We start from the raw sequence: 56,804 nt of genomic DNA, 5'->3' as shown, positions 1-56,804 counted from the left end.
TCGAGATCGCTGGCGAACTCCACCGGCGCGGTGCGGAGGTGACGCTGTTGCTGGGCAGCGCCGCGATGCCGACGCCGACCTGGCTGAACGTGCACCGCGTGAGTACCTTTGCGCAGTACCGCGACACCGTCCTGGAACACCTGGCCACGGTGGGCGCGGAAGTTGGCATCTTCGCCGCCGCGGTGGCCGACTACGCACCGAGCCACGCGTTCGAAGGCAAGCTCCGCAGCGGAGACCCGGCACTGCGCCTGGACCTGCGCCCCACGCAAAAGGTCGTCGACCTCGTTCAGCAGGCGCACCCTGCACTGCAACTTGTGAGCTTCAAGTTCGAGATCGGGTGCACGCTGGACGATCTGGTGCAGATCGGTCAGCGCCGGCTGGATGCCGGCCACGCCGCGGTGATCCTCAACCGCCAGGAGGACTACACCGACGCAGGCATGCATCGCGCCTACCTGCTTTCGGCCTCGGCGCCGCTGGTCGAGATGGAATCGAAGCGGGAGATCGCGGTGCGCCTAGCCGAACATCTGGAGCGCACGCGGCGGCCTGCCAGTCGAGCGTCGTGACCCGGCAGCGAGCGGCCTCAGCGGCGCTCGCGCATCAGCCTGCTCGTGCCGAGCAGGCTCGCGACGAGGCCCACCGCCAGTACCTCGCTCTTGCTGCGCACGTCCAGTGCCGAGTTGAGCTCTATGATGACCGCGAGGCACAGCCAGCCGCCGAGCACTTAATGTTTGAGTCGGCCGTAGCTCTGTCCGGCGTGCGGCGCTAGGTGTCCCCACTGGCCGCTTTTCGGTAACGAGGTCAAACAATCGAATGTCTCTGATGGGTCGAGACGAGCCCGTCATGCAGTGACGGACCAGCCGTTCAGGCGGTGAGGCCGAGCAGCAGTGGGATCAGCGTCGGCTGTCACTCGCACTGCGGACGCTGACGTCCGCGACGGCAGCCGAGTCGAAGGTCGGCTTGATAGCGCCTACCGGGAGTTCGCCCGCGGTCGGCGACAGGCTCCTTACGCTGCTATTCCGACTCTCCAAAATTCGACACATTACGTCTGTCGGCAAGGCTCCACCTATCACCTCGATGAATGCACCGTGATGGTGCGGATCGACGCTTTATTGCAGGAACAGGCTGTGGCGACCGTTCTAAAGTGTCGAAAAACGACCCCGTTTCGACACATAGATCCGAAAACCCACACCGCATGCCGCTGCAACGCCTCACCCTCGCTGTCACCCCTTTCCAGCAGAACTGCAGCCTAGTCTGGTGCGGCCGGACACATGCGGCGGCGCTGATCGACCCTGGGGGCGAACTGCCACGGCTGCGAGCCGCCGTGGCCGAGCGCGGGCTCGACCTGCAGGCCATCTGGCTCACCCATGCGCACATCGACCACGCCGGCGGTGCCGGGCAGCTGGCGCGCGAGACCGGCCGGCCCATCGTCGGGCCGCACCGTGGCGACCAGTTCTGGATCGACGCGCTGGCTCAGCAGGCGCAGATGTTCCGTTTCGCGCCTGCCGAGCCCTTCGTGCCCACGCGCTGGCTCGAGGACGGCGACACGGTGACGCTGGGCGATGAGTCGTTGACGGTGCGCCACTGCCCCGGCCACACGCCGGGGCACGTGGTGTTCCACCATGCCGGCAGCGGCGTGGCCTTCGTCGGCGACGTGCTGTTCGCCGGCAGCATCGGGCGTACCGACTTCCCGGGTGGCAACCATGCGCAGCTGCTCGACAGCATCCGCATGCGGCTATGGCCCATGGGTGACGACACGGTGTTCGTGCCGGGTCATGGGCCGGAGAGCACGTTCGGGGCTGAGCGGCGGACGAATCCGTTCGTGGGCGACGGCGCCTGACCCTGCGGCTCAAGCGTCCGCGGTGCCTTCAGCGAACCGCCCCCGGGTGCTGCCGGTAGATCGCCTCCGCCAGCGCCAGCAGCGTAGCCTTGGGCAGCGCACCGACCAGCGCATAGCCGGCGCCGGATTCGACCCAGTAGAACAGTCCCAGCTCGCCCTGCCGCTCCCAGCGGAAGGCCGTCTCGGTACCGTCGGGCGGTTTGCGCAGGTAGACGGTGACGCGCAGGCCCTGGGCATCCTGGTACATCAGCTGCGCGCTCTTGCCATCGCCGTCGGGCAGCAGGCGGCCGCCGATGAGCTCGAAGCCCTGGTCGCGCAGGTCGAACAGCTTCACCGGGACGTCGATGCGCCGCGTCAGCCAGCGCGCCAGGTGCTCCTCCTGCGCCCGCACCTCCACCGCGTGCCGTGGCTCGGCCACGTAGACGGCGTGGGCGTAGGCGGCACGCGAGACCCAGCCGGTGGGGCCGGCCAGCGCGGCGCCGGCCTGCACGGCGGCGGTGGGTCCCGCCTGATGCTGCTGCCATTGCCACAGCCCGCCGGCGCCCAGCGCCGCGCCGGCCACGAGCAGGCCAGCGGCCATGGCGGCCTGCCGCCAGGCCGGTGCCTGGGCCGGGCGCTGCACCACCTGCACCAGGCGTTCGGGCACCGGCCCGACCAGCCAGACGTCGCCCAGCGCACGCAGCGCGTCGCGGTCGGCGGCCCAGGCGCGCACGCGGGCCTCGGCTTCCGGGTTGGCGGCAAGCCAGGCTTCCACGCGCTGCTGTTCGTCGTCGGGCAGCGCGCTGTCCAGCCAGGCGCTGAGTTGTTCGTCGCTCGGTGCGTTCGTCATTTCACCCGCCGCAGTGCCGGCTGTACCGCCGGGCCACGGCCCTCGAGAAGCTGGCGCATCGCCGCACGGGCGCGGCAGACACGCGACATCACGGTGCCCAACGGCACCTGCATCACCTCGGCCACCTCGGCGTAGCTGAGCTGTTCCACGCACACCAGCAGCAGCGATTCGCGCTGCTCGGCCGACAGCTGGGCCAGCGCAGCCAGCAGGTCCATGCGCAGGCCCACGTCGGTGCCGGCGTCGCCGCCGCCACGGTCCTGCAGCGCCTGCAGGTCGGCCGGGTCCACGGTGGACAGGCGGCGGTCGCGGCGCAGCTGGTCCATGTGGGCGTTGTGGGCGATGGACAGCAGCCACACGCCGATGTCGCGCCGCTGGTCGTACTGGTGCCAGTGCATCAGTCCGCGCTCCAGCGTGGCCTGCACCAGATCGTCCGCCCGCTCCGGTTCGAAGGCCAGCGTGCGCGCGTACCGCCGCAGCCGCGGGATCTGCCCGATGAGCTGCTGGCGGAAGGCGGGGGGCGCAGTGGTCACGACAGGGATACGCTCGGTGGCCCGAGGCTATTCCCGATCAGGGGATGCTGCGAGCGCCGATCGCTGGGCTGGACTTGAACACCGGCAGGATGTCATCATCTATACCCCCATGCGTACACACCATCACATCGGCTGCGCCCGTTGCGGCGCGCTCAACCGCGTGCCCGCCGAGCGCCTGGGCGACGACCCCGTCTGCGGGCGCTGCGGCACCGAACTGCTGCCCGGCGCGCCGGTGGAACTGCGCGACGACAACTTCGACGCCGTGGCCGGCAAGACCGAGCTGCCGGTGCTGGTGGACTTCTGGGCCACCTGGTGCGGGCCCTGCCGGATGATGGCGCCGGCCTTTGCCCAGGCAGCGCAGCAGCTCCGGGGCAGGGCCCTGCTGGTGAAGGTGGACACCGACGCCAACCCGGAACTGGCGCAGCGCTTCGCGATCCGCAGCATCCCGACCCTGGTGCGGCTGGAGGGTGGGCGCGAGGTGAGGCGCCAAGCCGGGGCGTTGCCGGCCGGGCAGATCGTCGCGATGGCGTCCTGAGCCGGCGCCTCAGTGGACCGAGGTGCCGGTCCGCCCCTGGGCCTGCAGCAGGCGCGCGAGGATGCCGCTCTCCTCGTCGACGGCGAACGCAAACGGATACAAGGAGCGGGCGTTCCCCGCCAGTTCCGCGGTCCCGGCGTGGGCACGGATCTGGGCGCGGATGTACGCGAAGGGCGCCGATAGCAGCACCGCCGGTGCCTGCACGCCGGGGTGCACCCGTTCGTCACCGACCACCTGGCAGCCCAGCATGCGCTCGTAGAAGCGCACGTGGCGAGGGTTCACCTCCAGCAGCAGCGTGTCGCAGGCGCGCAGCCGGTGGGCCACGATGTAGCCGACGTGGAACAGCCCGGCCAGCACGCGCGTGCTGTGCACACCCGTGTCCACCGCCAGTCGGGTGAACTCGGCCAGCCGCAGGCCGCGTGCCCGCATGGCTTCGACCTCGGGGCCGAAGGCGGCCGCGGCCGACAGGCCCTCGGGCCCGCCGTCGAGTTCCAGCGTCAGCGTGCCGATGGGCGTGTCGCCGCGGCCATGCGCCGTGAGCGTGGTGCGCCAGCCGGTCTGGTCGCGCGGCAGCGTGACGGTGCGGTAGCCGCGCCACGCGTAGCGCTGCGCCAGCAGAGCGCCTGCGGCCGTGCGCTCGTCGTCGTGGGCCAGTCGGATGGTGAAGGCGCCGTGCAGGGCCTCGGCGCTGGCCGCGTCATGGCCCGGGACCGGCTGGTGCTTGGCGGGCAGGATGGACCTGGTGAGGTTGGTGTAGGACATGGGGACACTGAGCAGGCGCAGGCGCCTACGATACCTTTCGGCCGCAATGGACCACGGAACAGGGGTGTTGGGGTAACCAGGCGCAAGCGCCGTATCCACCCGGCCGGCACGCACGGGATGACCTCTCACACGCTCAATGCGGCTGCACGTCGATGAAGCGCCAGAGGTCGCGCATGAAGGGGTGGCGCAGGTAGCCCTCGGTCCAGGGCTGCACCAGGTCGGTGATGGTGCGGTGCATGTGCACCTTGAAGGGCATGTAGGCCACCAGGAGGTCCTTGGCCTGGCGCATCACGGCCTCGCGTTCGGGCCCGTCCGGCAGGCGCTGCTGGCGGCGGAACAGTTCGTCGAAGGCCGGCAGGTTGAAGCGCGGGTCGTTGGAATCGCCGGCGTTCGGGCCGTAGGCGATGCCCAGGAAGAAACCGCCGTCGGGTGACGTGGCCCCCCAGGAGTAGCCCCACATCTGCAGCGTGCCGGCGCGCGTCTTCTTCAGCAGCTCCGACCAGGTGGCGATCTCGAAGTCGATGCGCACGCCGATGGCCGCCAGCTGCCGACGCAGCAGGTCGTTGGCGCCGCGGGAACGCTGGTCGGCCATCGAGGCCATGCGCAGACGCAGGGGCTGGCCGCTGGGCAGCTCGCGCCAGCCGTCGCCGTCCAGGTCGGTGTAGCCGTAGAGGTCCAGCAGCGCCTTGGCGCGGGCCGGGTCGTAGGTGCTCATCTCGCTGACGTAGTCTGGGTCGTGGCCCGAGGTGAACGGCGGGATGGTGCTCTGCGCCGGTGTGCCGCTGCCGCCGAAGACGTGGCGGATGTAGGCCTGCTGGTCCTGCGCCAGGCCGATGGCGCGGCGCAGCGCCACCTTCTCCGGCGTGTAGCCGCCGACCACCGGGTCCTCCATGTAGAAGTAGCTCATCACCATGTCCGCCTGCTGGTGGCGCTGCATGCGGATGCCGCGCTTGGCCAGGTAGGGCGCGAGCTCGCCGTGCGGCACGGCCAGCGGGATGTAGGTGCCGGGCACGGCCAGGAAGTCGTAGGCGCCGTTGAGGAAGCTCAGCCAGCGCGGCTGGTCTTCCTCGACGATGTCCACGTGCACCTCGTCGGCCAGCGGCAGGGTCCTGCCCTTCAGGTGCGCGGCCACGCGCTGCAGGTCGGGGTCGTCGCCGGGTGTGCCGTCGTAGACGGTGCCGCGGTAGCTGGGGGAACGCTCCAGCTCGATGCGCGACGCGCGCCGCCAGGATTTCAGTCGGAAGGCGCCGGTGCCCACCGGGTGGGCGCCGATGTCCTTGCCGTAGAACTCGACCACCTCGCGCGCCACCGCGCCCATGATCTGCGCGTCGGCGAAGCGGTAGATGAAGCGCGGGTCGTCGTCGCCCAGCGTGATCCGGAAGGTGTAGCGGTCCAGCGCGCGCACGCCTTCCACGGGCGCGTCGTAGTCGAAGGGCGTGCGGTTCTTCAGCGCCTGCTGGCGCAGTTCGCTCAGCCCGGGCAGCTTCGCCTGCTCGTAGAGGTAGAGGTCGCCTGAGTTGTACTGCGGGTCGTAGAAGCGCTTGATGCTGTAGACGTAGTCCTCGGCCACCAGTTCGCGCCGCCGGCCTTTGAACGCCGGGTCGTCCTGGAAGAAGATGCCGGGCTTGATGCGCACCGTGAAGCTGCGCCCGTCGGCCGAGACCTCGGGCATCGCCGCCGCGGTGTTGGGCAGCAGGCGCACGGGGCGCGCCAGGTAGTCGTAACTCAGCGGCGCTTCCAGGATCTGCTGGATCAGCGTGCTCGAGTAGTAGTCGCTGTTGGTCTGCGGCGGGTCGAAGGTGGATTCCGGCGCCGGGAAGGCGATGCGCAGCACCTTCTTTCCAGCGTCGGGTGTGGCGGCGTGCAGCAGGCCTGGCGCCAGCGCGCCGGCGGCGGCGCCCTGCAGGAAGGCTCGGCGAGGGAAGCTCATGGGGTCCTGGTGTTGCTGTCGGGGCCGGTCTGGATGTCGACCATGTGCCACCAGTCCTGCCAGAACAGGGTGCGGCGATAGCCCAGCAGGGCAGGCTGGGCGAGGTCGGTGACGACGCGGTGGACCAGGGTCTTGTACGGCGCGTAGGCCATGCCCAGGCGTTGCGCCTGGCGCATCAGGTCCAGCCGCTCCGGTCCGTCGGGCAGCACCTCCATGCGCTCGTAGAGCGCGTCGAAGGCCGGCAGGCGGAAGCGTGCGATGTTCTGACCGCCCACCTGCGGGCCGTGGAATCGCGCCAGGGACGGCTGGCCGTCGGGCGCCGCGGCCGAGCCGCCCACGCGCCAGAGCTGGTACTGGCCGCCGCGCGCGGCCTTCAGGTTCTCCGGCCACTTCTGCGCGCGGTAGCGCAGCCGCAGGCCCACGGCGGCCAGATTCTTGGCGCGCAGCTCGTCGAGCGCGCGCGACTGGCTGTCGGGCTGGGTCAGCATCTCCAGCACCAGCGGCTGGCCGTCGGGGCGTTCGCGCCAGCCGTCGCCATCGCGATCGGTCCAGCCGTAGAGGTCCAGCAGGGCCTTGGCGCGGGCGGGGTCGTAGACGCCCATCTCGCTGCGCAGCGCTGGGTCGTGGCCCGTGGTGTGCGGCAGCAGCGTGGACTGCGCGGCGATGGCCTGGCCGCGCCAGACGGTGGCGATCTCGCGCGGCACGTCCAGGGCCAGACCGATGGCACGGCGCAGCGCCACCTGCGCCGGCGCGAGCCCGCCGACCACCGGGTCGTCCATGTTGAAGACGACGAAGAAGACGTCGGAGCGCACCGCCTGCCAGCCGCGCACGCCCTTGCGCGCCAGGTGCGGCGCCACCTCGCCGCCGGGCATGGCCAGGTCGATGAAGGCCGCGGGCATCTGCTCGATGAAGTCGTGCTGGCCCTGCAGGAAGGCCAGCCAGCGCGGCTGCTCCTCCTCGATGATGCTGATCTCCACCCGGTCCACCATCGGCAGCCGCCGGCCCTGAAAGCGCGCCAGCAGGGCCTGGCCTTCGGCGTCGTCGGCTGCGGGTTCGGCGTCGTAGAAGCGCTCGCGGTAGGCGGGGTTGCGTTCCAGCACGATCAGCGAGCTGCGCCGCCACTGCGCCAGCCGGAACGGCCCGGTGCCCACCGGGTGCGCCGGGATGTCGGCGCCGTAGCGTTCCACCACCTCGCGCGCCACGGCGCCGAAGAGGTCGCCGGTGGCCAGCGTCTCCAGGAAGCGCGGCCGCGGCGCGGCCAGCTGAAAACGCAGCGTGTGGCGGTCCAGCGCCTGCAGGCCGGCGATGGGGGTGTCGTAGTCGAAGGGCTGCTTGGTGGTCAGCGCACGCTCGCGCTGCTCGGCCAGGCCCACGATGCCCTGCTGCTGCAGGCTGCCCCAGGCCGGGCTCTTGGTGGCCGGGTCGGCAAAGCGCTTGAAGCTGTAGACGTAGTCGGCGGCGACCAGTTCGCGCGGCCGGCCGCCGAAGGCCGGGTCGTCCTGGAAGAAGATGCCTGGCCGCAGGCGCACGGTCCAGGTGCGGAAGTCGTCGCTGACCTCGGGCATCGCGGCCGCGGTCAGCGGTTCGATCTTCGCCGGCCGTGCCAGGTGGTCGTAGCCGTACAGGCCCTCGAAGATGTGCGGCGTGACGGTGCGCGAGTAGACGTCGATGACCTGCGCCGGGTCGAAGCCGGTCTCGGCGACACGGAAGGCGTAGCGCAGCACCTTTGGCGGGGACACTGCGGCCGTGACGCCATGACCCTGCACAGGGGTGGCCGCGCCGGCCGCGCCCATGGCGACCGCCATGGCCACCGTGGCCAGGAACTGGCGCATGGGCCTGCCCGCCTTCAGCGCTGCGCCGCCTCGCGCATCGCCACGTCCACGTCCACCAGGTGCCACCACTCGCTCCAGAACAGCGGGCGCCGGTAGCCGATCAGCCAGGGGTACCACATGTCGGTGCTGATGCGGTGCACGGTGGGCTTGTAGGGCATGTAGGCCACGGCGATCTTCTTGGCCTCGAGGAACAGCGCCTCGCGCTCGGGGCCGTCGGGCAGCACGCTCATGCGGTCGAACAGCGCGTCGAAGGCCGGCAGCTTGAAGCGCGCCAGGTTCTGCCCGCCGGCCTGCACGCCGTGCAGGCGGAACAGCGCGCTCTGGCCGTCGGTGCCGGCGGCCGACGAGCCCAGGGCCCAGATCTGCAGCTTGCCGGCGCGTGCCTTCTTCAGCTGCTCGGGCCACTGGCCGGTCTCGAAGGTCACGCGCAGGCCGATGTCTTCCATGTTCTTGCGGAACAGCTCGTCGAACTGGCGGTTGATCTGTTCCGGCTGCGTGGCGCGGTTGAGCACCAGCGGGCTGCCATCGGGCAGGTCGCGCCAGCCGTCGCCGTCCTTGTCGAGGTAGCCGTAGAGGTCCAGCAGCGCGTTGGCGCGGGCAGGGTTGTAGTCGCCGCCCTCGCTCTTGAAGTCCGGGTCGTAGCCAGTGGTGCCAGGCACGATGTTGGACTGTGCCGGGATGGCCTGCCCGCGGCGGATGATGCGGATCTCGCGGTCGATGTCCATTGCCAGCCCGATGGCGCGGCGCAGTGCCACCTTCTCCGGCGTATAGCCGCCGACCACCGGGTCCTCCATGTTGAAGTAGGTGATCGCGATGTCGGAGTTCACCGTCTGCTTGCCGACGATGCCCTTCTTGGCCAGGTTGGGCGCCACCTGCCCGCCGGGCATGCCCTGTACGACGAAGTTGCCGGGCACGGAGTTGCCGCGCGAGAGCAGGCCGTCGACCTCGCCGTTGAGGAAGCTCAGCCACATCGGCTGGTCCTCCTCGATGATGGCCACCAGCACCTCGTCGACGATGGGCAGGCGCTTGCCGCGCATCTTGGCCAGGATGGCCTGGCCCTCGGCATCGTCGGCTGCCGGCTCGGCGTCGTAGAGGCGCTCGCGATAGTCGGGGTTGCGCTCCAGCACGATCTGCGAGCCGCGCCGCCAGCTCTTGAGCCTGAACGGGCCCGTGCCCACGGGGTGCTCGCCGATCTTGTCGCCGTAGGCCTCCACCACCTCGCGCGCCACGGCGCCCAGCAGGTCGGACGCCGCCAGCACCTCCAGGAAGCGCGGGTTGGGCTCGTCCAGGCGGATCTGCAGCGTGTAGCGGTCCAGCGTGCGCAGGCCCTCGGGTTCGCTGTCGTAGTCGAACGGGGTCTTGTCGTCCAGGTGCTTCTGCCGCTTGGCGGCCAGCCCGCTGAGCTTGAGGCTGGCGATGTAGGTCCAGATCTGCGCGCGGTTGGCCGGGTCGGCACTGCGCAAGATCGAGTAGACGTAGTCGCGCGCGGTGAGCTCGCGCTTCTGCCCCTTGAAGACGGGGTCGTCGGCAAAGTGGATGCCGGGCTTCACGCGCACGGTCCAGGTGCGGTAGTCGGCGGAGACCTCGGGCAGACCGGCGGCCGTCAGCGGCTTGACCTTCACCGGCCGTGCCAGGTAGTCGTACTGGTACAGGGCCTCGAAGATGTGCGGCGTGATGGTGCGCGAGTACAGGTCGCTGATCTGCACCGGGTCGAAGCTCGTCGTGGCCGTGGTGAAGGCGAGCTTGAGCACCTTCTTCGGCGGGGTCTGCGCCACGCCGGGCAGGGCCACGGCCAGTGCCAGTGCCAGCGCAATCGTGCGGATCATGAGGATTCATCCCTCCGGATGTCCACCAGGTGCCACCACTCGTTCCAGAACAGCGGGCGGCGGAAACCGATCAGGTGCTTGTACGCCAGCGAGTTGGCCATGCGGTGCAGCAGCGACTTGTAGGGCATCAGCGCCACGCCGATGAGCTTGGCGCGCAGGAACAGCGCCTCGCGCTCGGGGCCGTCGGGCATGGCCGCCACCTGCCGGTAGATCTGGTCCATCTCGGCATTGCGGAAGCGCGCGAAGTTGCCGCCGCTGCCGATCTGCTCGCTGTAGTAGGACTGCAGCGTGTCCAGGCCATCGGGGCTGGCGGCCGAGCCGCCCAGCAGCCACATCTGCAGCTTGCCGGCGTAGGCCGCCTTGAGCTGCTCGGACCACTGGCCGTAGTAGTGCGTCAGCCGGATGCCCACCGCGGCGAAGTCCTTCTGCATGGCTTCGTCCATCTGGCGGCTGAACTGGTCGGGCTGCGTGGCCAGCTCCACCTTCAGCGGCGAGCCGTCGGGGCGCTCGCGGAAGCCGTCGCCGTCGCGGTCCAGGAAGCCGTAGAGGTCCAGCAGGGCCTTCGCGCGTGCCGGGTCGTGGTCGCCCATCTCGCTCTTGAAGGCCGGGTCGTAGCCGGTGCAGTGCGGGATGAACAGCGACTGCGCCGGGATGCCCTGGCCGCGATAGAGCCGGTTGATCAGCTTGGGCACGTCCAGCGACAGCGACAGCGCGCGTCGCAGCGCCACCTGCGCCGGTTCGGTGCTGCCGACCGTCTTGTCATCCATGTTGAAGTACAGGTAGACGCCGTCGGCATTGAGCGACCGGTAGTGGCGGATGCCCTGCTTCTCGAGGTTGGGGGCCAGCTTGCCGTTGGGGATCGCCTGCGGGATGGCCACCGACGGGATAGCGGAGATGTCCAGGTCGCCCTGCAGGAAGCTCAGCCAGCGCGGCTGCTCCTCGGCGATGATGGCCACCTCCACGCGGTCGACGATGGGGATGCGCTTGCCCTTCAGGTCGGCCAGGATGGCCTGGCCCTCGGCGTCGTCGGGAGCCGGCTCGGCCTCGTAGAAGCGCTCGCGGTAGCCGGGGTTGCGTTCGAGCACGATCTGCGAGCCGCGCCGCCAGCTCTTGAGCACGAAGGGGCCGGTGCCCACCGGGTGGGTGATGATCTCATCGCCGTAGAACTCGATGACCTCGCGCGCCACCGCGCCGAACACGTCGCCGCCGGCCAGCGTCTGCAGCAGGCGCGGGCGCGGCTGCTCCAGCGTGATCTTCAGCGTGTAGCGGTCCGGCGCGCGCAGGCCGGGGATCTCGCGGTCGTAGTCGAACGGCGCCTTCTTCGCCACGGCCTCGTCGCGCAGCGCGTTCAGCCCGACGATGCCGATGTCCTGCAGCACGGACCCGAGCGGGCTCTTGTTGGCCGGGTCCATGATGCGCTTGAGGCTGTAGACGTAGTCGGCCGCCACCAGCTCACGCTTCTGACCCTTGAACGCCGGATCGTCGGCGAAGAAGATCCCCGGCTTGACGCGGATCGTCCATTCGCGGAAGTCGGCCGACGTCTCGGGCAGGCCGTCGGCCGTCAGCGGCTTGATCTTGAACGGCCGCGCCAGGTGGTCGTACTCGTACAGGCCCTCGAAGATGTGCGGCGTGACCGTGCGCGAGTAGAGGTCGGAGATCTTCGCCGGGTCCAGCGCCGTGACCGGCGTGTTGAACGCGATGCGCAGCACCTTCGGGGCCGCCGCTGCCGCAGTGCCGACGGAGACGGCGCACAGCAGCGCTGCGAGCAGGGGGCGGATCGAAGGCATCATGGCTGCAGCGCGGGATCGACGTCCACGTAGCGGAAGAAGTCGCGCAGGAACGGGTGGCGGCGATAGCCGACCACCGGCGCGTGCATCAGGTCGGTGGCCACGCGGTGGCCGGTGACCTTGTAGGGCGCGTAGGCCACCGACAACCGCTTCATGCGCTGGATGATGGCCTCGCGCTCGGGGCCGTCGGGCATCACGTTCTGCTGCCGGTAGAGGTCGTTGAACTCGGGCAGGTCGAAGCGCGCATGGTTGGCCTGGCCCTTGTTCGGGCCGTAGAGCAGGTCCAGGAAGTAGCTGCCGTCGGGGCTGACGCCGCCCCAGGCCACGCCCCACATCATCAGCTTGCCGGCGCGGCTGGCCTTGAGCTGCTCCGGCCACTTGGCGATCTTGAACGTGATGCGCACCCGGACCGCCTCGCCCGCCTTGCGCCAGAGCTCCTGCAGCTTGCGCGACTGCTGGTCGGGCTGGCTGGAGTACTCCACCAGCAGCGGGCTGCCGTCGGGCTGGTCGCGCCAGCCGTCGCCGTCCTTGTCGTGCCAGCCGTAGAGGTCCAGCAGCGCGTTGGCCTTGGCCACGCTGTGCTCGCTCATCTCGCTCTTGAAGGCCGGGTCGTAGCCCGACAGCAGCGGCGGGATCACCGACTGCGCCGGTACCGCCTGGCCCAGGCGCACCAGGGCGATCTCGGCCTGCCCGTCGTAGGCGAGCGACATCGCACGCCGGAAGGCCACCTTGTCCGGCGTGTAGCCGCCGATGACGGGGTTCTCCATCGCGAAGTAGGAGAGCGTGGCGTCCACCAGCGGCGTGCGCACCATCTGCATGCCCTGCTTGGCGAGGTTGGGCGCCAGCCGGTTGTGCGGGATGGCGTTGGGCGCGAACTCGTTGGGCAGGCGGTCGAGGAAGTCGTGCTCGCCGTTCAGGAACGCCAGCCAGCGCGGCTGCTGCTCCTCGATGATGCTGATCTCCACGCGGTCCAGCAGCGGCAGCTTGCGGCCGTCCAGGCGCTGCGCCATGGCCACGGCCTCGGCGTCGTCGGCCGGGGGCTGCTCGGCATAGCGCACCTCGCGGTAGCCCGGGTTGCGCTCGAGCACGATCTTCGACGACCGCCGCCAGCTCTTGAGCACGAACGGCCCGGTGCCCACCGGGTGCGCCATGATGGCATCGCCGTAGTGCTCGACCACCTCGCGTGCCACGGCGCCCATCACGGCGCCGTCGGTGAACAGGTAGTAGAAGCGCGGCGCCGGCGCCTTGATGCGCACCTGGAAGCTGTAGCGGTCCAGCAGCTTCAGGCCCTCGACCTCGGTGTCGTAGTCGAAGGGCTTTTTCTCGTCGATCAGCCGCTTGCGCAGCTCCGACAGGCCCAGGATGCCTGCGTTCTCCAGCTGGAACAGGTTCGGGCTCTTGTACTTCGGGTCGTAGTGCCGCTTGATCGCGTACAGGTAGTCCGCGGCGGTGAGTTCGCGCGGCTTGCCCTGGAAGACCGGGTCGTCCTGGAAGAAGATGCCCTGCCGGATGCGGAAGGTGAAGGTCGTGCCGTCGTTGCTGATCTCGGGCAGGGCCACCGCGGTGTTGGGCACCGCCTGCGCCGGGCGCGCCAGATAGGCGTAGGTCAGCGGCGCGTCGAAGATCGCCGCGGCGACCGTGCGCGAGTACAGGTCGGAGATCTGGGCCGGGTCGAAGCCGGTTTCGGCCACGGGGAAGGCATAGCGCAGCACGCGCGGCGCGTCGGCGGACGCGGGCGGGGTCTGCGCCGACCCGGTGCCCCAGGCCAGCGCGAGGCTCGTGGCCAGCGCCAGCAGGACGGAACGCTTCATGGGTGCGAAGGGGGACGACGAAGGCGCGAGTCTAGCCGTGTGACCCTCATTGTCCGCTGAGGGACAACCCACTGGGCACGGGGGTTGCTTCGCGGAAGCCCCGAGGCGCAGGGCTTTGTCGCCCCCGTACACTCGCGCCTTCCCAAACCCGGGAGTGAACTGACGTCATGGCCGCCTACCTTCTGCGGCGCTTGTGGCAAATGGTGCCGACGATCCTCGGTGTCGTGCTGCTGGTGTTCTTTCTTTTCAAGTACTTCGGCGGTGACCCTGCCGAAATCCTCGGTGGCCTGAACGCCACGCCCGAGCAGATCGCCGCCATCCGGCAGCAGCTGGGCCTGGACGAGCCGGTCTGGGTGCAACTGGGCATCTACCTCAAGAGCGTGGTCACGTTCGACTGGGGCAAGAGCTGGGCCACCAACGAGGCGGTGAGCAACCTTTTTGCCACCCGGCTGCCGGCGACGCTGACGGTGATGCTGCCCATCCTCGTGCTCGAGGCCGTGATCGCGCTGCCGATCGCGATGTGGGTGGCCTACCGCCGCGGCTCGCTGGCCGACCGCAGCATCATGGTCATCAGCACCGTGGCGCTGTCGATCAGCTTCCTGGTCTACGTCATCGTCGGTCAGTACGTGTTCGGCTTCCAACTCGGCTGGTTCCCGGTGCAGGGCTGGAGCGACAGCACCTGGACCAACCTGATCACCTACGCACCGCTGCCGGTGCTGCTGGCCGTGGCCGTGAGTCTGGCGCCTTACACCCGGCTGTACCGCACCTTCTTCCTCGACGAGCTGGGCCACGACTACGTGCGCACCGCGCGCGCCAAGGGCATGACCGAGAACACGATCATGTTCAAGCACGTGCTGCGCAACGCGATGATCCCGATCCTGACGAACATCGGCCTGGCCCTGCCCAGCGTGTTCGTCGGCTCGTTCCTGATCGAGGTCTTCTTCTCGATCCCGGGGCTGGGGCGTGAGGTGCTGCTGGCGGTCAACCGCAGCGACTACCCCGTGATCCAGGCCATCGCCGTCTACCTGGCGGTGCTGACGATGCTGATCAACCTGGCCGTGGACGTGATGTTCAAGCTGGTCGACCCGCGGGTGCAACTGAAATGAGCGCCGTGCTGAACCCCGCCGCGAGCGCCGTCGACGAGCGCTCCGAAGGCGTCTGGCATGCCGCCTGGCGCCGCTTCAAGACCGACCGCGTCGGCCTCGTCTCCGCGGCCATCGTGACCGCCTTCCTGGTGCTGATCCTGGCGTCCTGGCTGGGCCTGGTGGCCAAGAACTGGCAGAACGAGGTCGGCGTGGCCAACGCGCCGCCCACCTTCCTCGGCCCGCGGCCGCCGGAGGCCATCGGGACCATCGAGGTGCCCAAGGGCCCGAACGTGGACCTGTCGGACGTCGACCCGCTGGCCCCGCGCTACCAGGAATGGGACGCCGCCGCGGCCAAGTACAAGACCACCGAGACGGTGAAGGCCGAGACGCTGCCGCTGGGCGGCGACCGGCTGGGCCGCGACGTGCTGGACAAGGCCATCAAGGGCACCGAGATCTCGGTCTTCGTCGGCGTGCTGGCGGCGGTGCTGGCCACCACCATCGGCACCGTGCTGGGCGCCTTCAGCGGCTTCTTCGGCCGCCGCATCGGCGACCTCCTGGAGTGGCTCTACAACGTGTTCGAGTCCATCCCCGGCATCCTGCTGATCTTCGCCTTCGCCGCGGTGTTCGGCCGCGGCATCCTGACCGTGGTGCTGATCCTGGGCCTGACGGGCTGGACCGGCCTGTACCGCCAGGTGCGTGCCGAGTTCATCAAGCACGGGGCGCGCGAGTACGTGCGTTCTGCGGAAGCGATCGGCGCCAGCACGTGGAGCCGGATGTTCAAGCACATCCTGCCCAACGTCAGCCACGTGATCCTGGTGCGCATGAGCCTGCTGGTGGTGGGCTTCATCAAGGCCGAGGTGATCCTGTCCTACCTGGGCCTGGGCGTGGGTGTGGAGGACGTCTCCTGGGGCACGATGCTGGCCGAGGCGCAGAGCGAGCTGATCCTGGGCTACTGGTGGCAGCTGGCCGCGGCCACGCTGTTCATGGCCGTGTTCGTGACCGCGTTCTCGCTGCTGGCCGACGCCGTGCGCGACGCGCTCGATCCGAAGCTTCGGGGCCTGGAGTAAGTCATGTTGTTGAGCATCCAGGACCTCAAGGTCAGCTTCCGCATGGGCAAGGTGGACGGCGTCGCGCAGCGCGCCGACGCCGTCAAGGGCGTGTCGTTCGACGTGCCGGAGAACTCGATCGTCGCGCTGGTGGGCGAGTCGGGATCGGGCAAGAGCGTCACCGCGATGTCCATCCTCAACCTGCTGCCGGACAACGCCGAGCGCCAGGGCCGCATCCTCTGGCAGGGCAAGGACCTGCTGCAGACGGCGCTGCCGGAACTGCAGACGCTGCGCGGCAAGGACATCGCCTGCGTCTTCCAGGACCCGATGCAGAGCCTGAACCCGGTGTTCACCGTGGGCGCGCAGATCGTGGAGCCGCTGGTCAAGCACCTGGGCCTCACCAAGAAGCAGGCGCTGGCGCGGGCCGAGGAACTGCTCGTCGAGGTCGGCATGCCCGAGCCCAAGCGCCGGCTGCACGCCTACCCGCACGAGATGTCCGGCGGCCAGCAGCAGCGCGTGATGATCGCGATGGCGCTGGCCTGCGAGCCCAAGCTGCTGATCGCCGACGAGCCGACCACCGCGCTGGACGTGACCATCCAGCGCCAGATCCTGGAACTGGTGGGCAAGCTCAAGGACAAGCACCGCATGAGCGTGCTGTTCATCAGCCACGACCTGGGCGTGGTGGGCGAGATCGCAGACCACGTGGTGGTCATGCGCCACGGCGTGATCCGCGAGCAGGGCCCGGTGGCCGGCATCTTCGCCAGCCCGCAGGACGACTACACCAAGGCCCTGCTGGCCTGCCGCCCGAGCCTGACCGAGAACCCGCCACGGCTGATGGTCATCGACGACCACATCGCCGGCAAGGGCGCGGGCCACGCCGCGAAGGCCAAGGACCCCGATGCGCCGGTGGTGCTGGAGGTGCGTTCGCTGGCCAAGAGCTTCTTCATCAAGGAAGGGCTGTTCGGCAAGCGCGAGTTCAAGGCCGTGCAGGACGTGAACTTCAGGCTGCGCAAGGGCCACACGCTGGGTGTGGTGGGTGAGTCCGGTTCCGGCAAGACGACGATGGGTCTGTCGCTGCTGCGCCTGCACGAGCCCACCGGCGGCGAGGTGATCTTCGAGGGCAAGGACCTGCTCAAGCTCAGCGACGCCGAGCGCCAGCACATGCGCCGCCGCATCCAGGTCGTGTTCCAGAACCCCTATGCCAGCCTGAACCCGCGCTTCACCATCGGCCAGACGCTGGTGGAGCCGATGGAGATCCACGGCATCGGCCAGGACACGGCCGAACGCGAGCAGCGCGCCCGCGAGCTGCTCGGAAAGGTGGGCCTGGATGGCAAGGCCTTCGGCAAGTACCCGCACGAGTTCTCCGGCGGCCAGCGCCAGCGCATCGCCATCGCGCGCTGCCTCACGCTGAACCCCGACGTGCTGGTGCTCGACGAAGCCGTCAGCGCGCTGGACGTGAGCGTGCAGGCGCAAGTGCTGAACCTGCTGAAGGACCTGCAGGACGAGTTCGGCCTGTCCTATGTCTTCATCAGCCACGACCTGGCGGTGGTGCGCTTCATCAGCGACGAGGTGCTGGTGATGAAGGACGGCCGCGTGGTCGAACAGGCCGGCGCCGAGCAGATCCTGGCCGCGCCGCGCGAGGACTACACCAAGCGTCTGCTGGCGGCGATCCCGCGCGGCTACCAGCCCGCCGCCGCCTGACGCGGCCTGGCCGCGCCTTGCTCGTCTTCGCCTACGGCTCCAACCTGCTGCCGGCGCGGCTGCTGGCGCGCACGCCGTCGGCACGGGTGGTGGCCACCGGCGTGCTGCCCGGCCACCGCCTGGCCTGGCACATGGCCTCGCGCGACGGCTCCGGCAAGTGCGACGTGGTGGCCGACGCCGCGGCCGAGGTGCACGGCGTGGTCTGGCGGCTGGACCCGGCCGACAAGCCGGCGCTCGACGCCGCCGAGTCTCTGGGCCACGGCTACACCGAGCGCGCCCTGGCCGTGCACACGGCCGCCGGCGTGCTCGAGGCCTGGACCTATCTGGCGCTGCGCACCGATCCTGCACTTCGGCCCTACGACTGGTACCGCGACATCGTCGTGGCCGGTGCGCGTCACCACGGCCTGCCTACGTCCTACGTCGCGGCACTGGCCGCCATCGAGGCGCTCGCGGATCCCGACCCGCTGCGCGCCGCCCGCCACCGGCAGTTGCTGCCCGGCTGAAGCTCAGCGCGGGCGGCGGAGCGGCGCCAGCGCCGCCACCAGATCGGCGTCGCTGACGGGCTTGCCGATGAAGCCTTGCATGCCGGCGGCACGCGCCTGCTCACGGTCGCGCTCCAGCACCGCCGCGGACAACGCGAACACCGGCAGGCGTGCCGTGCGCGGGTCGGCACGCAGCCGGCGCGTGGCCTCGAGACCGTCGACCTGGGGCATGTGCAGGTCCATCAGCACGGCGTCCAGTGCGCCGTCCTCGTGCAGCGCGCGCTGCACCGCCTCCGCGCCGTCGTGGGCCTCGCAGACCTCGGCCCCGAGCGTGCGCAGCATCGTGGCCACGATCAGCATGTTCACCGCGTTGTCCTCGGCCACCAGCACATGCAGGCCCTGCAGTGGCTTGCCGTCCTGAGCTGGACCTGGCTCGGTGGTGGGCGTGGCGCTGGCCGCCGGCAGCGGCAGGTCGACCCAGAACAGGCTGCCCTGTGCGCCGCTGCTGTCGACGCCCACGTGGCCGCCCATGCGCTCGGCCAGTTCCCGGCAGATCGACAGGCCCAGCCCGGTGCCGCCGAAGCGGCGCGTGGTCGAACTGTCGGCCTGCGTGAACGGCCGGAACAGGCGCGCCTGGAGCTCCGGCGCCACGCCGGGGCCGGTGTCGGCCACCGTCAGCCGCACGCCGGTGGCCGAGGGCGACGCGCCCAGTGTGATGTGGCCATCGGCCGTGAACTTCAGGGCGTTGCTCAGGTAGTTGGCCAGGATCTGGCGCAGGCGCAGCGGGTCGCCGAGCACGCGAGCCGGCACGGCCGGATCGATCTCCAGGTGCATGTCCAGGCCCCGCTCCTGGCCCAGCAGCGCGAAGCTGCGGAACACCCGGCCGAGCAGTTCGTGCAGGTCGAAGTCGATGCGCTCGATCTCCAGCTCGCCGGCCTCGATCTTCGACAGGTCCAGCACGTCGGAGACGATGCCCGCGAGGCCTTCGGCGGCGTGCACCAGGTGGGCCAGGTAGTCCTGCCGGCGTGCCGGCGACAGCGCCTGGTCCTGCAGCAGCCGCGCCAGTCCGAGCACGCCGTTCAGCGGCGTGCGGATCTCGTGGCTCATCGTCGCCAGGAAGCTGCTCTTGGCTTCGCTGGCCGCTTCTGCCAGCCGCTTCGCGTCGGCCAGTTCCTGTTCGGCGCGTCGGCGTTCGCCGATGTCCTCGGCCACCCAGATCGCGCCGCCGTCCAGGGGCTGTGCCGGGTCCAGGGCCTGGGCCAGCAGGCGCACGGTCACCGTGCTGCCGTCGGGCCGCGGCACCGTGCGTTCGATGTCGATCAGCTGGCCATCGCCGTGGGCGCGGTCGGCCCGCCGGGCGAAGCGTTCGAAGGCCTCGTCGTCGGTGAACATCCCGCGCATGGGCCGCCCGGCCAGCGAACCGGCCGGCACACCGAAGATGCGCTCGAACTGCGGGTTCACACGGTCGAAGCGGCGCTCCCGCACGAACGCGATGCCCAGGGCCGCCTTGTCCAGGATGGCGTCGGTCTCGCGGCGGGCGCGCTCCATCGCCGTGACGTCGCGGCCCACCAGCACGGCCGCCGGCGCGCCGTCCCATTCGAAGCGGGCGGCCGCCACCTGCAGCTCGCGCAGCGTGCCTTCGGCCCCGTGCACCGGCAGGCGCAGGTCGTGCAGCACCGGGTCGCGGTCCAGCGCGTTGCGCAGCGCGTGCGCTGGGCCCCAGTCGGGCCACAGGTGGAGGTCCACCGCGCTGCGGCCGATGACCTCGTGTTCAGGGCGCCCGGACAGGCTCACGAAGCTCGGGTTGGCCAGCAGCACCTTGCCGTCGTCGAGGTTAACCACGGCGATGGCGTCCGGGCTGAGCCGCACGAGGCGGTCGAGCAACACCTGTTCGCGCTGGCGCTGGCGCGCCGTGAGCGACTCGGCGGTGACGTTGCGGCTGACGCCCCACCAGCCGACCAGCTTGCCGGTGGCGTCGAACCGGGGCTCGCCGCTGCCGCGCACGATCAATGGTGTGCCATCGCTGCACTGGAAGGCCATGGTCAGGTCGCGGTAGGGACGCCGTTCCCGCATGTGCGTGAGCAGGGTCTCCAGACCCTCGTCGCGCACGGTCTGCGGGCCGCCGGGCAGGTCCAGACGCATGAACTCGTCGATGCGCCGGCCCGTGCGCCCCTCGAAGGACGACGACAGCCAGGTCAGTCGCCCCTTCGTGTCCATGGCCCACGACCAGTCGCTGCCCATGCGCAGCAGCGTGGCCAGGCGGTTCGACTGGTCTTGCGCGCGGTCCAGTGCCCCGGCCACGATCCGGCGCGCCAGCAGCGCGGCCAGCCAGGCGCCCAGGCCCAGCAGCACGAGGTTGGTGACGCGGTCGGCCACGCCCAGCGCGGCCAGGGCCTGCGCGCCGGGCAAGCGGCCGGTGTGCTCGGCCCAGGCCAGCGCGCCGACCAGGAGCAGGTAGAACAGCGTCAACGCATGGGCGCCACGGTCGCTGGCCAGCAGGCCGGCCATCACGATCAGCAGCGTGATGCCGGAGATGGCGACGCCGCTGGTGCCCACGCCCACGCCCGCCGTCGCCAGTCCGGCGCCCAGGGCGGCCACCGTCAGCACCAGCGTGACGGCGGCCTGCGGGCGTCCGCGCGCAAGCAAGCGGCTGGCGACCCACGCACTCACGACCAGGGCGCCGCCGAAGAGGCCACGCGCCACCGACGCACCCGGCGGGCGGTCCAGCGCCAATTGCACCGCCGACGCGATGCACAGCAGCACGCCCAAGCCGCCCAGGAACCACGCCAGCGCCCGGGCCGCATGTGGCACCAGGTTGCTGGCATCGGCAAAGTCGTCCGTCGGGTCCTGCACGGCGAAAGGGAAGGAGATCCCTTCATCCTAGGGGGCATCGCCGCCCAATGGTCCCGGGACCGACCCGGGGGTACCGTACCGGGGTGGGTGCAGCCGCCGACGCGGCAGTTCAGGCGCGCCGCACACGCACGCTGTAGTCGCCCACGCCCTTCTCGCGGTTGTAGTGGCGCACCTGCACCCAGTAGGTGCCGGCCGACAGGTCGGCGGCGATGCGGGCATTGAAGCCGTAGCCGGAGTCGTCGTCCTCGGCGATCAGCCGCGTGGGCTCGTCGGGGCCGAAGAGCTTCATCACCACGTCGCTGGGCCCGCGGGTGTCGACCACGTGCCGGCCCTCGGCCTCCGGCGCCACGGTGAAGCGGAACAGGTCCTCTTCGCCGAACTGCGCGATCGACGCCGCCGTGCGCGTGCGTGCGCCCACCGTCAGCGGCGTGGCGTCCACCAGCGTCGGCCGCGCCTTCGGGTACATCTTGGCGCCGGCGACGAACTGCTTGTCCATGGCCGACAGGTCCTCGTTGGCCTCGGTGCCGATGCCGTTGGTCGTCCAGTCGGCCGGGAAGAAGTACAGCATGATCGATTCGGGGTCGAAGCGCGTGCCGTTGACCTGGTCGGCGCTGTAGCGGCGCAGGATGTTGAAGCGCGTCGTCTGCTCGTCCCAGAAGTTGGGGCTCTTGGCCAATTCGCGGATCACCACCGCCTCGTTCCACTGGATGCCGCCGGCAGGGTTCTGGTGCTCGTGCGCCAGGCCGATGGCGTGGCCCCATTCGTGCGCTGCGGTGCCACCGTCCAGGAAGCCGAGGTTCATCGTCGGCTCGTCGAGCGGGATGCTGCGGCAGTCGGTGCCGATGTAGGACCAGGCACCGTCGTTCGGGTCGAAGGCGATGCGGATGTCGGCGTTCGGCGCACCGTCGAACACGATCTGCAGGTTGCAGACGTCGGTCCACCACGCCGCCTGCTCGATGGCCTTGGCGCGCTGTGCCGTGCTGCCGCCCATGAAGCGCACGTGCAGCGTGCTGCCGTTCATCCAGGTCTTGCCGATCGGCGATATCGCGCGCGTGCGGCCGGGCCGGCCGGGTTGCGTGGTCTGTGGCCGGAACAGTTCGCGCGGCAGGATACGGTCGAAGCAGACGTGCGTGCGGGCGGGCCGGCGCGGGGTCGAGCGGCTGGGCATGGGCTTCTCCTGGCGGTGGTCGGGTACCGGCCCAGCATGCGGCGACCCACCATGCCCCGCAACCGGCAGACTAGGGAGCGCGGGCCCACAATCCGCGCCCGTGACCGCCCACCCCATCCTGCCGCCCACCGCCGCCCTGCTGGCCCTTGCCGCCGCTGCCGGTGCCTGTCTCGCCCAGACCGTGGCCCCGCCCGCGCCGGCCGCCGCGGCGTCGGCGCCGACGCAACGCGTGGAGATCACCGGCGGTCGTGAAACCGACACCGAACAGCGCCGCCGCGCCACCGCCGCCAAGATCGTCATCGGCCGCGAGGAGATCGAACAGTACGGCGACAGCACCATCGGCGAGACCCTGCGTCGGTTGCCCGGGGTCACCACGCCCGGCGGCCGGCCGGGCCGCGGCGGCCCGCCGCGGTTGCGTGGCCTGGGCAATGGGTACACGCAGCTGCTGATCGACGGTGAGCCGATCCCGCGCGGCTTCTCGCTGGAGTCGCTGACACCCGACCAGGTCGAGCGCATCGAGATCCTGCGCGCGCCCACCGCCGAGACCGGTGCACGCGCCATCGCCGGCACGATCAACATCGTGCTGCGCGAGGGCTACCGCCGTCGCCTGAACGACCTGCGCCTGGGCCTGGGCCTGGAGCACGGCCTGACCACGCCTGGTGCCTTCTGGACATGGAACGACACCGTCGGTGACGCCACAGTGAACCTCAACGCCGGCACCTTTCTGCGCCGCAGCGACGACCGCAGCCTGGTAGAGTCCGACACCACCGGTGGCGACGAGGCCGGGGCCTGGGCCGAGGACCGCAGCAGCCTGTCCACCCGCCGCGGCCTGAACCTGGGCGCGCGGCTGCAGTGGCGCCTGGGCACCGGCGGCGACATGCTGATGCTGTCGCCCAACCTGTTCCGGGCCGAGAACCGCAGCCAGTCCGTCGCCACGCGGGCCACCACCCGCGGGCTGGCCCGCTACGACCTGGCCGAGGACACCGGGGACGGCAGCTTCACCAACCTGCGTCTGAACGGGCAGTGGCGCCAGCGCCTGGGGCCGGGGCGGCTGGAGTCCAGCCTCACGGGCGGCCTGTGGCGGTCGGAGAACACCGGCCAGCGCGTCGAGTCGGCGGCCGGCGCAGCGCTGCGCACGCAGGACGAGACCAACGACACCCGCGAGCGCTCGCTGCGCCTGTCGGGCAAGTACACCGCGCTGCTGGGCGGCGACGCCGCCGGCAAGGGCGAGCACAGCGGCGTGGCCGGTTTCGAGCTCGAGACCGCGCGCCGCACCGAGTCCCGCCGCCTGGTGCAGGACGGCGTGCCCCTGCTCACCGACTTCGGCGACAACCTCGCGGCCGACAGCCAGCGCCTGGCCCTGTATGCGCAGGACGAGTGGGCGCCGACACCGAACTGGGCGCTGCACTTCGGGCTGCGGTGGGAGGGCATCCGCACGGTGGGCGACGCCAGCGGGGAGCCGGGCCTGTCCGACGGCACGGGCCGCCCCGAGCACCTGGACCGCGTGCTCACGCCGCTGGCGCACGCCGTGTGGAAGCCCGACCCGGCCAGCCGCAGCCAGGTGCGCATGAGCCTCACGCGCAGCTGGAAGGCGCCGGGCCTGGGCAACCTGATCGCCCGCCCCCGGCCCGACGACCGCTACCCGCTGGACGGCCCGAACACGCCCACGGCGCCCGACCGCGCCGGCAACCCCGAGCTCAAGCCCGAGCTCGCCACCGGCATCGACCTGGCGCTGGAGCACTACCCCAGCGGCGGCGGCGTCTTCAGCGCCAGCCTGTTCCACCGCCGCATCCGCGACCTGCAGCGCACCGTCACCGCGCTGGAGGACGTGGCCTGGAGCCCGGTGCCGCGCTGGGTGAGCCGCACGCGCAACATCGGCGAGGCCACCACGCAGGGCGTGGAGCTGGAGGCCAAGGGCCGTGCCGACCAGTGGTGGGCCGGCGCGCCGCGCACCGAGCTGCGCGCCAGCCTGTCGCTGTTCCGCTCGCGCGTGGACGGCCTGCCCGGCCCCGACAACCGGCTCGACGAGCAGGCCGACGGCACGCTGAACCTGGGGGCCGACCACGCCTGGCGTGGCACGCCGCTGAAGGGTGGCGTGAACCTGAACTGGGTGCCGGGCTACCGCACGCAGCTCAGCGAGACGCAGTGGGTGCAGGTCGACGACCGCCGCGTGCTGGACCTGTACCTGCTGTGGACGGTGCAGCCTGGCCTGGCCTGGCGGCTGTCGGCCGGCAACGTGCTGCCGCGCGACAGCGAAAACCTGCGGGACTACGACGACGGCAGCGTGCGGTCCAGCGTGCGCAGCGTGACGCCGTCGGACATCGCCTGGCGGCTGCAGCTGGAACTCAAGCTGTAGCAGTCGCGCCAGCGGCGTCGGCCGGAGGCTCCTGCCCCGACAGCGCCCGGTGCAGCCAGGCGCGGGCCACGACCCAGTCGCGCTTGACGGTGGCCGGCGAGACGCCCAGCGCCTCGGCCACCTCGTCGTTCTCCAGCCCGCCGAAGAAGCGCAGTTCCACCACCTTGGCCGCGCGCGCGTCGATGGCCTCGAAGGCCAGCAGCGCCTCGTGCACCGCCACCACGTCGCGGTCGGTGGGCGCGGCCAGCTGCTCCAGGCCCGACAGCGTCACCGGCACCAGGTCGGCGTCCCGCTTGGCCGCGCGGCGGGCGAGTTCGTGGTTGACCAGGATGCGCCGCATCATCGTCGAGCACACGGCCAGGAAGTGGCTGCGGTTCTTCCACAGCGTGCGCGTCTGCCCGGCCATGCGGAACCAGGCCTCGTGGGCCAGCGCCGTCGGGCTCAGGGTGTGGCCCGGGTTCTCACGCCGCAGGTGCTGGCGCGCCATGCGGCGCAGGTCGTCGTAGAGCAGCGAGAACAGCTGCGCCCCCGCCTCCGGCGTCGGCGCCTGCAGGCTGGACAACCACAGCGTGATCTCGTCGTCGGCGGGTCCGGCGCACAGGTCGGCAGTCATGGGTCGCATTGTGTGATCGTCGCGGGGCCGTTCCCGTGACCAGTGTCACGCACGCCATGAGCCGCCTGCCGACGCCCCCCGGCGTAAGGGGTCGTGGCCTCCGGGGGGAGGCGCGTTCTGGAGATCCTGATGAGCCCATCGATGCACCGGCCGGCGACGGCCCGCCCTGCCAGCCCTGCCCGCAGCACCGCCCGCGCCTGGTGGCGTGCGGCCCGCACTTTCGGCCTGTCGCTGGCCATGGCCGGCGCCGCGCTGGGCCTGGTGGCCTGCGGCGGTGGCGACGACGACGGCGGCGTCACCGGCGGTGGCACGCCCGCGCCCACGGCGCTGATCACCGGCCTGGCCGCGGTCGGGGCGCCGATCGCCGGCGCCACCGTCACCGGCACCAACGCGCAGGGCCAGACCGTCACCGCCATCACCGCCAGCGACGGCAGCTTCACGCTGACGATCACCGAAGGCGCGCCCTACGCGCTGCAGGTGACCGACGCCGACGGCAACGTCTGGGCCAGCTACGCGCAGGCCGCGGGCCGCGCCAACATCACGCCGCTGACGACGCTGGCCATGGCCGACGCCTGGGGCTACCGGCCGCTGGCCGACCTGCTGGCCAACTGGCAGGCCAACGCGCCGACGCCGGAGCAGGTGCTGGCCGCCGCGGCGCGCGTCAACGCCAACCTGCAGGACGTCATGCGTGCGCAGGGCGTGGACCCGACGGCGCTGAACGTCTTCACCGCCGAGTTCGCTGCCAACGGCCAGGGCCTGGATGCCGTGCTCGACGCCATGCGCCTGCGCTTCGACTGCACGGCCACGGCCTGCACGCAGACCATCACCTCGCCCGACGGCAACGTGCTGGTCACCTGGAACGCCAACATCTCCACCACCGGCTTCACCGTGAGCTGGAGCGGTGGCGGCAGCGGCGGCGGCCAGATCGACGTCAGCCTGGGCGCCTGCACGGCCAACCCGGTGGCCGGCACCTGGTCGATGGTGGTGCAGACCACGGTCAGCGGCCTGGGCGGCGTGCCGATCCCCGAGATCTGCATCGACGGCCTGCCCGCGAAGCCGGCCAGCGAGTCGGAGTTCTGCGGCGGCACCGACACGCTGGGCGCCTTGCCCACGGGGGTGGAAGTGGTCAGCTGCAGCTTCGACGGCACGGTGGGCACCATCGCGGCGCGCATCACCTCGCCGATCACGATCGACTACAGCGTGACGTACACCTTCGTCCAGCGCTGAAGCGCCGGCAGCACGGGCGCGCCGTCGGCTAGATTGGCGCGCCCGTGCCACGTTCGTTCGTTTCCTGACCATGACCCCTTCATCGCCCGACTGGGCTGCCGTTCGTGCGCTGTTCGACGCGGTGGCGGAGCTGCCGCCGGCCGAGCGCGAGGCGCGGCTGGCCGACCCGGCGCTGGACGCGGCGGTGGTGGCCGAGGTGCGCTCTCTGCTGGCGCACGGCGGCGAGACCTCGTTCCTGGCCGAACCTGCGGAGCCGACGCCCGAACCCGGGCGCGAAGGTGAAGTGCTGGGCGCCTGGCGGATCGTCGCGCCGCTGGGCAGCGGCGGCATGGGCCAGGTCTGGCTGGCCGAGCGGGCCGACGGCGCGTACAGCGGCGAAGCCGCGGTCAAGGTGCTCAAGCGCGGCATGGACACCGAAGCCGTGCTCGCGCGCTTCGCGCAGGAACAGCAGGCGCTGGCGCGGCTGAGCCACCCGCACATCGCCCGCCTGCTGGACGCCGGGCGCACCGCCGACGGCCTGCCCTACTTCGTGATGGAGCGCGTGCACGGCCAGCCCATCGACCAGGCCTGCGACGGCCTGACGCTGGAAGCGCGGCTGGCGCTGTTCCTGCAGCTGGCCGACGCCGTGGCCCACGCCCACCGGCACCTGCTGGTGCACCGCGACCTCAAGCCCGCCAACGTGCTGGTGGACAACGACGGGCAGGTCAAGCTGCTGGACTTCGGCATCGCCAAGGCGCTGCAGGAAGATGCTGCGGAGGCCACCCACACCGGCCAGCGCGCCTTCACGCCGCACTACGCCAGCCCCGAGCAGGTGCGCGGCGAACCCGTCAGCACCGCCACCGACCTGTACAGCCTGGGCGTGCTGCTGTACGTCATGCTCACCGGCCAGCGGCCGTACGGGCGCACGGCCGGCAGCGCGCTGGAGGCCGCCCGCGCGGTGCTCGAGGAAGAGCCCACGCGGCCCAGCAGTCTGAGCCCGGGGCCGCAGATGGCCGCCGGCTGGGTGGCCACGCGGAGACGGCTGCAGGGAGACCTGGACAACATCCTGCTCAAGACGCTGGAGAAGCCCGTGGAGCGGCGCTACCCCAGCGTGGAGGCCCTCTCGGCCGACGTGCGGGCGTTCCTGGCGGGCTACCCGGTGAGTGCCCGGCCTGCGGGCTGGGGCTATCGCGCCGGCAAGTTCGTGCGCCGCAACCGGGCCGCCACGGGGGCGGCCGCCTTCGCCGCACTGGCTCTGGTGGTCGGTGCCGGCCTGGCCCTGTGGCAGGCGCAGCAGGCCACCGCGGCCCGCGATATGGCGCACCAGCGTCTGCACGACGTGCGCAGCATCGCGCACGACGTGGTGATGCGGCACGCCGACGCGCTGACCGTCGTCTCCGGCAGCCTGGCCGTCAAGGAAGCCATGCTGCGCGACCTCGTCGGCAGCCTCGACGGCCTGGCCGCCAGCGCCGGCGACGACCCCGCCGCCTGGGCCGACCTGACCGGCGTGCACGCCCGGCTGGCCGAGCTGCTGGGCAACGACAGTGGCGTCTCGCTGGCCCGGCCGGCCGACGCTGCCCGCCATGTGGCCCTGGCCATGGCCGCCGCCGAGCGGGCCTGGCCCACTCAGCATGGCCAGGCCCGCTTCGTGGACGACGCGCTGCGCGCCGCGCAGATCCAGGCCCAGCAGCTGCGCGCCGAAGGTCGGGTGGCCGACGGCGTGGCGGTGTTGGAACGCTGGCGCGACCGTCTGCAGGCCGTGCTGCCGCAGTTTCAGGGTGCCGATGCGCGCGACCTGCAGTTCCGGCTGGCAGGCACGGTGTTGAACCTGGGCATCTTTCATGACCAGACCGGTGCCGGCAGCCTGAACCAGCCACACCAGGCGCTGGCGTTCTTTGCCCAGGCGCAGGCGATGCTGATGCCGTTGCAGGGTCAGGGCGAACGTTCGGTCGACGAGTTGCTGGGCACCCTGCTGGGCGCTCGTGCCGTGACCCACATGCGCATGGAGCGTCTGTCCGAAGCCGCCGCCGATGCCGGCGCCGCCCTGGCGCAGCGCCAGCGCGTCTTGTCCGAGCACCCGGGTGACCTGATGGCGCGTGACGGCCTGGTGACCGAAGCCACCAACGCCGGTGCCATCCGCCTGCGTGCCGGCGATGCGCCGGGTGCGGCCGAGGCCACAACCCTGGCCTGGCAGGAGGCACAGGGCCTGGCGCGTGAAAACGGCCCGCAGAGCAAGTGGGCCAGGCTGCTGCCGCGCATCGCCCAGCACCATGGCCGTGCCCTGCTGGCCGCGGGCCGTGCCGGCGAGGCGGCGCAGGTGCTGCCGGTGGCGCTGGCGCACTGGGCCGGCCTGGCGGCCCAGGCCGGCACCGCGCCCGATGCGCTGCGGCGCCAAGCCGTGCTGGCCCTGTGGCTGGCGCAGGCACAGGCGCGGGCCGGCCAGATGTTGCCGGCCCGCGCCACCCTGCGGCGGCACGCCGCGGCCGTGCAGGCGCTGCCGCCGGATCAGGCCTGCACACTGTGGCGGCAGTTGCCGCCCGGTGTGGCGCCGGTCGGGGCGGTGGCGGGTTGCCGTTGAGCCGCGGCGGCGGCGGTGGCGCGAATGCATTGACCCCAATCTATTGACCCGCGGCGCCGGCGGCCCTGGCGTAAGCCAGGGAACAACCGGAGGGTTCGACATGCACAAGGTTTCCCTGATGATGACCGTGGTCCTGGCTGCGGCGCTGGCCGCCTGTGGCGGGGGTGGCGACGACAGCGGCGCTGGTGATGGTGGTACCGGCGGCGGTGGTACAGGTGGCGGTGGCACCGTCACGCTGAGCTGCAACACCGCCAACTACACGGCCGGCGCCGTCTCGGTGGCCACCGAGGCCGACCTGGCCGCCTACGCCGGCACCTTCGACGGCGAGGAAGGCACGTTCGACGTCAACTTCAACTTCGTGAAGACCGGTGACGCCCAGATGGTGCTCAGCGGCAGCGGCGAGATGACCTACAAGGGCCAGGCGCACGCGGTGACGTCGTACTGCGTCGACAACACCGCGGGGCCGTTCGGCAAGCTGCTCTACATCGAGTTCGCGGACGGCCACTTCGACATCAGCCTCACCGACGCCGGCGCCGACCTGCGATGGGCCTGGGGCGTGGCGCCGGACGGCTCGTTCTTCCGCAACGGCGTCAAGCAGTAGCGGACGCTGAGGCTGCGTCGGTGCCGCCGGGCACCGCCAGCAGCTCCGCCAGCGTGCGCGCCACCACCTTGGTGGCGCGCCGCAGGTCGTCGAGCACCAGGTGCTCGTCGGCCCGCTTGGCGTTGCTCTCGCGCACCGTGCGCGGGCCGGCGCCGTAGATGGCTGCCGGGATGCCGCGTTCGCCGAAGAGGCGCACGTCGGTGTACAGCGGCGTGCCACGGGCGGGGATGGCTTCGCCGAAGACGGCCTCGCCGTGGCGCTGCAGCGCCTGCACCAGGCGCGCATTGCCGGCGTCGGGCTGCCAGGCGCGGGCCAGCAGCAGGCGGCGGATCTCCACCGAGATGCCGGCTCGCGAAGCCGCGGCCTCGGCGATGGTCTGCCGGATCGACGCCTCCACCGCCACCGGGTCCTCTTCCGGGATCATGCGCCGGTCCAGCCGCAGGACCACCTTGCCCGGCACGACGTTGGTGTTGGTGCCGCCTTCGATGCGGCCGACGTTCAGGTACGGGTGGGTGATGCCCGGCACCTGGGAGGTGATGGCGCGGTAGCCGTCGTTGAGCGCGTAGAGCGCGTTGAGGATGGCCACCGCACCCTGCAGCGCATCGACCCCGGTGTGCGGGATGGCGGCATGCGCCATCGTGCCGTGCACCGCCACCTCCATCTGCAGGCAGCCGTTGTGGGCGGTCACCACCTCGTAGCTGAAGCCGGCGGCGATCAGCAGGTCGGGGGTCGTGAGCCCGCGCTCCAGCAGCCAGCCGGGGCCGAGTTCGCCGCCGAACTCCTCGTCGTAGGTGAAGAGCAGCTCGACGCCGCCGTTCAGCGCCAGGCCCGCGGCCTGCGCCGCGTCCAGCGCGCGCAGAGCGAAGGTGTAGGTGGCGAAGTCGCTCTTGCTCACCGCGGCGGCGCGGCCGTAGAGCCGGCCGTCTTCGATCTCGCCGCCGTAGGGGTCGTGCGTCCAGCCGTCGCCGGGGGGCACGACGTCGCCGTGGGCGTTGAGGGCGATCACCGGACCGTCGCCACCATAGCGGCGGCGCACGATCAGGTTGGTCAGGCTCTGCAGGCCGTAGGCGTGCACGTCGCCTGCGGGCACCACATGGCGCTCGGCCTCCAGCCCCATGGCGGCCAGCAGCTCGGCGGTGCGCAGCGCGTGCGGCGCGTTGTTGCCCGGCGGTGTGTCGGTGGGCACCTGCACCAGCGCCTGCAGGAAGCGCACCTCCTCGTCGAAGTGGGCGTCGATCCAGGCGTCGAGCGTGTCGTGGAGGCTCATAGGTGCTCGCAGAGGTGCCGGAAGGCCATGACGCACAGCTCGGCGTCGTCGGCGCTGATGGTCTCCAGCGGGTTGTGGCTGATGCCGGCGTTGCCGCCGCGCACGAAGAGCATGGCCTGCGGCATGACTTCGTGCAGCTTCATCGCGTCGTGGCCGGCGCCGCTGGGCATCCGGAACAGTGGCAGGCCCAGCGCCTGCACCGCCGCTTCCCAGCGCGCCTGCCAGGCCGGGTGGCTGGGCGCGGCGGCGGCGCGCATGGTCTCTTCGAGCTTGAGCGTCAGGCCGCGGCGGGTGGCGATGGCCTCGGCCGCGGTCAGCACGTCGGTGACGGCGGCGTCGCGCACCGGGTCGGTGGTGGCGCGCAGGTCCAGGCTGAAGCGGCAGCGCCCGGGCACCACGTTGATCGAGCCGCCGGGCACGTCCAGCAGGCCGACGGTGCCCACGGTGTCGGGCGTCTGCGCGGCGCGCTGTTCGACGAAGAGCAGCAGCTCGGCCACGCCGGCGGCAGCGTCACGGCGCTGGCCCATGGGCGTGGTGCCGGCGTGGCTGGCCAGGCCGACCATCTCGCCGACGAAGCGGCGGCCGCCGTTGATGGAGGTGACGATGCCCAGCGGCTGGTCGGCCGCGTCCAGCACCGGGCCCTGCTCGATGTGCACCTCCACGAAGCCGAGGTAGCGCGCCGGGTCGCGCTGCAGCGGCGCGATGGCCTCCAGCGTGCCCGGCAGGCCCACGGCCTGCATGGCCTGGCGCATGGTGACGCCGTCGGCGTCGGCCTGGTCCAGCCAGGCGGGGTCGAACTGGCCGAGCAGGGCGCCGGAGCCCAGGAAGGTGGCCTTGTAGCGCTGGCCTTCCTCCTCGGCGAAGCCCACGACCTCGATGCCGTGCATCAGCCGCCGGCCTTCGCGATGCAGCGCCTGCACCACCGCCATCGGCACGAAGATGCCCAGCCGGCCGTCGTACCTGCCGCCGTTGCGCACGGTGTCGAAGTGGCTGCCGGTGAGCAGGCGCGGCGCCGACGGATCGGCGCCGTGGTAGACGGCGACGACGTTGCCCACCGCGTCCTCGCCCACCTCGTCGAAACCGCATTCGCGCATCCACGCCTGCAGCTGCGCGCTGCAGGCGCGGTGCGCCGCGGTGAGGTACGTCACCGTCAGCTGCCCCTGTTCCTTGTAGCCGGGGTCGCTGTGCGCGGCCAGCGCTTCGGCCCAGTCCCAGACCTGCTCGCCGGCCGCGGGCTGCAGGCCCAGCTTGTCGTTGAGGCGGATCTGCGCGATGCGGTGGATCTGGCGCAGGCTCTCGGCGAACTCCACGTCGGGGTGGTGGTCCAGCCGGCGCGCAAAGGTGGCGATGATCTCGCCGCGCGACAGGCCGGTGCCGCGCGGGCCGCGCACGGCCAGGATGAAGGGCCAGCCGAAGCGCGCGTTGTAGTCGGCGTTGAGCTGCTGCAGGCGCGCGAACTCCTCGGGCGTGCAGGCCGTCAGCCCGGCGCGCTGCTGCTCGCCGGTGGATTCGGCGGTGAGCGCCTGCGCCACCATGGCCTTGCCCGCCAGTTCCGGGTGGGCGCGGATCAGGCCCAGCTGGTCGTCGCGCGGCGCGGTGCGCACCACGTCGGCCAGCGCCTTGAGCAGCGCGGCCACGGTGGCGAAGGGGCGTGCCGCTGCAGCGCGCGCGGCGATCCACGGCGAGTGCTCGTAGACGCCGTCCAGTGCGGCGACGAAGCCTTCGGCGTCGGCCGCGTTGAGCTGTTCGAGGGTGAGGCTCATGTCCAGACGAAGGCGGTGGCCGGGTCGAAGGGGTGGGTGCGCCGCCAGTGCTCGGCGATGTCGATGCGACGCGCGACCCAGACACGGTCGTGGGCCTGCACGTGGTCCAGGAAGCGCTGCAGCGCGCGGAAGCGGCCCGGGCGGCCGAGCAGGCGGCAGTGCAGGCCGATGCTCATCATGCTCGGCTGGGTGTCGCCCTCGGCCTGACCATCGGAGCCGCCTTCGGCGTAGTGCACGTCGAAGGCGTCCTTCAGGTACTGGAAGAAGGGCTCGCCGTGGCTGAAGCCCTGTGGCAGCGCGAATCGCATGTCGTTGCAGTCCAGCGTGTAGGGCACCACCAGGTGGGGGGCGAAGTCGCCGCTGGAGGTCTTCACCTGCAGCCAGAACGGCAGGTCGTCGCCGTAGTAGTCGCTGTCGTAGGTGAAGCCGCCGAAGTCGGCCACCAGGCGTCGCGTGGCCGGGCTGTCGCGCCCGGTGTACCAGCCCAGCGGGCGCTGGCCGGTGAGCTGCGTGATCGCGTCCACGCAGCGCGCCATGTGCTCGCGCTCGGTGGCTTCATCGACGTTCTGGTAGTGGATCCAGCGCCAGCCGTGGGCGGCAACCTCGTGTCCGGCCTCAACGAAGGCGGCGGTCACGTCGGGGCAGCGCTGCAGCGCCATGCCGACGCCGAACACCGTCAGCGGCAGGCCGCGCCGCTCGAACTCGCGCAGGAGTCGCCAGACGCCCACGCGGGAGCCGTACTCGTAGATGCCCTCCATGCTCAGGTGCCGCGCCGGGTAGGCGGCGGGGTTGAACATCTCGGAGAGGAACTGCTCGCTGCCGGCGTCGCCGTGCAGCACGCTGTTCTCGCCGCCCTCCTCGAAGTTCAGCACGAACTGCACGGCCACGCGGGCGTTGCCGGGCCAGCGCGGGTGCGGCGGGTGGCGGCCGTGGCCAGCCAGGTCGCGGGGGTAGGTCGGCTCGGTGGGCATGCGGCTTGCGATATCGTGAGGCGATTCCTGCAAGTGTGCACCGGGAGCAAACCATGGGCCATCTGAGCACCCACGTGCTCGACACCGCGCACGGCTGTCCGGCCGCTGGCATGCGCGTGACGCTGCAGCGTGTCGACAGCGGCGGCGTGGCGCACGACGTCAAGACCGTGACGCTCAACGCCGACGGTCGGGTCGACGGCCCGCTGCTGTCGGCCGCCGAGATGGCCGTCGGCCGCTGGCGGCTGCGTTTCGAGGTGGCGCCCTATTTCGGTGCGCGTGGCGTGGCCCTGCCCGACCCGCCCTTCATCGACGTGGTGCAGATCGATTTCGGCATCGCGGATGCCGCCGGCCTCTACCACGTGCCGCTGCTGGTGAGCCCGTGGAGCTACTCCACCTACAGGGGAAGCTGACCCGGTGGACGCCTACCTGCTCGACTGGGCCAACCTACTGCTGCGCTGGGCGCACGTGATCACGGCTATCGCGTGGATCGGCTCGTCCTTCTACTTCGTGATGCTGGACAACAGCCTCACGCCGCCGGAGCACGACGACTTCAAGGCCAAGGGCGTGGACGGCGAGCTCTGGGCCGTGCACGGCGGCGGCTTCTACCACTCGCAGAAGTACAAGGTGGCGCCGCGCTGGCGCGGCATCCCGGAGCGGCTGCACTGGAGCTACTGGGAAAGCTACAGCACCTGGCTCACCGGCTTTGCGCTGTTCACGGTGCTGTACCTGTTCAACGCCAGCAGCTTCCTGATCGACCGCACGGTGTTCGACTGGTCGCCCATCGCGGCCATCGCCACGGCGCTGGGCTTCCTGGTCGCCTTCTGGTTCGTCTACGACATCATCTGCCGCACGCTGGGCCAGGGCGCCAAGGGCGACCTCATCGTCGGCGGCGCGGTGCTGGTGTTCGTGGTTCTGGCGTCCTGGGCCGCCTGCCAGCTGTTCGCCGGCCGCGCCGCCTTCCTGCTGGTGGGCGCGATGCTGGCCACGGCGATGAGCGCCAACGTGTTCTTCGTGATCATCCCGGGGCAGAAGAAGGTGATCGCGTCGCTGCAGGCCGGCCAGGCGCCGGACCCGGTGCACGGCCAGCGCGGCAAGCAGCGCAGCGTGCACAACACCTACTTCACGCTGCCGGTCATCGTGGCCATGCTGTCCAATCACTACGGCTGGTTGACGCAGGGCGAACACAACTGGGCCGTGCTGGTGCTGCTGATGGCCGCCGGCGCGCTGATCCGCCACAGCTTTGCCGCCCGCCACGCGGCGCACGTGCAGGGCCGGCGTGCGCCTTGGGAACACGCGGTGGTCGGGGTGGCGCTGCTGCTGGGCCTGGCCGTGTGGCTGGCGCCAGCCCCGAAGCCGGCCGCCGCCGTGGCCGCGCCGGTGACCTGGCCGGCGGTGCAGGCCGTCATCGAACAGCGCTGCGTGCTCTGCCACGGTGAACAGGTGCAGAACAAGAACGTGGCGCTGCACACGCCGGCGCTGGTGCAGCAGCACGCGTTGGCGGTCTACCAGCAGGTCGCGGTGCTGAAGCTGATGCCGATGAACAACGCCACCCAGATCACCGAGGCCGAGCGCGACCTGATCCGGCGCTGGTACGAGGCCGGGGCGCCCACGCAGTGAGCACGCTGCTGGTCCGCCACGCCACGCTGCTGGCGACGATGGACGACGCGCGGCGCGAGATCCCCGACGGCGCCGTCTTCATCCGCGACCACGCCATCGAGGCTGTCGGTCCGACGGCCGACCTGCCCGCCACGGCCGACGTGGTCATCGACGCCACCGATCAGGTCGTGCTGCCGGGCCTGGTCAACACCCACCACCACTTCTACCAGACGCTCACCCGCGTGCTGCCGGCGGCGCAGGACGCCGAGCTGTTCGACTGGCTGCGTGCGCTCTACCCGGTGTGGGCGCGGCTGACGCCGGAAATGGCCTTCGTCAGCACGCAGACGGCCGCGGCCGAACTGCTGCTGTCGGGCTGCACCACCAGCAGCGACCACCTCTACCTCTTCCCGAACGGCACCACGCTGGACGACACGCTGGAAGCGGCGATGCAGATCGGCATCCGCTTCCACGCCGCGCGCGGCGCGATGAGCGTGGGCGAAAGCCACGGCGGCCTGCCGCCCGACAGCGTCGTCGAGGACGAGGACACCATCCTGGCCGACACCGAGCGTCTGATCCAGCGCTGGCACGACCCGGCGCGTTTCGCGATGCGACGCATCGTGGTCGCGCCCTGCAGCCCGTTCTCGGTCAGCCGCCAGCTGATGGAGGATGCCGCGGTGCTGGCCCGCAGGCACCGCGTGAGCCTGCACACCCACCTGGCCGAGAACCAGAAGGACATCGACTACACGCGTGCGCACTTCGGCTGCACGCCGGCGGAATACGCCGAACAGCTGGGCTGGGTGGGCCCGGACGTCTGGCACGCGCACTGCGTGCAGCTGGACGCAGCCGGCATCGATCTCTTCGCGCGCACCGGCACCGGCGTGGCGCACTGCCCGGGCAGCAACATGCGGCTGGCCTCGGGCATCGCGCCCATCCGCGCCATGCGCGACGCCGGCGTGCCGGTGGGCCTGGCGGTGGACGGCTCGGCCAGCAACGACAGCGGCCACCTGCTGGCCGAGGCGCGGCTGGCGATGCTGCTGCAGCGGGTTGGCCACGGGCCCGACGCGCTGACCGCGCGCGACGTGCTGGAGATCGCCACCCGCGGCGGTGCCCGGGTGCTGGGCCGCGACGACATCGGCGTGCTGGCGCCGGGCATGGCGGCCGATCTGGTCACCGTGCCGCTGGACGAGGTGGGCCTGGCCGGCGCCGGCCACGACCCGATCGCCGCGGTGTTCTTCTGCCAGGTGCCGCGCGTGAAGCACAGCGTGGTGCATGGCCGGCACGTGGTGCGCGACGGCCAGCTGACGACGCTGGACCTGCCGGCGCTGCTGGTGCGGCACCGGGCGCTGGCCAACGCCTTGGTGGCGGGCTGAACCGTCGACCGCATCGACGTCAGACGCCCGAGGCGCGCCGCACCTTCACCAGATGCACTGGACGCCGCTGTGCGGTGCTCAAGTTCGCGCGCGGATGTCCGATAGCTCCGTTCCAGGGGCGCCACTACCCCCCTGGCCAGGACACCCGTCATGTCGTTCTTGAACACCATACCCGCCGCAATCCGGCCCTGGGATGAATTCAGCACCTGGAACCGCTTTCACATCGGCGACCCGTTCGAGCGCGCCGTCTGGCTGAACAAGGTCTGCCAGAGTGACCTTCCGGTGACCCTGGGTCAGCCTGGCGGTGATGTGCTGACCGTGTCTCTCTGGTCAGTCGACCAGACTGGCGCGCAACTTCACTTCAGCGCCGAGGCCAGCGAAGCCAACCGTGAGACTGTGCGGCGGCTGGCCACGGCCGCCGAGTTGTGGGGCGCGGTCTACGTCGACGACCAGAAGTTTCAGTTCCTGATGACCGGGCTGGATGTGGTGGTCAGGTCCGGTGGCCTGGCCATCAGCTGCGATGGCCCGCAGGACATGTACCGCCTTGCGCGACGCCAGGGCCAACGCATCAAGGGCTGGCCCAACAGTGTGCCGGTGGCGCAGGTGCCCATGGACCGGGCGGGCGGTGGCCCGCTCACCGTGCGTGTCGCAGACCTCGGCGCCGAAGGCTGCGGCCTTCGACTGTGCGCCGATGTCACCGTGTTCTCGCCGGGGCAGGAACTGCATGGCGTGGAGTTCGAGTTCGATGAGATCACCTACCTGGTGGCTGACCTGAAGGTGTTGCACGTGACGCCAGAGGTGGCCGACCCGACGGCACTGCGCGTGGGCTGCCGATGGCTGCAGATGTCGCCGCTGGCCGAGAAGGTGCTGCAACGCTGGATCCACCGCGGCCGCCGGCCGCGTGACCTGCTGTCGCTGGACCTGTAGTCGGTGCGCTCAGCGCATGGCGCGTGCTGCCGTCGGCGCCGTCGATGATCTTCGCCAGTTCGGCTGACGACGGGCACGCTCGAGCGTGCCGTTCGATCGGATCGAGGCTCAGCCGCCTTGCGCCCGCCGCGCCTTCACCGCCTGGGCCAGCGTGTCCAGCACGCCGATGGAATCGTCCCAGCCGATGCAGGCGTCGGTGATGCTCTGGCCGCTGGCCAGCTTCGAAGGATCGTCCTTGCCTGGGGTGAACTTCTGCGCGCCGGGCTGCAGGTGGCTTTCCACCATCACGCCGAAGATGCAACGGTTGCCCTCGGCCAGCTGGCGGCCGATGTCGGCGGCCACCTCGATCTGCCGCTGGTGCTGCTTGCTGCTGTTGGCGTGGCTGCAGTCGATCATCAGCCGGCAGGGCAGCTTGGCGGCTTCCAGGTCGGCGCAGGCCCTGGCGACGCTGCCGGCGTCGTAGTTGGGCGCCTTGCCGCCGCGCAGGATGACGTGGCAGTCGGGGTTGCCCATGGTCGAGACGATGGCCACCTGGCCGTTCTTGTGGACGGACAGGAAGTGGTGCGGGTTGCCGGCAGCCTGGATGGCGTCGCAGGCGATCTTCAGGTTGCCGTCGGTGCCGTTCTTGAATCCGATGGGCGCGCTCAGCCCGCTGGCCAGCTCGCGGTGCACCTGGCTCTCGGTGGTGCGCGCACCGATGGCGCCCCAGGCGATCAGGTCGCCGATGTACTGCGGGCTGATGGTGTCGAGGAACTCGCTGCCCGCCGGCACGCCCAGGCGGTTGATGTCCACCAGCAGCTGGCGTGCGATGCGCAGGCCTTCGTGGATGCGGAAGCTGCCGTCCAGGTAGGGGTCGTTGATCAGGCCCTTCCAGCCCACGGTGGTGCGCGGCTTCTCGAAGTACACGCGCATCACCACCTCCAGCTCGCCGGCGTGCTGCTCTCGCAGGTGCTTCAGGCGGCGGGCGTACTCCAGCGCCACGGCCGGGTCGTGGATGGAGCAGGGGCCGATGACGACCAGCAGCCGGTCGTCCAGCCCGTGCACGATGCGGCGCACCGCCTGCCGCGTGTCGGCGATCAGGGCCTCCACCGGCGTGCCGGCGATCGGGAAGAAGCGGATCAGGTGCTCCGGCGGCGGCAGGGGCACGACGTCCTGGATGCGCAGGTCGTCGGTTTCGCTGGTCTTCTCGCTGAGGGTGTAGCGGTCGGTCATGGTGGGCCTGGCTTGACAAACAAAAAACCGCCGGGGCTGCCGGCGGTTTGGGGGGTTCGGTGCGTCTGCTTTGCTTACGCGCTTGCCTCTCCAGCCGCCGTGCGGTGCGAGAACCAGAAGCTCGTAAAGAGGAATGCAAACCGAGACATGGCGCGCACTGTAGCACGGTGCGCATCGCCGCTCGCTTCCGGCAGCCCCCGAGACCCAGGCGCAACTGGCCGGATCAGGCGGCATCGCCTACGCGGCCAGCACCTCGACCCTGTTTCGGCCGCGTGACTTTGCCAGGTAGAGCGCCCGGTCGGCTCGCCTGACCAGGGCGTCGATGTCGTCACCGGGCAGCACCTTCGCGAGCCCGATGCTGATCGTCACCGGCGCGCCGTGGGCATGCGGAAACGTCTGGACGGCGTGTCGGATGCGCTCAGCCAGTGCCGCCGCGGACGCCACCTCGGTGTCCGGCACGCAGAGCAGGAACTCCTCGCCGCCCCAGCGGCCCAGGCGGTCGCTGGCACGGAGTTGGTGGGCCATCTGCGTACCGGTGGCCTTGAGCACTGCGTCGCCGGTGGCATGACCGTGGACGTCGTTGACACGCTTGAAGTGATCGACATCGATCAATGCCACCGCCAGCGGGCGCCCGTCGCGCCGGGTGGTGACCAGCGCGCGCGACAGTTCCTCCACCATCGCACGGCGGTTGGGCAGACTGGTCAGCATGTCGGTGCGCGCCAGCGCATGCATGGCCTGCATGTGTGCATGGGCTTGTTCATGGTTGTTGCGCAGCGTCACCACGGCCGCCAGCAGCACGATGAAGGTGGCCTGCGCGAGGCCCAGCACCGGCAGCAGCGGTCCACTGTCGTCAAACCAGGGCGGCAGCGCGTCGCGCGCCGACCAGACCAGCAGCGGGCCGAAGATCCCTGCGGCCGTCGTGCCCGAGACCCACAGTGCCTGGCGCAGCGGCAGGAAGACGAAGGCGCAGCCGAAGGCCAGCGGCACCCAGTACATGCCCGTGACTGTCTGGTACCACTGCTGCGGACCCGAGGCGAACCGCACCGCGCTCAGCAGCGTCACCACCAGGTAGAGGTTGAAGATGGCCACCGGCAGCACGCGCAGACCCTTCGCCCATTGAGGCCGCCGCCGCATCAGGAGCGCCGAGCCCAGGATGGCCGCTGCAGAGATCGGCAGCAGCCAACGGTCCCAGGGGGTGATGGCGCCCGAGTACGACTCCAGCGCCCAGACGGTCATCATGGCCGCCGCGCCGAAATACAGCAGCGCCAGCATCACGCGCTGCTCGGCGCGTGTGTGCTCATGGTCCAGTGTGATGGGGTCGCTGATCATCTGTTTCGCATGATCGGCCGCCGAGCACGATGTTTGAACGCAGTGGGCGGGCCCTTTTGTCCACTTCTGCGCGCCGACGGTGGCACTGTCTGGCGGGCAGCCGCGGGCGCACGCCGCGGGGGCGCCGGCGTCAGCAGGCCAAACGGGAGGAGGTCCCGTTCAGTACGCGGACGCGTCGAATCCTGCGCTGCGCATCGCGTCCAGCACGGCGCAGACGTGCTCGCGGTTGCGCGTCTGCAGCACCAGCTCCACCTCGACGTTCTGCGCGCTGAGCATCGAGAAGGCGCGCTGGTGGTGCACCTCCTCGATGTTTGCGCCGGCCTGCGCGACGACGGCGGTGATCTTGGCGAGCACGCCAGGGGTGTCGCGCGCCGCCACGCGGATGCGCGCCAGGCGGCCCGCGCGCACCAGGCCGCGACCGATGATGGCCTGCAGCACGACCGGGTCGATGTTGCCGCCGCACAGCACCAGGCCCACGCGGCTGCCGGCGAAGCGTTTCGGGTCCTTCACCAGCGCCGCCAGGCCAGCGGCGCCGGCGCCTTCGACCAGGGTCTTCTCGATCTCGAGCAGCATCACGATGGCCTGCTCGATGTCGCCTTCGTCCACCAGCACCAGGTCGTCGACCAGTGCGCCGACGATCTCGCGCGTGATCTGCCCCGGCCTGCCCACGGCGATGCCCTCGGCGATGGTGCTGGTGCCCTGCGGATGGGCCGTGCCCTTGACCGCATTGACCATCGCCGGGAAGCGCGCCGTCTGCACGCCCACGATCTCCAGCCCCGGCTTGATCGCGCGTGCCGCCGTGGCGATGCCGCTGATCAGGCCACCGCCGCCCACGGCCACCACCAGGGTGTCCAGGTCCGGCTGCTCGGCCAGCATCTCCAGGCCGATGGTGCCCTGGCCGGCGATGACGGCCGGGTCGTCGAACGGGTGCACGAAGCTCAGGCCCTGTTCGGCGGCCAGCTGCAGCGCGTGCTCGCGCGCGGCGTCGAAGGTCTCGCCGTGCAGCACCACCTCGGCGCCGAAGCCCCGCGTGCGTTCCACCTTCACGGTGGGCGTGAGCACCGGCATCACGATCACCGCACGCAGACCCAGACGCTGCGCATGGTGCGCCACGCCCTGGGCATGGTTGCCGGCCGAGGCGGCGATGACGCCCTTGAGCGGCTGGCCGGACTCGACGAGTTGCGCCAGCTTGTTCAGCGCGCCGCGCTCCTTGAAGCTGGCGGTGAACTGCAGGTTCTCGAACTTCAGGAAGACCCGGCAGCCCAGGATCTGGCCCAGCGTGCGGCTTTCGACGCAGGGCGTGTCCAGCACCTGGCCGCGTAGCCGCCCGGCCGCCGCCTCGATGTCGGACAGCGAGACCGCCATGGGCACGGCACCGGGTGTGGCCGGCATGTTCAGGCCGTGCCCCCGACCGTGAGCTTCTCGATGCGCAGCGTCGGCTGGCCCACGCCCACCGGCACGCTCTGGCCTTCCTTGCCGCAGACACCGACGCCGGTGTCGAGCTGCAGGTCGTTGCCGATCATGCTGACGCGGTTCATGGCTTCAGGGCCGTTGCCGATCAGCGTGGCGCCCTTGACCGGGTACTTCAGCTGGCCGTCCTCCACCCACCAGGCCTGGCTGGCGCTGAAGACGAAGCGGCCGCTGGTGATGTCGACCTGGCCGCCGCCGAAGTTGGTGGCGTAGATGCCGCGCTTGAGGCTGGCGACGATCTCCTTCGGGTCGCGGTCGCCGCCGAGCATGTAGGTGTTGGTCATGCGCGGCATCGGCAGGTGGGCGTAGCTCTCGCGGCGGCCGTTGCCGGTGGGCTTGACGCCCATCAGGCGCGCGTTGAGGCTGTCCTGCATGTAGCCGCGAAGGATGCCGTCCTCGATCAGCACGTTGCGCTGCGTTGCCGCGCCCTCGTCGTCGATGTTGAGGCTGCCACGGCGGTCGGCGATGGTGCCGTCGTCGAGCACGGTCACGCCCCTGGCCGCCACGCGCTGGCCGACGCGGCCGCTGAAGGTGCTGCTGCCCTTGCGGTTGAAGTCACCTTCCAGGCCGTGGCCCACGGCCTCGTGCAGCAGCACGCCGGGCCAGCCGGGGCCGAGCACGACCGTCATCTCGCCGGCCGGCGCGGGGCGGCTGTCCAGGTTGGTCAGCGCCGCGTCCACCGCCTGGTCCACGTAGGACTGCAGCACCGCGTCCTGGAAGTAGCCCAGGCCGAAGCGTCCGCCGCCGCCGGCGGAGCCCACCTCGCGGCGGCCGGCCTGCTCGGCGATGACGGTGACGTTCACGCGCACCAGCGGCCGCACATCGGCGGCGCGCGTGCCGTCGGCGCGCGCGATCAGCACCACGTCATGCTCGGCGGCCACGCTGGCCATCACCTGCACGATGCGCGGGTCCTTGGCGCGCGCCATCTTCTCCACCTTTTCCAGCAGCGCCACCTTGCTGGCGCTGTCCAGCGTGCCGATGGGGTCGGTGGGGGCGTAGAGCACGCGGCTGGCGGCTGGCTTCGTGCGCGCGGGCACCTTGATGCGGCGCTGCTGGCCGGCCGCGGCGATGGTGCGCACGGTGCGGGCGGCGTCCATCAAGGAGGATTCCGACAGGTCGTCGGAATACGCGAAGGCGGTCTTCTCGCCGGCCACCGCGCGCACGCCCACGCCCTGGTCGATGCTGAAGCTGCCGCTCTTGACGATGCCCTCCTCCAGGCTCCAGCCCTCGTGGCGGGTGGTCTGGAAGTAGAGGTCGGCGTCGTCGACGCGGTGCTCGCGGATCGTGGCCAGCGCCTGCGCCAGCGAGGATTCCGACAGCCCGAAGGGTTCGAGCATCAGCGACTGGGCGATCGCCAGCCGTTCGATCGTGGGTTCGCGCTTCATTGGCAGATTCTAGTTTTCGCCCTGCTTCCGTGACAGCGCCAGGGCATAGAGCGCGTTGCGCGGGGCGCCGCTGATCTCGGCGGCCAGCGCCACGGCCTGCTTCAGCGGCAGCTCGCGCTGCAGCACGTCCAGGGCGCGCAGGGCCGCCGGGTCGATGTCGTCGTCGCCCGCCGTTGGCGGCAGCGCATGCAGCACGAGCACGAACTCGCCACGCAGGCGGTTGGCGTCGGCCGCGAGCCAGGCCGGCAGGTCGCCCGCCGGGGCCGTGTGCACGGTCTCGAACTGCTTGGTCAACTCCCGGCACAGGGTGACGGTGCGCATCGGCGCGGCCGCCGCCAGGGCCGCGGCCAGGGTCTCGATGCGGTGCGGCGCCTCGAACAGGATCTGCGCGCCCGGCGCCGCCAGCACCGCGGCCAGCGCCGCCTCGCGCTCGCGGCCCTTGGCCGGCAGGAAGCCCTGGAACATGAAGGCCGTGGCGGTGGCATCGCCCGCCACGCTCAGTGCGGCCAGTGCGCTGCTGGGGCCCGGGATGGGCAGCACGCGATGGCCGGCGGCGGCCACCGCGGCCACCAGCCGCGCACCGGGGTCGCTGACGGCCGGTGTGCCGGCGTCGCTGACCAGGACCACGCGTTCACCCGCCGCCAGGCGGTGGATGACGTGCCCCGCGGCCGCGGCCTCGTTGTGCTGGTGCAGCGGGAGCAGCGGCTTGCGCAGTCCCAGGTGCTGCAGCAGTGCGCCGCCGACGCGGGTGTCCTCGCAGGCCACGGTGTCGGCCAGCGCCAGCACATGGATGGCGCGCAGCGTCAGGTCGGCCAGGTTGCCGATCGGCGTGGCCACCACGTAGAGTGCGCCGGTGGGCAGGGTCTGGCCGCCGGCGGCCTGTTCGGCGGCCTGCAGCAGCAGGGAGGGCGAGGTGTTCAAGGCGTTCGGCGGGGCGTTCGGCAGGGCTGGAAGCACGAAGGCGACGGGCGACGCGGCCGAGGTCCGCGCGCTGACGCATCTGCAGCGCCAGGGGCTGACGCTCGTGGAGCGCAATTATCGGGTGGCGCGCGGGCCGCGGGCACGCGGCGGCGAGGTCGACCTGATCCTGCGCGCGCCCGACGGCACCCTGGTCTTCTGCGAGGTGCGTGCCCGCCGCAGCCTGGCCCAGGGCGGTGCGGCCGCCAGCGTGGGTGCCGCCAAGCAGCGTGCCCTGGTGCTGGCGGCCCAGCACTTCCTGCGGCGATACGCGTCGCCGCCACCCTGCCGCTTCGACGTGGTGGCCATCGACGGCGACCGGCTCGAGTGGCTGCCCGGTGCCTTCGATGTCACCGGCTGAAACAGCGCGTCCGGCCCACCACGGAACCGGCCGTGTCCGACCGGTGTCCTACACTCGATGCCGATGCTCGAACCGCGCCTGCAGCAGTCCTTCTTCGACTGCGCCGACCTGCTCTACCAGGTGGCCGAGCCCCTGGGCCGCCCCATGGGCGAGGCGCTGCAGGCCTGTGTGGGCTGCCTGACCGGCGGGGGCAAGCTGCTGACCGTGGGCGGGCCGCTGGCCGCGCACGCGGCCTCGTTGCTGGTCCGCGGATTCGAGCGCGAGCGGCCGCCGCTGGCTGCGCTGACCATCGCGCCCGACCCCACGCCGCTGAGGGCGCTGGGCCACCCCGGCGACCTGCTGCTGCTGTTCGACGACCTGCTCGCGGCACCGGCGGCGCAGGCCCTGGTGGAGGCGGCGCACGACCAGGACATGGCGGTCATCGCCTTCACCGGTGCCGCGCCGGCCTGGCGCCATGCGCTGGCCGAGACCGACGTGCTGCTGGCCGTGGCGCACGAGCGCGCGGCGCGCGTGCGCGAGGTGCATCTGCTGATGCTGCATGCGCTGGTCGACGGCATCGATGTGCAACTGCTTGGAGAACAGGACCCCGCATGAATTTCCCCCGTCACGGAGGCCGGCCGCTGGCTGCCGCCCTGCTCGCGCTGGGCGCACTCACGGCGCTGCCCGGCTGTGCCCCGCTGATCGTCGGCGGCGCGATGGTCGGCGGCGTGCTCGTGGCCACCGACCGCCGCACCACCGGCGCCCAGGTCGAGGACCAGGGCATCGAGCTCAAGGCCGGCAACCGCGTCAAGGAACTGGCCACGCTGGGCCATGTGAACGTGACCAGCTACAACCGCATGCTGCTGCTCACCGGCGAGGTGCCCGACGAGACCCAGCGCGCCCGGGTGGAAGAGTCGCTGGCCCGGGTGGAGAACGTGAAATCGGTGGTCAACGAGCTGACGGTGGCCGGCAACAGCTCCACCACCTCGCGCGCCAACGACCTGCAGCTGGGCCTGAAGGTCAAGGCCAGCTTCGTCGATGCCAAGGACGTGGCGGCCAACGCCGTGAAGGTGGTCGTCGAGCGCGGCAATGTCTATCTGATGGGCCGCGTCACCGAGGCCGAAGCCGCACGTGCGGCCGACCTGGCCAGCCGGGTGCCCGGCGTGGTGAAGGTGGTGCGCGTGTTCGAGCTGATCAGCGAAGAAGAGCTGGCGCGCATGACGCCGGCGGCAAAGTAGCCGGCGGCCGGGGCCGGCCCCGGCCTACTTGCGCAGGCGGCGGATGAGGCTGGACGTGTCCCAGCGCTGACCGCCCATGGCCTGCACTTCGGCATAGAACTGGTCCACCAGCGCCGTCACCGGCAGCTGGGCACCGTTGCGCCGCGCCTCGTCCATCACCAGGCCGAGGTCCTTGCGCATCCAGTCCACCGCGAAGCCGAAGTCGAACTTGTCCTCGACCATGGTCTTGCCGCGGTTGTCCATCTGCCAGCTCTGGGCCGCACCCTTGCCGATGACGTCGAGCACCAGCGGCATGTCCAGCCCGGCGCGCTGGCCGAAGGCGATGGCCTCCGACAGGCCCTGCACCAGGCCGGCGATGCAGACCTGATTGACCATCTTGGCCAGCTGGCCGGCGCCGGCGTCGCCGATGCGGGTGACCGCGCGCGAGAAGGCCAGGGCCACCGGCTTCATGGTGTCGAAGGGCTCGGCATCGCCCCCGCACATCACGGTCAGTGCGCCGTTGACGGCGCCGGCCTGGCCCCCGGAGACCGGGGCGTCGATGAAGTGTGCGGCGCGGGCCTGCGCGGCGGCATGCAGTTCGCGCGCGATGGCGGCCGAGGCCGTGGTGTGGTCGACGAAGATGGCACCGGCGGCCAGCGCGCCGAAAGCACCGTCGGCGCCCAGCGTGACCGCGCGCAGGTCGTCGTCGTTGCCCACGCAGGCGAAGACGATGTCGGCGCCTTGCGCCGCCGCTGCCGGGGTGGGCGCGCTGGCGCCGCCATACTCGGCCACCCAGGCCGCGGCCTTGGCGGCGGTGCGGTTGTAGACCGTGACCTGGTGCCCGGCGCGGGCCAGGTGGCCGGCCATCGGATACCCCATCACGCCCAGGCCGAGAAAGGCCACGCGGCGTGCAGGAACGGAGTCGTAGGTGCGGGGGGCAGGGGCGTTCATGCCCCGATCTTAGGCGGAGCGCCGCCCGGGCGCCCCGCCGTGTGGCTCAGGCCGGCCGCTGGTCGGTGGTGCGGCGCTTGGGCGGCTCGCCCAGGTCCTCGGCCTTCATGCCGACGATGCTCATGTGCTCGGTGCCGGCCGCAAGGTCGGTGTTGCGCGAACGCTGGCTGTTGAGCTTGATCTGCAGCCGCAGGTCGTTGACGCTGTCGGCATTGCGCAGCGCATCCTCGTAGCTGATGCTGCCGTTCTCGTAGAGGTCGAACAGCGCCTGGTCGAAGGTCTGCATGCCCAGCTCGCGGCTGCGCTTCATCAGCTCCTTGATCTCGGCGACCTCGCCCTTGAAGATCAGGTCGGCGATCAGCGGGGTGTTGAGCATGATCTCCACCGCGGCGATCCGGCCGCGGCCCTCCTCGCGCGGCATCAGCCGCTGCGACACCAGCGCGCGCAGGTTCAGGCTCAGGTCCATCAGCAGCTGCTGGCGACGCTCTTCCGGGAAGAAGTTGATGATCCGGTCCAGCGCCTGGTTGGCGCTGTTGGCGTGCAGCGTGGCCAGGCACAGGTGGCCTGTCTCGGCGAAGGCGACCGCGTGCTCCATGGTCTCGCGGTCGCGGATCTCGCCCATCAGGATCACGTCGGGGGCCTGACGCAGCGTGTTCTTCAGCGCCTGTTCCCAGCCGTCGGTGTCGATGCCGACCTCGCGCTGGGTGACGATGCAGTTCTTGTGCGGGTGCACGAACTCCACCGGATCCTCGATGGTGATGATGTGGCCGTAGGAGTTCTCGTTGCGCCAGTCCACCATGGCGGCCAGCGAGGTGCTCTTGCCGGAGCCGGTGGCACCGACGAAGATGCACAGCCCGCGCTTGGTCATCGCCACGTCCTTGAGCACGCGCGGCAGGTTCAGGCTCTCGATGGTCGGCAGCGTTTGCGGGATCGTCCGGAACACCAGCCCGACGTGCCCCTGCTGCATGAAGGCATTGACGCGGAAGCGCCCCACGCCCTGCGGCGCGATCGCGAAGTTGCACTCCTTGGTGCGCTCGAACTCCGCGGCCTGCTTGTCGTTCATGACCGCACGCGCGAGCTGAAGCGTGTGCTGGCCGGTCAGCGGCTGCGGGCTGACCTTGGTGACCTTGCCGTCGACCTTGATCGCCGGCGGGAATTCGGCGGTCAGGAACAGGTCGGAGCCGTTGCGCGCCACCATCAGGCGCAGCAGGTCGCTGACGAATTTCGAAGCCTGATCGCGTTCCATGCGGGGAATCCTATCGTTGACTGCGCGCCCACGGCCTCGCAGAGCTCGGCCGGTTCGGCAGGCACGAAACCCTGCGCAGGCAGGGTTTCATGTCCAGCCTTACCCAGGGAAATTCTCTGGAATCTTCGCTTTGGCTCTGGCTTCCGCCGGCGCGATCACGTTGCGCCGCACCAGGTCGGCGAGGTTCTGGTCCAGGGTCTGCATGCCCAGGTTCTGGCCGGTCTGGATGGCCGAATACATCTGGGCGATCTTGTTCTCGCGGATCAGGTTCTTGATCGCTGACGTGCCGACCATGATCTCGTGCGCCGCCACGCGGCCGCTGCCGTCCTTGGTCTTGCACAGCGTCTGCGAGATCACCGCCTGCAGCGATTCCGACAGCATTGCGCGCACCATCTCCTTCTCGGCGGCCGGGAAGACGTCCACCACGCGGTCGATGGTCTTGGCCGCGCTGCTGGTGTGCAGGGTGCCGAAGACCAGGTGGCCCGTCTCGGCCGCGGTGAGCGCCAGGCGGATGGTCTCCAGGTCGCGCAGCTCGCCCACCAGGATCGCGTCCGGGTCCTCGCGCAGCGCCGAGCGCAGCGCGTTGTTGAAGGACAGCGTGTGCGGCCCGACCTCGCGCTGGTTGATCAGGCACTTCTTGCTCTCGTGCACGAACTCGATCGGGTCCTCCACCGTCAGCACGTGGCCGTACTCGGTCTCGTTGAGGTGGTTGACCATGGCCGCCAGCGTGGTGCTCTTGCCCGAACCCGTGGGGCCGGTGACGAGCACCAGCCCGCGCGGTTTGAGCGCCAGCTCGGCGAACACCTTCGGGCAGTTGAGCTGCTCGAGCGTGAGGATCTTGCTCGGGATCGTCCGGAACACGGCGCCGGCGCCGCGGTTCTGGTTGAAGGCGTTGACGCGGAAGCGCGCCAGGCCCTGGATCTCGAAGCTGAAGTCGCACTCGAGCGTGTCCTCGTAGTGCTTGCGCTGGGCGTCGTTCATGATGTCGTACACCATGTCGTGCACCATCTTGTGGTCGAGCGCCTCGACGTTGATCCGGCGCACGTCGCCGTGCACGCGGATCATCGGCGGCAGCCCGGCCGACAGGTGCAGGTCCGACGCCTTGTTCTTGACCGAGAAGGCCAGCAGCTGGGTGATGTCCATGCAGGATGGGGCGCGGGCAGGCGCCCTTAAGCTCGGGGGATTATGAGCAGCATCGGCATCAGGCTACAAGAAGTGAAGGCGCGGCTGGCATCCGCCTGTATCGCGGCGGGCCGCGGTGTCGACAGCGTCACGCTGCTGGCGGTGAGCAAGACCCAGGGCCCTGACGCGGTGCGCGAGGCCGCCGCCGCCGGCCAGCGTGCCTTTGGCGAGAACTACGTGCAGGAAGCGCTGGACAAGATGGCCGCGCTGCGCGACCTGCCGCTTCAGTGGCACCTGATCGGCCCGCTGCAGAGCAACAAGACCCGTGTGGTGGCCGAGGCCTTCGACTGGGTGCATTCGGTGGATCGGCTGAAGATCGCCCAGCGCCTGGCCGACCAGCGCCCGGCGCACCTGCCGCCGCTGCAGCTGTGCCTGCAGGTCAACGTCAGTGGTGAGCACAGCAAGAGCGGCGTGGCGCCGGCGGAGGTGCCGGCGCTGGCCGCCGCCGTGGCCGCACTGCCTGCGTCGCGGGTGCACCTGCGCGGGCTGATGGCGATCCCGGCGCCGGCCGACACGGTGGCGGTGCAGCGCCTGCCCCACCGCGCGCTGCGCGAGCTCGCCACGGCCCTGGCTGAACAAGGGTTGCATCTGGACACCTTGTCGATGGGCATGAGCGACGACCTGGAGGCGGCCGTGCTCGAGGGCTCGACGATGGTGCGCGTGGGCACGGCCATCTTCGGCCGGCGCGAGGCCTGAGGTCGCGCGGCCGCGCACGGAATTCCTTCACGAACATCGCCCTCAAGTTTTGGCTTGAGCGGCCGAGAGGAAAAATTCACGCAGGCCGGCGTGCCTTTTCACGCCCAATCGTTCACGTTTCCAAATGTGAGATGACCCCAGAACAAGGGGCATTTCAGATGATCGCGCCCACTCGCTCCACATCGGGCCGAGCGGTGGGAAAGGAAACAAGAATGACCGTGCTGACCCCGTTCATCGTGCTGATCGAACGCCGTCGCCTGAAGCAGAAGCTCAGCTGGCTGATGGCCTCGCTGCTGCTGGCCGCCGGTGTCACGGCACACGCCGACGCCGCTCGGGAGGCCAAGAAGCATCGCAAGTTCGCCCGCGACCTGGCGCCGGCCCTCGACGCACGCGACGACGCACCCCTGCGCCACCGCTGGGAGAAGAAGAAGAACGGCAGGCGCATGGTGCAGGCCGTGGTGGTCAGCGACTCGAACGATCCGGAACTCAAGGCGCTGCAGCGTTTCATCGAGCGCGCCGGCGGCACGGTGCACGCCCGCTTCGCGTCGGTGCGCGCCCTGTCGGTGACGATGCCGGCGCGCGCGCTGCGCCGCCTGGAGGCGCGCGACGACGTCGTCTCGGTGTCGCCCAACCGCGTGACGGCACGCGCCGGCAGCGACCTCGAACTCACGACCGGCGCCCTGACCTCGGCGGTCCGTGTCGACAGCCTGTCGCTGCTCCCGGGCTGGGGCTTGGACGGCAGCGGCGTGGGCATCGCGGTGCTGGACTCTGGCGTGATGCGCCGCCATGCAGCGTTCAGCGACGCCAATGGCAACAGCCGTGTCGTCAAGAGCGTGAATCTGGTCGGTTCAGGCACCATGGCGCTGATGGCCTCCGGTTTCGCCCCGGGCTCGCTGGCGCGAGAGGCCTTCGAGGCGGCGGTGGACAACGGCAGCAACGCCGACGCGGACCGTCACGGCCACGGCACGCACGTGGCCGCGGTCGCGGCCGGGCGGGCCACCACCCTGGTCAAGGGCACCGCCGGTGTGGCGCCGGGTGCGTCGATCGTCGACGTCAAGGTGCTGGGCGACGACGGCCAGGGCACGATGGCCGACGTGCTCGGCGGCCTGGACTGGGTGATCTACAACGCCAAGCGCTACAACATCCGCGTCGTCAACCTCAGCCTGGCGTCGGATTCCACGGAGTCGTGGGAGACCGACCCGCTGGCGCGTGCGGCCCGGGCCGCCACGGCCGCCGGTCTCACCGTGGTGGTGTCGGCCGGCAACTACGGCCGCGCGACGGCCGGCCGGTTGCGTTTCGGCAGCATCGGCTCGCCGGGCCACGATCCGTCGGTGATCACCGTGGGGTCGACCCACATGCGGGGCACGACGGCGCGTGGCGACGACACCGTCAACCTGTTCAGTTCGCGCGGTCCCACGCGCGGTGCGCTGGAGCTGACCAACGGCAGCGTGCGCATCGACAACCTGATGAAGCCGGACCTGGTGGCGCCGGGCAACCGCATCGTCGGCGCTGCCGCCGTGGCCACCAACGGCACCTGGAACAAGCTGGCGCGCGACTACCCGGCACTGACGGCGGGCTTGGGCGCCCTGCAGGGCAGCGACCGCAATCTGATGTACCTCTCGGGCACGTCGGTCTCCGCGCCGGTGGTCGCCGGTGCCGCGGCGGTGCTGCTGCAGGCCAACCCGGGGCTGACGCCGCCCCTGGTCAAGGCGCTGCTGCAGTTCACGGCGCAGCCGCTGCCGGGTGCGGCCCTGGCCGAACAGGGCGCGGGCCTGCTGAACCTTGACGGTGCGGTGCGCATCGCCAAGTCGCTGCGCCCCGACATCGCCCAGCGCATCGCCACAGGCACGCTTCAGGTCGGCGATTCGCTGCTGGCCACATCAATGCCGGCCTTCCCGACGAGCACGGTGGGTGGGCAGAGCTTCAACTGGAGCCGCATGGCCTTCGTAGGCGGCTCGCACATCGCGTCGCACAGTTCGCTGTTCCGCTACCACCAGGCCATCTGGGACCCGCGCGTGGTCTGGGCCAACGGCAAGGTCGAGCGCATCTCGATCGGCTACTGGCCCGCCAGCGGTACCGTGGCGGCCAACACCGTGCCGCGCAGCTTCGGAACGGTGCCGTTCACCAGCGGCGCACTGCTCAGCGGCGGTGTGGTACTCGGCACCGCATTGACCGGCACGCAAAGCGTGTTTGCCGGTGCAGACATCGTCTCGGGCGCGCTGATCTCCGGCAGTGGTGTGATCCTCAGCGAGGGCGTGATCCTCAGCGAAGGGGTGATCCTGAGCGAAGGCGTGATCCTCAGCGAAGGCGTGATCCTGAGCGAGGGTGTGATCCTCAGCGAAGGCGTGATCCTCAGCGAGGGGCAGCCCTGACGCTGGGCGGACAGCCGCAGTCCTCACTCAAGCGAGACCATGGGGTGCCGATAGACCGGCACCCCGTTTCCTTTCTGGGCCCGCGATTCATGTCAGCACAGCCGCCCGCCGCCCCCGAGCCTCTGCCGGCTGCGCCCTGGCGGCGGCTGCATGCTGCGCTGATGCCGGACTACAACCGCCCGGCCACCGTCTACTGGTGGTGCGTGGTGGCGCTGGGCGCTTCGGCGCTGCTGTGGTCGGTCTTTCGCGTCGCCGCCTTGCCGGGGGCCCTGGGCCTGCAGGTGCTGGCCGGGTGTGTGGTCACCATGCTGGCGGGCCTGTTTCCGGTGCGCATCCCGGGCTCGAACAACTCGTTCGCTGCCGGCGAGATCTTCATCATTCTGGTGCTGCTCGTCTACGGGCCGGAGGCTGCCGTGCTCGCCGCCGCCTGCGAAACCGGTGTCGGTGCCCTGCGCACGTCCAAGCGCTGGACCAGCCGCATCGTCAGCCCGGCAGCGTCGGCCCTGTCGATGCTGGTCATGGGCACGGCGTTGCACGTGTGCATCGACGCGCTCCCGCCAGGCGCCATCGGCGAAGCCTCCGTGCTCGTGCTGGCGATGGCTTTCGCGGTGGCGCACTTCGTGCAGAACATGCTGCTGATCACGCTGGTGCTGCATCTCAAGGCGCGCCAGCGGCTGGACATGCGTGCGTTCTTCTCCAGCTTCGGCTGGGTCGGCACCAGCTACGCGGCTAGCGCGCTGATCGCCGGGCTGCTGTACCTGGCCTTCCGCACCACCGGCATCGGGGTGATGGCCGGCGCGGTGCCCATCATCATCGTGCTGCTGGTGATGCTGCACTACCACTTCCGCCAGCGCGAGTCGGACGACGAGGCCCAGCGTCTGCGCATCGAGGCCGCCGAGCGTGAAGCCGAGCAGGCGGCCCGCCACCTGCAGGCGCTGCGGGCCAGCGAGCAGCGCTTCCACAGCGCCTTCTCGCACGCAGCCATCGGCATGGCGCTGGTGCAGCCCGATGGCCGGGTGCTGCAGGTCAACGCCGCGCTGTGCGCGCTGCTGGGCAGCGACGAGGCCACCCTGCTCAGGCGGCCGTTCCAGTCGGTCGTCCACCCCGAGGACGTGGACCTGCTGCAGCGGCAGTGGCGCGACGTGGGCTCACCACGTGGCAGCGATGCCACGGTGGAGCTCCGCTGCGTGCCCACCGACGGCCGGGCGCTGCACGTGGCCCTGCACAGCGGCCAGTTCGCCGACGACGACGCGGCCGAACCCTGCCTGATCCTGCAGGTTCAGGACATCACCGCACGCCGGCAGGCGGAGGCGCAGCTGCAGCACATCGCCTACCACGACGGTCTGACGGCGCTGGCCAACCGCATCCGCTTCGGCCAGTGTCTCGCGCAGGCCATCGAGCGCGGCCACCGCGAGCCGGGTTACGCCTTCGCGGTGATGTACCTCGACTTCGACCGCTTCAAGCTCATCAACGACACGCTGGGCCACAGTGCCGGCGACCGCTTCCTGACCCAGGTGGCCAAGCGCATCCAGGCTCAGGTGCGGCCCTGCGACACCGTCGGCAGGCTGGGGGGCGACGAGTTCGCCGTGCTGGTGGACAACCTGGGCGACGAGTCTGCGTTGCTCGCGATGGCCGAGCGGCTGCAGCAGGTGCTGGCAAAGCCCTATGCGCTGGACGGCACCGAGGTCACCAGCAGCGCCAGCATCGGCATCACCTTCAGCAGCGTCGGCTACGAGACGCCGGGCGACGTGCTGCGCGACGCCGACATCGCGATGTACCGCGCCAAGGCCGCCGGGCGCGCACGCACGGCGCTGTTCGACGCGAGCCTGCGCGCCCAGCTGGCGTCGCAGGTGAACCTGGAACGCGACCTGCGCCGTGCGCTGGAGCAGCAGCAGCTGAGCCTGGCCTTCCAGCCGATCTACGACCTTGCCTCCGGCCGCGTGGACAGCTTCGAGGCCCTGGTGCGCTGGCAGCATCCGGAGCGCGGGGCCGTGCCGCCGTCCACCTTCATCCCGATCGCCGAGGAATCGGCGCTGATCGGCCAGCTCACCGAGTGGGTGCTGCGCCACGCCTGCGCCCAGCTGCGCGCCTTCGAGCGCGACCTGCCGCCGGGCCATGCCCGTCCGCGGCTGCACGTCAACGTCTCGGGCACCGACATGTGCCGTGCCAATTTCGTCTCCCAGGTGGCTGCGGCGCTGCTCAGCAACGGGCTGGAGCCCGGGCAGCTGACGCTGGAGATCACCGAAAGCACGCTGATGCAGCGGCTGGACAACGCGCTCGACGTGATGGGCCGGCTGCGCGAACTGGGCGTGGGCCTGTCGGTGGACGACTTCGGCACCGGCTATTCGTCGCTGGCCTATCTGTCGACCCTGCCGATCACCAGCCTGAAGATCGACCGCAGCTTCGTGCAGCGCCTGCAGGACCAGACCAGCGACGCCGAGGTCGTCAAGGCCGTGATCACGCTGGGCCATGCGCTGGGCAAGACCGTGATCGCCGAGGGCATCGAGACGCCGGACCAGCTGGCGCAGCTGCGCGCACTGGGCTGCGGCCTGGGCCAGGGCTATCTGCTGGCGAGGCCGCTGAGCCCGGAGGCGGCCTCGGCCGTGGTCGCCGTCGAGCGGCGCTGGCCCGGGCCGGACGCCCGGCCGTCGGATTTCGCACGCTTCACGCCCACCGGCTTCAGCGACTCGGCGCTGACGGTGCACTGACCAGGGCCGGTGCGGGCTGACCACCCGCCGCCCGTGTCACAGCGGCAGCTGCGCGCTGTGCTTGACCTCCTCCATCACCGCGTACGTCCGCGTCTCGCGCACACCCGGCAGGGTCCAGATCACGCTGCCGATGAACTCGCGGTACGCGGCCATGTCGGCCACGCGCGTCTTGAGCAGGTAGTCGAAGCCACCGGCCACGAGGTGCGCCTCCAGGATCTCCGGGCGCGACTGCACGGCGGCCTTGAAGGTGTCCATCACGTCGTGCACCGTGCGGTCGAGCAGCACCTCGATGAACACCAGCAGCCCGGCGCCCAGTTTGGCCGGATTCAGCCGCGCTTCGTAGCCCAGAATGTAGCCGTCGCGGTGCAGCCGCCGCACGCGCTCTAGCACGGCCGTGGGCGACAGGTGCACCGCCTCGGCCAGCTTGAGGTTGCTGATGCGGCCGTCGGCCTGCAGCACGCGCAGGATGCGGCGGTCGATCTTGTCGATCGGGCGGGCAGCGTCGTCCATGGCGGGCGATTCTCCATCGCCGGCCCCGATCTCCGCAGCATCGTCGGCCTAGTCGTCGCGTGGCCGAGACATCGTCAGCGGATGCCGGCACGCAGGAAACTCTGCACGAACTGCCGCTGGAACAGCAGGAAGGCCACCAGCAGCGGCGCACTGGAGATCAGCGTGGCGGCGTTGATGATGGCCCAGTCGATGCCCTGGTCGGTGCCGGCGAAGACCGACAGGCCCACCGTCAGCGGCCGCGTCTCCACCGAGTTGGACACCACCAGCGGCCACAGGAAGTTGTTCCAGTGGTGGCTCACCGACACCAGCGCATAGGCCAGGTACACCGGCTTGGCCAGCGGCACGTAGACGCGCCAGAGCACGCCGAAGCTGCCGCAGCCCTCGATGCGCGCCGCTTCCTCCAGTTCGGTGGGCACGGTCTTGAAGGTCTGGCGTAGCAGGAAGATGCCGAAGGCCGAGGCCACGTAGGGCAGCGCCATCGCGCCCAGCGTGTCCACCAGGCCCAGCGCGTGCATGCTGCGGTAGTTCTCCACCAGCACCACGTCGGGCATCACCATCAGCTGCACCAGCACCAGGGCGAAGGCGAGGTCGCGGCCCGGGAAGCGGAAGCGCGCGAAGGCATAGGCCGCCAGCGTGCACAGCACCAGCTGCCCGGCCAGGATGCTGCCCACCAGCACGAAGGTGTTGAGGAAGTAGCGCGGGAAGGGGGCGGCGGCCCAGGCGGCGCCGAAGTTCTCCAGCGTCAGCGGCGCCAGCAGCTCGAAGCGCGCCGAGTACGCCGTGGGGTGGATGGCCGACCACACGGCATAGGCCAGTGGCAGCACCCACAGCAGCGCCAGCAGCCAGGCGCCCAGGGTGTTCAGCGCGGTGTCCAGGCGGGTGGGGTGCAGCATCAGCGGGTCACTGGTAGTGCGTGCGCCGCTCGAGCACGCCGAACTGCAGCAGCGCCAGCGCCGCCAGGATGGCCAGCAGCACGGCCGTCAGGGCCGCCGCGTAGCCGGCGTCCCAGTACTTGAAGCCGGTCTCGTAGATGTAGTACAGCAGCAGCGAGCTGGCGTTGTCCGGCCCGCCGCGCGTCATCACCACGATGTGGTCCACCAGCCGGAAGGCGTTGATGACGGCATTGATGAGCACGAACAGCGTGGTCGGCATCAGCAGCGGGAAGGTCACGCGCCAGAAGAACTGCCAGCGGCTGCAGCCCTCCAGTGCCGCGGCCTCGCGCAGTTCCGGCGACTGCTGCTGCAGCGCCGCCAGGTAGAAGATCATGAAGAAGCCGGCCTCCTTCCACACCGCCACCGCGATCACGGCGCCGAGCACGGTCTCCTTCGAGCCCAGCCAGTTGTGCGCGCCGGCGCCGAACCAGCCGCGCACCTGGTCGAGCAGGCCGTAGTCGGGCGTGTAGAAGAACAGCCAGATGTTGGCCACCGCGATCATCGGCAGCACGGTGGGCGTGAAGTAGGCCAGCCGCAGCAGGCCGCGCCCGGCCAGCGCCCGATTGACCCACAGTGCCATCACGATGGCCAGGGCGATGGACGGCACGATGGTGCCCAGCGCATACCAGGCGTTGTTGACCAGCGCGGTGAGGAACACCGGGTCCTCGGCCAGCAGCCGGTAGTGCTCCAGCCCCACGAAGCGGGCCGGCCGGTTGGGCTTGGGCGTGGTGTACAGGCTGTGCCACAGCGTGGCCAGCGCCGGCCAGTGCGTGAACGCGGCCAGCAGGGCGGCTGCCGGCAGCAGCAGCAGCCAGCCGATGATGGCGTGGCGGCGGTCGGTCATGTGACGCTGACCATGGTGCATCGGCAATGCGGGTGAACGTCGGATTGCGACCCGGAGCGGACGTTGGACCTTTGTCCGTTTGCATTGGCGCAGGCCACGGAGGGCGGGTCTGGCCTGGCGCTCCTGTCCCCCGGCTCGCGCAGGGCGCTTGCCTCCTCCTTTACCTCGCGCCAGGCCAGACCCGCCCTCCG

General features: G+C 70.7%; 46 protein-coding genes and 1 pseudogene (1 of these 47 running past the window's edge). 21 read left to right on the top strand and 26 right to left on the bottom strand.

Annotation, left to right across the window (positions count from 1 at the left end):
• Positions 1 to 563 carry the end of a phosphopantothenoylcysteine decarboxylase domain-containing protein gene (locus ENE75_RS23260; RefSeq protein WP_128201210.1) on the top strand. 703 nt of this gene lie to the left of the window's left edge, so only the last 563 of its 1,266 coding nucleotides appear in the window; the start codon falls outside the window, past its left edge; the stop codon is at positions 561 to 563.
• Positions 564 to 580: 17 nt separating this feature from the next.
• Here the strand turns inward: ENE75_RS23260 and ENE75_RS24955 are convergent.
• Positions 581 to 691: pseudogene (locus ENE75_RS24955) on the bottom strand (arginase); the annotation flags it as partial.
• Positions 692 to 1,192: 501 nt separating this feature from the next.
• On the opposite strand from ENE75_RS24955, the gene ENE75_RS23255 reads away from it, so the two are divergent.
• Entirely contained in the window at positions 1,193 to 1,837 is a 645-nt protein-coding gene (locus ENE75_RS23255; RefSeq protein ID WP_128201208.1) for an MBL fold metallo-hydrolase, read from the top strand.
• Positions 1,838 to 1,865: 28 nt separating this feature from the next.
• On the opposite strand, the gene ENE75_RS23250 is transcribed toward ENE75_RS23255, so the two are convergent.
• Both ENE75_RS23250 and ENE75_RS23245 read right to left on the bottom strand, forming a co-directional pair.
• Complete coding sequence (locus ENE75_RS23250) at positions 1,866 to 2,666, bottom strand: anti-sigma factor family protein (protein WP_128201206.1); 801 nt, start codon at positions 2,664 to 2,666, stop codon at positions 1,866 to 1,868.
• Positions 2,663 to 3,196, bottom strand: a complete 534-nt coding sequence (locus tag ENE75_RS23245; protein ID WP_199232399.1) for a sigma-70 family RNA polymerase sigma factor — start codon at positions 3,194 to 3,196, stop codon at positions 2,663 to 2,665. The genes ENE75_RS23250 and ENE75_RS23245 overlap by 4 nt, the downstream gene beginning before the upstream one ends.
• A gap of 109 nt (positions 3,197 to 3,305) precedes the next feature.
• Between ENE75_RS23245 and trxC the strand changes: the two genes are divergently transcribed.
• The gene (gene trxC / locus ENE75_RS23240) at positions 3,306 to 3,731 is read left to right on the top strand and encodes a thioredoxin TrxC (RefSeq protein WP_128201204.1); all 426 of its coding nucleotides are present in this window, start codon (positions 3,306 to 3,308) and stop codon (positions 3,729 to 3,731) included.
• Between the two features lie 9 nt (positions 3,732 to 3,740).
• Here trxC and ENE75_RS23235 read toward each other — a convergent pair whose 3' ends face one another.
• The 6 genes from ENE75_RS23235 to ENE75_RS23210 all read right to left on the bottom strand — a co-directional run bounded on the left by ENE75_RS23235 (position 3,741) and on the right by ENE75_RS23210 (position 13,679).
• A complete protein-coding gene (locus tag ENE75_RS23235) occupies positions 3,741 to 4,493 on the bottom strand; it encodes an N-acyl amino acid synthase FeeM domain-containing protein (protein WP_128201202.1) in 753 nt (250 codons plus the stop codon).
• Between the two features lie 133 nt (positions 4,494 to 4,626).
• On the bottom strand, positions 4,627 to 6,423 hold the full coding sequence (locus ENE75_RS23230; RefSeq protein ID WP_128201200.1) for an ABC transporter substrate-binding protein: 1,797 nt from the start codon (positions 6,421 to 6,423) through the stop codon (positions 4,627 to 4,629).
• Positions 6,420 to 8,255 carry an ABC transporter substrate-binding protein gene (locus ENE75_RS23225; protein ID WP_128201198.1) on the bottom strand — a complete coding sequence of 612 codons (1,836 nt, stop codon included), beginning with the start codon at positions 8,253 to 8,255 and terminating at the stop codon, positions 6,420 to 6,422. The genes ENE75_RS23230 and ENE75_RS23225 overlap by 4 nt, the downstream gene beginning before the upstream one ends.
• 14 nt (positions 8,256 to 8,269) lie before the next feature.
• Positions 8,270 to 10,081, bottom strand: coding sequence for an ABC transporter substrate-binding protein (locus tag ENE75_RS23220; protein WP_128201196.1), 1,812 nt, complete (start codon positions 10,079 to 10,081; stop codon positions 8,270 to 8,272).
• A complete protein-coding gene (locus ENE75_RS23215) occupies positions 10,078 to 11,871 on the bottom strand; it encodes an ABC transporter substrate-binding protein (protein ID WP_128201194.1) in 1,794 nt (597 codons plus the stop codon). The genes ENE75_RS23220 and ENE75_RS23215 overlap by 4 nt, the downstream gene beginning before the upstream one ends.
• On the bottom strand, positions 11,868 to 13,679 hold the full coding sequence (locus ENE75_RS23210; RefSeq protein WP_128201192.1) for an ABC transporter substrate-binding protein: 1,812 nt from the start codon (positions 13,677 to 13,679) through the stop codon (positions 11,868 to 11,870). The genes ENE75_RS23215 and ENE75_RS23210 overlap by 4 nt, the downstream gene beginning before the upstream one ends.
• Before the next feature lie 167 nt (positions 13,680 to 13,846).
• Between ENE75_RS23210 and ENE75_RS23205 the strand changes: the two genes are divergently transcribed.
• Genes ENE75_RS23205 through ENE75_RS23190 form a run of 4 tightly spaced genes read left to right on the top strand, consistent with a single transcriptional unit; the run spans position 13,847 to position 18,014 of the window.
• Positions 13,847 to 14,785, top strand: coding sequence for an ABC transporter permease (locus ENE75_RS23205; protein WP_128201190.1), 939 nt, complete (start codon positions 13,847 to 13,849; stop codon positions 14,783 to 14,785).
• Between the two features lie 5 nt (positions 14,786 to 14,790).
• Entirely contained in the window at positions 14,791 to 15,831 is a 1,041-nt protein-coding gene (locus ENE75_RS23200) for an ABC transporter permease (protein ID WP_128201240.1), read from the top strand.
• A gap of 3 nt (positions 15,832 to 15,834) precedes the next feature.
• Positions 15,835 to 17,511: an ABC transporter ATP-binding protein gene (locus tag ENE75_RS23195; protein ID WP_128201188.1), complete on the top strand. Its 1,677-nt coding sequence runs from the start codon at positions 15,835 to 15,837 to the stop codon at positions 17,509 to 17,511.
• Positions 17,512 to 17,528: 17 nt separating this feature from the next.
• Positions 17,529 to 18,014, top strand: coding sequence for a gamma-glutamylcyclotransferase family protein (locus tag ENE75_RS23190; RefSeq protein WP_199232397.1), 486 nt, complete (start codon positions 17,529 to 17,531; stop codon positions 18,012 to 18,014).
• 3 nt (positions 18,015 to 18,017) lie between these two features.
• On the opposite strand, the gene ENE75_RS23185 is transcribed toward ENE75_RS23190, so the two are convergent.
• Together ENE75_RS23185 and ENE75_RS23180 are read right to left on the bottom strand one after the other, a co-directional pair.
• Complete coding sequence (locus ENE75_RS23185) at positions 18,018 to 20,846, bottom strand: ATP-binding protein (RefSeq protein ID WP_128201184.1); 2,829 nt, start codon at positions 20,844 to 20,846, stop codon at positions 18,018 to 18,020.
• A gap of 109 nt (positions 20,847 to 20,955) precedes the next feature.
• Positions 20,956 to 22,014 carry a M12 family metallopeptidase gene (locus ENE75_RS23180; protein ID WP_128201182.1) on the bottom strand — a complete coding sequence of 353 codons (1,059 nt, stop codon included), beginning with the start codon at positions 22,012 to 22,014 and terminating at the stop codon, positions 20,956 to 20,958.
• Positions 22,015 to 22,114: 100 nt separating this feature from the next.
• Between ENE75_RS23180 and ENE75_RS23175 the strand changes: the two genes are divergently transcribed.
• Positions 22,115 to 24,370: a TonB-dependent receptor plug domain-containing protein gene (locus ENE75_RS23175; RefSeq protein WP_128201180.1), complete on the top strand. Its 2,256-nt coding sequence runs from the start codon at positions 22,115 to 22,117 to the stop codon at positions 24,368 to 24,370.
• Here ENE75_RS23175 and ENE75_RS23170 read toward each other — a convergent pair.
• The gene (locus ENE75_RS23170; protein WP_158289064.1) at positions 24,360 to 24,983 is read right to left on the bottom strand and encodes an ECF-type sigma factor; all 624 of its coding nucleotides are present in this window, start codon (positions 24,981 to 24,983) and stop codon (positions 24,360 to 24,362) included. The two genes, ENE75_RS23175 and ENE75_RS23170, sit on opposite strands and share 11 nt — an antisense overlap.
• Before the next feature lie 129 nt (positions 24,984 to 25,112).
• Here ENE75_RS23170 and ENE75_RS23165 point away from each other — a divergent pair, with 129 nt between their 5' ends.
• The 3 genes from ENE75_RS23165 to ENE75_RS23155 all read left to right on the top strand — a co-directional run bounded on the left by ENE75_RS23165 (position 25,113) and on the right by ENE75_RS23155 (position 29,368).
• The gene (locus tag ENE75_RS23165; protein WP_128201176.1) at positions 25,113 to 26,210 is read left to right on the top strand and encodes a carboxypeptidase-like regulatory domain-containing protein; all 1,098 of its coding nucleotides are present in this window, start codon (positions 25,113 to 25,115) and stop codon (positions 26,208 to 26,210) included.
• A 70-nt stretch (positions 26,211 to 26,280) separates the two neighbouring features.
• Positions 26,281 to 28,767, top strand: a complete 2,487-nt coding sequence (locus tag ENE75_RS23160) for a serine/threonine-protein kinase (protein WP_128201174.1) — start codon at positions 26,281 to 26,283, stop codon at positions 28,765 to 28,767.
• Between the two features lie 100 nt (positions 28,768 to 28,867).
• The gene (locus tag ENE75_RS23155; RefSeq protein WP_128201172.1) at positions 28,868 to 29,368 is read left to right on the top strand and encodes a hypothetical protein; all 501 of its coding nucleotides are present in this window, start codon (positions 28,868 to 28,870) and stop codon (positions 29,366 to 29,368) included.
• Here ENE75_RS23155 and ENE75_RS23150 read toward each other — a convergent pair.
• From ENE75_RS23150 to puuE, 3 genes are read right to left on the bottom strand one after another with little or no spacing between them, the layout of a single operon-like run.
• Positions 29,358 to 30,635, bottom strand: coding sequence for a M20/M25/M40 family metallo-hydrolase (locus tag ENE75_RS23150; protein ID WP_128201170.1), 1,278 nt, complete (start codon positions 30,633 to 30,635; stop codon positions 29,358 to 29,360). The two genes, ENE75_RS23155 and ENE75_RS23150, sit on opposite strands and share 11 nt — an antisense overlap.
• Positions 30,632 to 32,398 carry a 2-oxo-4-hydroxy-4-carboxy-5-ureidoimidazoline decarboxylase gene (gene uraD / locus ENE75_RS23145; protein ID WP_128201168.1) on the bottom strand — a complete coding sequence of 589 codons (1,767 nt, stop codon included), beginning with the start codon at positions 32,396 to 32,398 and terminating at the stop codon, positions 30,632 to 30,634. The genes ENE75_RS23150 and uraD overlap by 4 nt, the downstream gene beginning before the upstream one ends.
• Positions 32,395 to 33,369: an allantoinase PuuE gene (gene puuE, locus ENE75_RS23140; protein ID WP_128201166.1), complete on the bottom strand. Its 975-nt coding sequence runs from the start codon at positions 33,367 to 33,369 to the stop codon at positions 32,395 to 32,397. The genes uraD and puuE overlap by 4 nt, the downstream gene beginning before the upstream one ends.
• A gap of 53 nt (positions 33,370 to 33,422) precedes the next feature.
• On the opposite strand from puuE, the gene uraH reads away from it, so the two are divergent.
• The 4 genes from uraH to ENE75_RS23120 all read left to right on the top strand — a co-directional run bounded on the left by uraH (position 33,423) and on the right by ENE75_RS23120 (position 37,262).
• Positions 33,423 to 33,779 carry a hydroxyisourate hydrolase gene (gene uraH / locus ENE75_RS23135; RefSeq protein ID WP_128201165.1) on the top strand — a complete coding sequence of 119 codons (357 nt, stop codon included), beginning with the start codon at positions 33,423 to 33,425 and terminating at the stop codon, positions 33,777 to 33,779.
• A gap of 4 nt (positions 33,780 to 33,783) precedes the next feature.
• Complete coding sequence (locus ENE75_RS23130; RefSeq protein ID WP_128201163.1) at positions 33,784 to 34,986, top strand: urate hydroxylase PuuD; 1,203 nt, start codon at positions 33,784 to 33,786, stop codon at positions 34,984 to 34,986.
• A complete protein-coding gene (locus tag ENE75_RS23125) occupies positions 34,956 to 36,335 on the top strand; it encodes an 8-oxoguanine deaminase (RefSeq protein WP_375138508.1) in 1,380 nt (459 codons plus the stop codon). The genes ENE75_RS23130 and ENE75_RS23125 overlap by 31 nt, the downstream gene beginning before the upstream one ends.
• 150 nt (positions 36,336 to 36,485) lie before the next feature.
• Positions 36,486 to 37,262, top strand: coding sequence for a flagellar brake protein (locus ENE75_RS23120; RefSeq protein WP_128201159.1), 777 nt, complete (start codon positions 36,486 to 36,488; stop codon positions 37,260 to 37,262).
• 108 nt (positions 37,263 to 37,370) lie between these two features.
• Here ENE75_RS23120 and ENE75_RS23115 read toward each other — a convergent pair whose 3' ends face one another.
• From ENE75_RS23115 to rsmI, 5 genes are all read right to left on the bottom strand, one after another.
• Positions 37,371 to 38,474 (bottom strand): 3-deoxy-7-phosphoheptulonate synthase, encoded by a 1,104-nt coding sequence (locus ENE75_RS23115; protein ID WP_128201157.1) that lies wholly within the window; start codon positions 38,472 to 38,474, stop codon positions 37,371 to 37,373.
• A gap of 237 nt (positions 38,475 to 38,711) precedes the next feature.
• Entirely contained in the window at positions 38,712 to 39,803 is a 1,092-nt protein-coding gene (locus tag ENE75_RS23110) for a GGDEF domain-containing protein (RefSeq protein WP_128201155.1), read from the bottom strand.
• Between the two features lie 159 nt (positions 39,804 to 39,962).
• On the bottom strand, positions 39,963 to 41,195 hold the full coding sequence (locus tag ENE75_RS23105; protein WP_233259235.1) for a threonine ammonia-lyase: 1,233 nt from the start codon (positions 41,193 to 41,195) through the stop codon (positions 39,963 to 39,965).
• A 2-nt stretch (positions 41,196 to 41,197) separates the two neighbouring features.
• Complete coding sequence (gene tldD / locus ENE75_RS23100) at positions 41,198 to 42,658, bottom strand: metalloprotease TldD (RefSeq protein WP_128201153.1); 1,461 nt, start codon at positions 42,656 to 42,658, stop codon at positions 41,198 to 41,200.
• Positions 42,659 to 42,667: 9 nt separating this feature from the next.
• A complete protein-coding gene (rsmI, locus tag ENE75_RS23095) occupies positions 42,668 to 43,579 on the bottom strand; it encodes a 16S rRNA (cytidine(1402)-2'-O)-methyltransferase (protein ID WP_128201151.1) in 912 nt (303 codons plus the stop codon).
• On the opposite strand from rsmI, the gene ENE75_RS23090 reads away from it, so the two are divergent.
• From ENE75_RS23090 to ENE75_RS23080, 3 genes are read left to right on the top strand one after another with little or no spacing between them, the layout of a single operon-like run.
• Positions 43,572 to 43,976 (top strand): YraN family protein, encoded by a 405-nt coding sequence (locus ENE75_RS23090; RefSeq protein WP_128201149.1) that lies wholly within the window; start codon positions 43,572 to 43,574, stop codon positions 43,974 to 43,976. The genes rsmI and ENE75_RS23090 overlap by 8 nt on opposite strands.
• Before the next feature lie 57 nt (positions 43,977 to 44,033).
• Positions 44,034 to 44,570 carry a phosphoheptose isomerase family protein gene (locus ENE75_RS23085; RefSeq protein ID WP_445677792.1) on the top strand — a complete coding sequence of 179 codons (537 nt, stop codon included), beginning with the start codon at positions 44,034 to 44,036 and terminating at the stop codon, positions 44,568 to 44,570.
• Complete coding sequence (locus ENE75_RS23080) at positions 44,567 to 45,193, top strand: BON domain-containing protein (protein ID WP_128201145.1); 627 nt, start codon at positions 44,567 to 44,569, stop codon at positions 45,191 to 45,193. Before ENE75_RS23085 ends, ENE75_RS23080 begins: the two co-directional genes overlap by 4 nt.
• 24 nt (positions 45,194 to 45,217) lie before the next feature.
• Here the strand turns inward: ENE75_RS23080 and ENE75_RS23075 are convergent, their stop codons facing one another.
• From ENE75_RS23075 to ENE75_RS23065, 3 genes are all read right to left on the bottom strand, one after another.
• Positions 45,218 to 46,123: an NAD(P)-dependent oxidoreductase gene (locus ENE75_RS23075; RefSeq protein WP_128201143.1), complete on the bottom strand. Its 906-nt coding sequence runs from the start codon at positions 46,121 to 46,123 to the stop codon at positions 45,218 to 45,220.
• Between the two features lie 46 nt (positions 46,124 to 46,169).
• Positions 46,170 to 47,369, bottom strand: coding sequence for a PilT/PilU family type 4a pilus ATPase (locus ENE75_RS23070; protein WP_128201141.1), 1,200 nt, complete (start codon positions 47,367 to 47,369; stop codon positions 46,170 to 46,172).
• Positions 47,370 to 47,468: 99 nt separating this feature from the next.
• Positions 47,469 to 48,512, bottom strand: coding sequence for a type IV pilus twitching motility protein PilT (locus ENE75_RS23065; protein WP_128201139.1), 1,044 nt, complete (start codon positions 48,510 to 48,512; stop codon positions 47,469 to 47,471).
• A gap of 42 nt (positions 48,513 to 48,554) precedes the next feature.
• Between ENE75_RS23065 and ENE75_RS23060 the strand changes: the two genes are divergently transcribed.
• The 3 genes from ENE75_RS23060 (at position 48,555) to ENE75_RS23050 (ending at position 54,327) form a co-directional block, all read left to right on the top strand.
• Positions 48,555 to 49,247 (top strand): YggS family pyridoxal phosphate-dependent enzyme, encoded by a 693-nt coding sequence (locus ENE75_RS23060; RefSeq protein WP_128201137.1) that lies wholly within the window; start codon positions 48,555 to 48,557, stop codon positions 49,245 to 49,247.
• A gap of 212 nt (positions 49,248 to 49,459) precedes the next feature.
• Complete coding sequence (locus ENE75_RS23055) at positions 49,460 to 51,619, top strand: S8 family serine peptidase (protein WP_158289063.1); 2,160 nt, start codon at positions 49,460 to 49,462, stop codon at positions 51,617 to 51,619.
• Between the two features lie 161 nt (positions 51,620 to 51,780).
• A complete protein-coding gene (locus ENE75_RS23050; RefSeq protein ID WP_158289062.1) occupies positions 51,781 to 54,327 on the top strand; it encodes a putative bifunctional diguanylate cyclase/phosphodiesterase in 2,547 nt (848 codons plus the stop codon).
• Positions 54,328 to 54,363: 36 nt separating this feature from the next.
• Here ENE75_RS23050 and ENE75_RS23045 read toward each other — a convergent pair whose 3' ends face one another.
• From ENE75_RS23045 to ENE75_RS23035, 3 genes are all read right to left on the bottom strand, one after another.
• Entirely contained in the window at positions 54,364 to 54,837 is a 474-nt protein-coding gene (locus ENE75_RS23045) for an Lrp/AsnC ligand binding domain-containing protein (protein WP_128201132.1), read from the bottom strand.
• Between the two features lie 74 nt (positions 54,838 to 54,911).
• Positions 54,912 to 55,730, bottom strand: coding sequence for a carbohydrate ABC transporter permease (locus ENE75_RS23040; RefSeq protein ID WP_375138507.1), 819 nt, complete (start codon positions 55,728 to 55,730; stop codon positions 54,912 to 54,914).
• A gap of 7 nt (positions 55,731 to 55,737) precedes the next feature.
• Positions 55,738 to 56,613: a carbohydrate ABC transporter permease gene (locus ENE75_RS23035; protein WP_128201130.1), complete on the bottom strand. Its 876-nt coding sequence runs from the start codon at positions 56,611 to 56,613 to the stop codon at positions 55,738 to 55,740.
• Between the last annotated feature and the right edge of the window lie 191 nt (positions 56,614 to 56,804).

Origin of the sequence: Rubrivivax albus, assembly GCF_004016515.1 — a bacterium.
GTDB classification, from domain to species: Bacteria; Pseudomonadota; Gammaproteobacteria; order Burkholderiales; family Burkholderiaceae_C; genus Rubrivivax; species Rubrivivax albus.
The sequence above is the reverse complement of the archived record's forward strand: the minus strand, read 5'-3'. Positions and strand labels throughout refer to the sequence as shown.

Bases quoted from the DNA above. Each gene is read 5' to 3' on its own strand.
- ENE75_RS23255 (WP_128201208.1), top strand. From the start codon at position 1,193: ATGCCGCTGCAACGCCTCACCCTCGCTGTCACCCCTTTCCAGCAGAAC.
- ENE75_RS23250 (WP_128201206.1), bottom strand. From the start codon at position 2,666: ATGACGAACGCACCGAGCGACGAACAACTCAGCGCCTGGCTGGACAGC.
- trxC (WP_128201204.1), top strand. From the start codon at position 3,306: ATGCGTACACACCATCACATCGGCTGCGCCCGTTGCGGCGCGCTCAAC.
- ENE75_RS23235 (WP_128201202.1), bottom strand. From the start codon at position 4,493: ATGTCCTACACCAACCTCACCAGGTCCATCCTGCCCGCCAAGCACCAG.
- ENE75_RS23230 (WP_128201200.1), bottom strand. From the start codon at position 6,423: ATGAGCTTCCCTCGCCGAGCCTTCCTGCAGGGCGCCGCCGCCGGCGCG.
- ENE75_RS23225 (WP_128201198.1), bottom strand. From the start codon at position 8,255: ATGCGCCAGTTCCTGGCCACGGTGGCCATGGCGGTCGCCATGGGCGCG.
- ENE75_RS23220 (WP_128201196.1), bottom strand. From the start codon at position 10,081: ATGATCCGCACGATTGCGCTGGCACTGGCACTGGCCGTGGCCCTGCCC.
- ENE75_RS23215 (WP_128201194.1), bottom strand. From the start codon at position 11,871: ATGATGCCTTCGATCCGCCCCCTGCTCGCAGCGCTGCTGTGCGCCGTC.
- ENE75_RS23210 (WP_128201192.1), bottom strand. From the start codon at position 13,679: ATGAAGCGTTCCGTCCTGCTGGCGCTGGCCACGAGCCTCGCGCTGGCC.
- ENE75_RS23205 (WP_128201190.1), top strand. From the start codon at position 13,847: ATGGCCGCCTACCTTCTGCGGCGCTTGTGGCAAATGGTGCCGACGATC.
- ENE75_RS23195 (WP_128201188.1), top strand. From the start codon at position 15,835: ATGTTGTTGAGCATCCAGGACCTCAAGGTCAGCTTCCGCATGGGCAAG.
- ENE75_RS23180 (WP_128201182.1), bottom strand. From the start codon at position 22,014: ATGCCCAGCCGCTCGACCCCGCGCCGGCCCGCCCGCACGCACGTCTGC.
- ENE75_RS23170 (WP_158289064.1), bottom strand. From the start codon at position 24,983: ATGACTGCCGACCTGTGCGCCGGACCCGCCGACGACGAGATCACGCTG.
- ENE75_RS23165 (WP_128201176.1), top strand. From the start codon at position 25,113: ATGAGCCCATCGATGCACCGGCCGGCGACGGCCCGCCCTGCCAGCCCT.
- ENE75_RS23160 (WP_128201174.1), top strand. From the start codon at position 26,281: ATGACCCCTTCATCGCCCGACTGGGCTGCCGTTCGTGCGCTGTTCGAC.
- ENE75_RS23155 (WP_128201172.1), top strand. From the start codon at position 28,868: ATGCACAAGGTTTCCCTGATGATGACCGTGGTCCTGGCTGCGGCGCTG.
- ENE75_RS23150 (WP_128201170.1), bottom strand. From the start codon at position 30,635: ATGAGCCTCCACGACACGCTCGACGCCTGGATCGACGCCCACTTCGAC.
- uraD (WP_128201168.1), bottom strand. From the start codon at position 32,398: ATGAGCCTCACCCTCGAACAGCTCAACGCGGCCGACGCCGAAGGCTTC.
- puuE (WP_128201166.1), bottom strand. From the start codon at position 33,369: ATGCCCACCGAGCCGACCTACCCCCGCGACCTGGCTGGCCACGGCCGC.
- uraH (WP_128201165.1), top strand. From the start codon at position 33,423: ATGGGCCATCTGAGCACCCACGTGCTCGACACCGCGCACGGCTGTCCG.
- ENE75_RS23120 (WP_128201159.1), top strand. From the start codon at position 36,486: ATGTCGTTCTTGAACACCATACCCGCCGCAATCCGGCCCTGGGATGAA.
- ENE75_RS23115 (WP_128201157.1), bottom strand. From the start codon at position 38,474: ATGACCGACCGCTACACCCTCAGCGAGAAGACCAGCGAAACCGACGAC.
- ENE75_RS23110 (WP_128201155.1), bottom strand. From the start codon at position 39,803: ATGATCAGCGACCCCATCACACTGGACCATGAGCACACACGCGCCGAG.
- ENE75_RS23105 (WP_233259235.1), bottom strand. From the start codon at position 41,195: ATGCCGGCCACACCCGGTGCCGTGCCCATGGCGGTCTCGCTGTCCGAC.
- tldD (WP_128201153.1), bottom strand. From the start codon at position 42,658: ATGAAGCGCGAACCCACGATCGAACGGCTGGCGATCGCCCAGTCGCTG.
- ENE75_RS23085 (WP_445677792.1), top strand. From the start codon at position 44,034: ATGCCGATGCTCGAACCGCGCCTGCAGCAGTCCTTCTTCGACTGCGCC.
- ENE75_RS23080 (WP_128201145.1), top strand. From the start codon at position 44,567: ATGAATTTCCCCCGTCACGGAGGCCGGCCGCTGGCTGCCGCCCTGCTC.
- ENE75_RS23075 (WP_128201143.1), bottom strand. From the start codon at position 46,123: ATGAACGCCCCTGCCCCCCGCACCTACGACTCCGTTCCTGCACGCCGC.
- ENE75_RS23070 (WP_128201141.1), bottom strand. From the start codon at position 47,369: ATGGAACGCGATCAGGCTTCGAAATTCGTCAGCGACCTGCTGCGCCTG.
- ENE75_RS23065 (WP_128201139.1), bottom strand. From the start codon at position 48,512: ATGGACATCACCCAGCTGCTGGCCTTCTCGGTCAAGAACAAGGCGTCG.
- ENE75_RS23060 (WP_128201137.1), top strand. From the start codon at position 48,555: ATGAGCAGCATCGGCATCAGGCTACAAGAAGTGAAGGCGCGGCTGGCA.
- ENE75_RS23055 (WP_158289063.1), top strand. From the start codon at position 49,460: ATGACCGTGCTGACCCCGTTCATCGTGCTGATCGAACGCCGTCGCCTG.
- ENE75_RS23050 (WP_158289062.1), top strand. From the start codon at position 51,781: ATGCCGGACTACAACCGCCCGGCCACCGTCTACTGGTGGTGCGTGGTG.
- ENE75_RS23045 (WP_128201132.1), bottom strand. From the start codon at position 54,837: ATGGACGACGCTGCCCGCCCGATCGACAAGATCGACCGCCGCATCCTG.
- ENE75_RS23040 (WP_375138507.1), bottom strand. From the start codon at position 55,730: ATGCTGCACCCCACCCGCCTGGACACCGCGCTGAACACCCTGGGCGCC.
- ENE75_RS23035 (WP_128201130.1), bottom strand. From the start codon at position 56,613: ATGACCGACCGCCGCCACGCCATCATCGGCTGGCTGCTGCTGCTGCCG.